The sequence below is a fragment of the Lysobacter cavernae genome, from assembly GCF_042648505.1.
Classification (GTDB): Bacteria; Pseudomonadota; Gammaproteobacteria; order Xanthomonadales; family Xanthomonadaceae; genus Lysobacter_L; species Lysobacter_L cavernae.
This window is the reverse complement of sequence record NZ_JBHRXK010000010.1, coordinates 1-49,288: the sequence shown is the minus strand read 5'-3', so window position 1 is coordinate 49,288 and position 49,288 is coordinate 1. Positions and strand designations below refer to the sequence as shown.

The 49,288-nt window shown below is 68.5% G+C and carries 37 protein-coding genes; 10 read left to right on the top strand and 27 right to left on the bottom strand.

The features are described 5' to 3' along the window. Window positions 1-242: 242 nt before the first annotated feature. From ACFOLC_RS15340 to ACFOLC_RS15325, 4 genes are all read right to left on the bottom strand, one after another. Entirely contained in the window at window positions 243-935 is a 693-nt protein-coding gene (locus ACFOLC_RS15340) for an ABC transporter ATP-binding protein (protein WP_386760136.1), read from the bottom strand. Continuing rightward, the gene (locus ACFOLC_RS15335; RefSeq protein ID WP_386760135.1) at window positions 932-2,470 is read right to left on the bottom strand and encodes an efflux RND transporter periplasmic adaptor subunit; all 1,539 of its coding nucleotides are present in this window, start codon (window positions 2,468-2,470) and stop codon (window positions 932-934) included. Before ACFOLC_RS15335 ends, ACFOLC_RS15340 begins: the two co-directional genes overlap by 4 nt. Before the next feature lie 120 nt (window positions 2,471-2,590). Continuing rightward, on the bottom strand, window positions 2,591-3,865 hold the full coding sequence (locus ACFOLC_RS15330; RefSeq protein WP_386760134.1) for a sensor histidine kinase: 1,275 nt from the start codon (window positions 3,863-3,865) through the stop codon (window positions 2,591-2,593). Window positions 3,866-3,879: 14 nt separating this feature from the next. Next, window positions 3,880-4,590, bottom strand: a complete 711-nt coding sequence (locus tag ACFOLC_RS15325; RefSeq protein WP_386760133.1) for a response regulator transcription factor — start codon at window positions 4,588-4,590, stop codon at window positions 3,880-3,882. 105 nt (window positions 4,591-4,695) lie between these two features. On the opposite strand from ACFOLC_RS15325, the gene ACFOLC_RS15320 reads away from it, so the two are divergent. Next, window positions 4,696-5,037, top strand: a complete 342-nt coding sequence (locus ACFOLC_RS15320) for a DMT family protein (protein WP_386760132.1) — start codon at window positions 4,696-4,698, stop codon at window positions 5,035-5,037. A 48-nt stretch (window positions 5,038-5,085) separates the two neighbouring features. On the opposite strand, the gene ACFOLC_RS15315 is transcribed toward ACFOLC_RS15320, so the two are convergent. From ACFOLC_RS15315 to nudE, 4 genes are all read right to left on the bottom strand, one after another. Next, complete coding sequence (locus ACFOLC_RS15315) at window positions 5,086-5,388, bottom strand: Mpo1-like protein (protein ID WP_386760131.1); 303 nt, start codon at window positions 5,386-5,388, stop codon at window positions 5,086-5,088. Between the two features lie 22 nt (window positions 5,389-5,410). Further along, complete coding sequence (mazG, locus tag ACFOLC_RS15310; RefSeq protein WP_386760130.1) at window positions 5,411-6,256, bottom strand: nucleoside triphosphate pyrophosphohydrolase; 846 nt, start codon at window positions 6,254-6,256, stop codon at window positions 5,411-5,413. A 138-nt stretch (window positions 6,257-6,394) separates the two neighbouring features. Further along, entirely contained in the window at window positions 6,395-7,192 is a 798-nt protein-coding gene (gene cysQ, locus ACFOLC_RS15305) for a 3'(2'),5'-bisphosphate nucleotidase CysQ (RefSeq protein WP_386760129.1), read from the bottom strand. After that, entirely contained in the window at window positions 7,189-7,740 is a 552-nt protein-coding gene (gene nudE, locus ACFOLC_RS15300; RefSeq protein ID WP_386760128.1) for an ADP compounds hydrolase NudE, read from the bottom strand. Before nudE ends, cysQ begins: the two co-directional genes overlap by 4 nt. Before the next feature lie 71 nt (window positions 7,741-7,811). Between nudE and bioA the strand changes: the two genes are divergently transcribed. After that, entirely contained in the window at window positions 7,812-9,236 is a 1,425-nt protein-coding gene (gene bioA / locus ACFOLC_RS15295) for an adenosylmethionine--8-amino-7-oxononanoate transaminase (protein WP_386760127.1), read from the top strand. Next, complete coding sequence (locus tag ACFOLC_RS15290; protein WP_386760126.1) at window positions 9,227-9,964, top strand: 16S rRNA (uracil(1498)-N(3))-methyltransferase; 738 nt, start codon at window positions 9,227-9,229, stop codon at window positions 9,962-9,964. Before bioA ends, ACFOLC_RS15290 begins: the two co-directional genes overlap by 10 nt. 57 nt (window positions 9,965-10,021) lie before the next feature. Here ACFOLC_RS15290 and ACFOLC_RS15285 read toward each other — a convergent pair whose 3' ends face one another. From ACFOLC_RS15285 to pilG, 9 genes are all read right to left on the bottom strand, one after another. After that, window positions 10,022-10,591, bottom strand: coding sequence for a hypothetical protein (locus ACFOLC_RS15285; RefSeq protein WP_386760125.1), 570 nt, complete (start codon window positions 10,589-10,591; stop codon window positions 10,022-10,024). Window positions 10,592-10,788: 197 nt separating this feature from the next. Continuing rightward, window positions 10,789-11,865 carry an acyltransferase family protein gene (locus ACFOLC_RS15280; protein WP_386760124.1) on the bottom strand — a complete coding sequence of 359 codons (1,077 nt, stop codon included), beginning with the start codon at window positions 11,863-11,865 and terminating at the stop codon, window positions 10,789-10,791. After that, window positions 11,862-12,374, bottom strand: coding sequence for a chemotaxis protein CheW (locus ACFOLC_RS15275; protein WP_386760123.1), 513 nt, complete (start codon window positions 12,372-12,374; stop codon window positions 11,862-11,864). The genes ACFOLC_RS15280 and ACFOLC_RS15275 overlap by 4 nt, the downstream gene beginning before the upstream one ends. 24 nt (window positions 12,375-12,398) lie before the next feature. Further along, a complete protein-coding gene (locus tag ACFOLC_RS15270; RefSeq protein ID WP_386760122.1) occupies window positions 12,399-13,817 on the bottom strand; it encodes a chemotaxis protein CheB in 1,419 nt (472 codons plus the stop codon). Then, complete coding sequence (locus ACFOLC_RS15265) at window positions 13,810-19,947, bottom strand: Hpt domain-containing protein (RefSeq protein WP_386760121.1); 6,138 nt, start codon at window positions 19,945-19,947, stop codon at window positions 13,810-13,812. The genes ACFOLC_RS15270 and ACFOLC_RS15265 overlap by 8 nt, the downstream gene beginning before the upstream one ends. Before the next feature lie 100 nt (window positions 19,948-20,047). Continuing rightward, window positions 20,048-22,069 carry a methyl-accepting chemotaxis protein gene (locus tag ACFOLC_RS15260; protein WP_386760120.1) on the bottom strand — a complete coding sequence of 674 codons (2,022 nt, stop codon included), beginning with the start codon at window positions 22,067-22,069 and terminating at the stop codon, window positions 20,048-20,050. Beyond that, on the bottom strand, window positions 22,066-22,665 hold the full coding sequence (locus tag ACFOLC_RS15255; RefSeq protein ID WP_386760119.1) for a chemotaxis protein CheW: 600 nt from the start codon (window positions 22,663-22,665) through the stop codon (window positions 22,066-22,068). Before ACFOLC_RS15255 ends, ACFOLC_RS15260 begins: the two co-directional genes overlap by 4 nt. 4 nt (window positions 22,666-22,669) lie before the next feature. After that, a complete protein-coding gene (locus ACFOLC_RS15250) occupies window positions 22,670-23,035 on the bottom strand; it encodes a response regulator transcription factor (protein WP_386760118.1) in 366 nt (121 codons plus the stop codon). A 19-nt stretch (window positions 23,036-23,054) separates the two neighbouring features. Continuing rightward, window positions 23,055-23,453, bottom strand: coding sequence for a twitching motility response regulator PilG (gene pilG, locus ACFOLC_RS15245; RefSeq protein ID WP_115843698.1), 399 nt, complete (start codon window positions 23,451-23,453; stop codon window positions 23,055-23,057). Between the two features lie 350 nt (window positions 23,454-23,803). Between pilG and gshB the strand changes: the two genes are divergently transcribed. Both gshB and ACFOLC_RS15235 read left to right on the top strand, forming a co-directional pair. Continuing rightward, complete coding sequence (gshB, locus tag ACFOLC_RS15240; protein ID WP_386760117.1) at window positions 23,804-24,766, top strand: glutathione synthase; 963 nt, start codon at window positions 23,804-23,806, stop codon at window positions 24,764-24,766. 17 nt (window positions 24,767-24,783) lie between these two features. Beyond that, entirely contained in the window at window positions 24,784-25,671 is an 888-nt protein-coding gene (locus ACFOLC_RS15235; RefSeq protein WP_386760138.1) for a TonB family protein, read from the top strand. A 20-nt stretch (window positions 25,672-25,691) separates the two neighbouring features. Here the strand turns inward: ACFOLC_RS15235 and tsaB are convergent, their stop codons facing one another. The 4 genes from tsaB to mrcB form a co-directional block, all read right to left on the bottom strand. Further along, window positions 25,692-26,396, bottom strand: a complete 705-nt coding sequence (tsaB, locus tag ACFOLC_RS15230) for a tRNA (adenosine(37)-N6)-threonylcarbamoyltransferase complex dimerization subunit type 1 TsaB (RefSeq protein WP_386760116.1) — start codon at window positions 26,394-26,396, stop codon at window positions 25,692-25,694. A 21-nt stretch (window positions 26,397-26,417) separates the two neighbouring features. Next, window positions 26,418-28,574 carry an ATP-dependent DNA helicase gene (locus ACFOLC_RS15225; protein WP_386760115.1) on the bottom strand — a complete coding sequence of 719 codons (2,157 nt, stop codon included), beginning with the start codon at window positions 28,572-28,574 and terminating at the stop codon, window positions 26,418-26,420. A gap of 154 nt (window positions 28,575-28,728) precedes the next feature. Beyond that, a complete protein-coding gene (locus ACFOLC_RS15220; protein WP_386760114.1) occupies window positions 28,729-29,274 on the bottom strand; it encodes a tetratricopeptide repeat protein in 546 nt (181 codons plus the stop codon). Next, window positions 29,271-31,676 (bottom strand): penicillin-binding protein 1B, encoded by a 2,406-nt coding sequence (mrcB, locus tag ACFOLC_RS15215; RefSeq protein ID WP_386760113.1) that lies wholly within the window; start codon window positions 31,674-31,676, stop codon window positions 29,271-29,273. Before mrcB ends, ACFOLC_RS15220 begins: the two co-directional genes overlap by 4 nt. A 127-nt stretch (window positions 31,677-31,803) precedes the next feature. Here mrcB and ACFOLC_RS15210 point away from each other — a divergent pair, with 127 nt between their 5' ends. Continuing rightward, entirely contained in the window at window positions 31,804-33,906 is a 2,103-nt protein-coding gene (locus tag ACFOLC_RS15210; protein WP_386760112.1) for a glycosyltransferase, read from the top strand. Window positions 33,907-33,909: 3 nt separating this feature from the next. Here ACFOLC_RS15210 and ACFOLC_RS15205 read toward each other — a convergent pair whose 3' ends face one another. Continuing rightward, window positions 33,910-35,343 carry a hypothetical protein gene (locus tag ACFOLC_RS15205; RefSeq protein WP_449284301.1) on the bottom strand — a complete coding sequence of 478 codons (1,434 nt, stop codon included), beginning with the start codon at window positions 35,341-35,343 and terminating at the stop codon, window positions 33,910-33,912. Window positions 35,344-35,606: 263 nt separating this feature from the next. Next, window positions 35,607-37,772: a RelA/SpoT family protein gene (locus ACFOLC_RS15200; RefSeq protein ID WP_386760110.1), complete on the bottom strand. Its 2,166-nt coding sequence runs from the start codon at window positions 37,770-37,772 to the stop codon at window positions 35,607-35,609. A gap of 71 nt (window positions 37,773-37,843) precedes the next feature. On the opposite strand from ACFOLC_RS15200, the gene ACFOLC_RS15195 reads away from it, so the two are divergent. From ACFOLC_RS15195 to ACFOLC_RS15185, 3 genes are all read left to right on the top strand, one after another. After that, the gene (locus ACFOLC_RS15195) at window positions 37,844-38,335 is read left to right on the top strand and encodes a hypothetical protein (protein WP_386760109.1); all 492 of its coding nucleotides are present in this window, start codon (window positions 37,844-37,846) and stop codon (window positions 38,333-38,335) included. Between the two features lie 61 nt (window positions 38,336-38,396). Continuing rightward, the gene (locus ACFOLC_RS15190; RefSeq protein WP_386760108.1) at window positions 38,397-38,885 is read left to right on the top strand and encodes a hypothetical protein; all 489 of its coding nucleotides are present in this window, start codon (window positions 38,397-38,399) and stop codon (window positions 38,883-38,885) included. A 238-nt stretch (window positions 38,886-39,123) separates the two neighbouring features. Beyond that, a complete protein-coding gene (locus ACFOLC_RS15185; protein ID WP_386760107.1) occupies window positions 39,124-39,363 on the top strand; it encodes a hypothetical protein in 240 nt (79 codons plus the stop codon). 161 nt (window positions 39,364-39,524) lie between these two features. Here ACFOLC_RS15185 and ACFOLC_RS15180 read toward each other — a convergent pair whose 3' ends face one another. The 4 genes from ACFOLC_RS15180 to ACFOLC_RS15165 all read right to left on the bottom strand — a co-directional run bounded on the left by ACFOLC_RS15180 (window position 39,525) and on the right by ACFOLC_RS15165 (window position 46,885). After that, window positions 39,525-42,476 carry a TonB-dependent receptor plug domain-containing protein gene (locus ACFOLC_RS15180; RefSeq protein WP_386760137.1) on the bottom strand — a complete coding sequence of 984 codons (2,952 nt, stop codon included), beginning with the start codon at window positions 42,474-42,476 and terminating at the stop codon, window positions 39,525-39,527. Between the two features lie 76 nt (window positions 42,477-42,552). Then, window positions 42,553-43,464 (bottom strand): helix-turn-helix domain-containing protein, encoded by a 912-nt coding sequence (locus tag ACFOLC_RS15175; protein WP_386760106.1) that lies wholly within the window; start codon window positions 43,462-43,464, stop codon window positions 42,553-42,555. A 143-nt stretch (window positions 43,465-43,607) separates the two neighbouring features. Then, window positions 43,608-45,944, bottom strand: a complete 2,337-nt coding sequence (locus ACFOLC_RS15170; protein ID WP_386760105.1) for a winged helix-turn-helix domain-containing protein — start codon at window positions 45,942-45,944, stop codon at window positions 43,608-43,610. A gap of 254 nt (window positions 45,945-46,198) precedes the next feature. Beyond that, window positions 46,199-46,885 carry an ion channel gene (locus ACFOLC_RS15165; RefSeq protein ID WP_386760104.1) on the bottom strand — a complete coding sequence of 229 codons (687 nt, stop codon included), beginning with the start codon at window positions 46,883-46,885 and terminating at the stop codon, window positions 46,199-46,201. A gap of 289 nt (window positions 46,886-47,174) precedes the next feature. On the opposite strand from ACFOLC_RS15165, the gene ACFOLC_RS15160 reads away from it, so the two are divergent. Beyond that, on the top strand, window positions 47,175-49,288 hold a 2,114-nt coding region (locus tag ACFOLC_RS15160; protein WP_386760103.1), incomplete at its 3' end, for an autotransporter outer membrane beta-barrel domain-containing protein.

Genomic DNA, 49,288 nt, shown 5'->3' with positions numbered 1-49,288 from the left:
ATTCGTGATTCGTGATTCGTGATTCGTGATTCGTGATTCGTGATTCGTGATTCGTGATTCGTGATTCGTGATTCGTGATTCGTGATTCGTGATTCGTCGGGAGCGTAACGGCCGTCATCCCGAGCGCAAGCGAGGGATCTGCTTGTATGTTCCTGATAGATAGAAAAAACCAACAGGTCCTCGCTGTCGCTCGGGATGACACAGGCCTTTACGAATCACCAATCACGAATCACAAATCCCGGCTACTCATGCAGCTCGCCGTCGCGCATCACGTAGATGCGATCGGCATGGGCGGCCACTTCGGCGTCGTGGGTGATCAGCACCACGGTGTGCTGGTCGTCGCGCAGGCGCTTGAACAGCGCCAGGATTTCCTCGCCGGTCTTGCTGTCGAGCGCGCCGGTGGGTTCGTCGGCCAGCAGGATCGGCGGCTGGTTGATCAGCGCGCGGGCGATCGCCACGCGTTGCTGCTGGCCACCGGACAGTTCGCTGGGGCGATGGCTGACGCGCTCGCCCAGGCCGACCGCAACCAGTGCCTGGCGCGCGCGCTCCAGGCGCTCGTGCGGCGGCACGCGCGCGTAGCCCAGCGGCATGGCGACGTTTTCCAAAGCACTCATCCGCGGCAGCAGGTTGAAACCCTGGAAGACGAAGCCGATCTTGTCACGGCGCAGCACCGCCAGCTCCTCGGCATCGAGCGTGGACACGTCAACCCCGTCGCACTCGTAGATGCCGGACGTGGGTGTGTCGAGGCAGCCGATCAGGTTCATCAGCGTGGACTTGCCGGAGCCGGACGGCCCCATGATCGCGACAAACTCGCCGCGACCGATGCGCAGGTCGACGCCGCGCAAGGCCTGCACCTCCGCCTCGGTGCTGGCGGCGTAGGTCTTGCTCAAAGCCTGCGTGCGGATGACCGGCACATTGTCGGCAGCAGCGCTCATTCCTTGGCGCGCTCGCCGGTGACGATCACGTCGCCTTCCTTGAGGCCGCCGCCGGAGACTTCCGTGCTGCTGCCGTCGCTGGCACCGATGCGCGCCATCACCATCTGCGGCTTGCCATCGACCAGGCGATAGAGCGCGGCGCGCTTGGCATTGAGCAGCGCCGACAGCGCGGCGTCCCACTGCGCTTGCTGCGCGGTGTCGAGACTGGCCCGGAACAGCGCGAAATCCTCCTTGAAACGCTCGGCCATGCGCTGGCGCATCTGCGCCTGCAGGTCGGCCGAACCCGCGCCCATCACGACCATGCCCGGCGGACCGCCACGCCCGCCGCCAAACAACCCGCTGCCGCCGCCCTGCTGTGGCGACTGCGCCTGGCGGGCCGCCTGCCGCTCGCGCACCGCGGCCACCGCCGTGTCGAAGGCCGCTTGTTGCTCCGTGTTGAGCTTGAGCGCGGCCGCGGTGCGGTTGAGGTCGTCGATGACACCACTGCCGCCGCCGCGCACCACCCCACCCGCAGGCGCCTGCGCCGCGCCGTTGTCGGCCGGCTTGTAGCGCAGTGCGGCGTTGGCGACCTTGAGCACGCCGTCGCGGCGGCTGACCTCGATCTCGGCGTTGACGGTCAGGCCCGGCAGCAGGGTGCCGTCGGAGTTGTCCACCGTCACCACCACCGGGTAGGTCACCACGTTGCTGGTGGTGGTGGCGGAGAGCCGCACCTGCTCGACGGTGCCGCGGAACTGGCGGTCGGGGAAAGCATCGACGGTGAAGGAGACCTTCTGCCCGGCCTTGACCTGGCCGATGTCGGCCTCGTCCACGGCCAGCTCGATCTTCATCTTGCCCAGGTCTTCGGCGATGGTGAACAACTCCGGTGCCTGCAGGCTGGCGGCGACGGTCTGGCCGGGCTCGATGCTGCGCGTCAGCACCACGCCGTCCACCGGCGAGCGGATCACGGTGCGCTCCAAGTTGACCCGAGTGGTCTCGGTCGACGCGGTCTGCTGGCGGATCTGGGCCTGGGCGGCATTGACCTGGGCGCGGGCCTGGTCGAGTGCGGCGCGGGCCAGGTCGACGTCGCTGCGTGCGACCAGTTGCTGCTTGAGCAGATCGGCCTTGCGCTGGTGGTCGAGTTCGGCGTTCTTGAGCGTCGCCTGCGCCTGCGCCAGCGCCGCCTGGGCGTTGGCGATCTGGGCGTTGCCCTGGGCGATCTGCGCCTCGTAGGTCTTGGGGTCGATGCGGGCGATGACCTGGTCTTTCTTGACCTCGTCGTTGTAATCGGCCAGCACGTCGGTGACCTGGCCGGAAATCTGGCTGCCGACGGTGACGGTGGAGATCGCGCTGAGCGTACCGGTGGAGGAGATGGCGACGCGGATGTCACCGCGCTCGACATTGACCGTGCGGTAGCCGGTATTGGCCGCGGCGGCGCCGCGCTGCCGGTAGAAATGGACGCCGGCGGCCACCACGGCGAGCACGACGACGGCGATGACGGTGCGGCGGACCCAGGCAGACTTGCGGGCGACGGACAGGGACTTGCGGGCTGCGCTCATGGGGCTCGCTTCGAGGGTTATGCCGGCACCAACGCGCACGGCGACATCCGGTTGACAGCGACCGTACGCAATCGTTCAGCCGGTGGTGCATCACAGCACATCCGGCCGCCGCCGCGCGACTCAGGGAGTGAAGTGGATCACCGCCGTGGTGCCCTGCCCGGGCGCGCTGCTCAGGCTCACCGGCCAACCGAAGCGCTCGCCGAGCCGACGCACGATCGACAGCCCCATGCCCTTGCCATCGCCATTGGCGAAATCGGCGCGGAAGAACGGATCGAAGGCCTTGGCCAGAATGTCCGGAGCCATGCCGATGCCGCTGTCGCGGATGACGATGCGGTCGCGGGTCAGGCGCACCTCGATCTGCCCCTCGTGGGTGAAGCGCACCGCATTGCCGAGCAGGTTGCCGACCATCACCCGCAGTACGTGCGGCGGCGCGACCAGCAGCGGCGCGCCTTCGTCGTGCAGGCTCAGCTCGATCGGCCGGCCGGCCAGCAGCGGCCGCACCCGCTCGACCTCGCCGGCGACGATGTCGCGCACCTCGAATTCCTCGCTCTGCGGCGCCACCTCGGCCTCGCGCGCGAGGATCAGGAACGCGTCGATCACCGCCTCCATGTCGCGACCGGCGCGCTGCACGCGCGCCAGCGAACGCTGCGCGCGCGGCGTGGTGTCCGGATCGGCCAGCATCAGGTCGGTGGCAACACGGATCACGGTCAGCGGCGTGCGCAACTCGTGACTGGCATCGCGGGTGAAATCGCGCTCGCGCTGGACGAAATCGCCTACGCGCCCGGCCAGCCCGCTCAAGGCCCGCGACAGCTTGCGCACCTCGTCGCCGGCATCCGTCGGCAGGTTGACCTGCGCGATCGCGCTGGCATCGGGGTCGCGCGGGTCCCATTGCGCGACCTCGTTCGCCAGCCAGCTCACCGGCGTCACCAGCCGCTTGGAGGTGCGATAGGTCAGCCAGATCAGCACGCCGCTGGTGAGCAGTGACAGCAGCAGCGAGACCAGGCCGGTGAACAGGATCGACTGGTCGGCGAGCGACGCTGAGAACACCAGATACAGCCGGCTCTGCGCGTGCTGGTCGACGTAGACCATGCGCCCCTTGCCGGGCAGCGAATGCAGGCCGGGGTCGAGTTCGGCCAGCTCAGCCGGCAAAGGCGCGTCGTGCGCCCCGGGCCGGATGAGGTAGGCCGTCATCGTCGACGACTTCGGCAGCGGGACAGTCGGGTCGGCCTGGTAGGTCTGCCAGAAGGATTCCGCTTCGCTCTCGATGCGCTGCTCGACCACTGTCTGGCGCACGACCACGCCCGCGAGCAGGATGCCCAAGGTGATCACGATGCTGCCGATCAGAGCTTGCGAGACGAAGGCAAGCTTGATCTTGCGCGGAAGACCATGCGACATGAGACGTTAGCGGCCTATTCCGGCGGCTGCGAGATGTCCGCGACGCGGTAGCCGGCGCTCTGCACGGTGTGCAGCAGCTGCTTGCCGAACGGCTTGTCGATGGTCTTGCGCAGGTTGTACAGGTGGCTGCGCAAGGTGTCGGAATCGGGCAGGCCATTGCCCCAGATCTCGCGTTCGATCTCCTGGCGGCTGACCACGCGTGGCGATTCGCGCATCAGGATGGTGAGCAGGCGCAGGCCGATCGGCGACAGCTGCAGCTCGCTGCCGCCGCGGGTGACGCGCAGGCTGGCCGGGTCGAGCACCAGGTCGGCGACCTTGAGCACCTCGCCACCGACCTGACGGCGCTCACGGCGGATCAGCGCGCGCAGGCGCGCTTCCAGTTCCTGGATCGCGAACGGCTTGGTCAGGTAGTCATCGGCACCGGCGCCCAAGCCGGTGAGTTTCTCGTCGAGCGTGTCGCGCGCGGTCAGCATCAGCACCGGCGTCGACTTGCGTGCCTCCTCGCGCAGTTTCTTGCAGACCTCGACGCCGTCCATGCGCGGCAGCATCAGGTCCAGTACCACGACGTCGTAATTGTTCTCGGTCGCCAGTCGGTAACCGTCGAGACCGTCGCTGGCGTAATCGACCTCAAAGCCGCGGCCTTCCAGGTACTCGCCGACCATTTCCGAGATATTGCGGTTGTCCTCCACGATCAGGACCAGGCCCCCGTCTCTCGTCACATGCATGCAACGTCTCCAGCCCTTCAGTTTTGTGAAGACTGCCCTCTACAGGGTAGAGGTTTCGTGAAGAGAGCGCATTAAGCTGAACACGACCACCCACGAACAACGCCCATGTTGACCGAACGCCTCGCCCCGATCCTGCTGCTGCTCGGCTCCAACGTGTTCATGACCTTCGCTTGGTACGGGCACCTGAAGTACAAGTCGACCCCGCTACTGACGGTCATCCTGGCCAGCTGGGGCATCGCCCTGTTCGAATACTGCCTGATGGTGCCGGCCAACCGCTTCGGCAGCGCGGTCTATTCGGCGCCGCAGCTCAAGGGCATGCAGGAGGTGATCACCCTGCTGGTGTTCGCCGGATTCTCGGCCTGGTACCTGGAGCAGCCGCTGAAGTGGAACCACTGGGCGGGGTTTGCGCTGATCGCTGTGGCGGCGTGGTTGATCTTTCTGGAGTAAGGGCACCACCGTCGCCCTGCGGCGACGATGAAGTGCCTGGCAGCAAGCTCAGAACCGGATCTTGCCGCTGAGGATGTCCTTGAACATCACCCAGTCGCCAGCGAAGGAATACAACGGGTGCTTGAACGTCGCTGGCCGGTTGTGCTCGAAGAAGAAGTGGCCGACCCAGGCGAAGCCGTAACCGCACAACAACGCCGCCAGCAGCCACCAGGCGTTGCCGGTCACGATCGCCAGTAGCAGCAGCACCAAAACGCCGCAACTGCCGATGAAATGCAGCCGCCGGCAGGTCCGGTTGGCGTGCTCGTCCAGGTAGAACGGATAGAACTCGCGAAAGTTGGCGAAGCGCTGCATGGCGTGCTCTTGCTCCGGGCGATCACTCCGGCGCGTCAAGGCTTTCGGCCGCCTTGGCCCGGTCCCAGTAACGATCCTGCGCCTCGAGCGGCAAGCCAGCAAGCGCATTGCCGTCGGCCTCGGCGAACGCCTCCATCGTGCGGAAGCGGCGCTCGAACTTGAGGTTCGCCCGCCGCAGCGCGGCGCCGACATCGACCTGCGCGTGGCGCGCGAGGTTGGCGCAGACGAACAGCACGTCACCGATCTCGTCCTCGAGCCGGTCGCGTGTGGCGGCATCGCCGGGGTTGGCGTCGAGCGCGGCGAATTCGGCGCGGACTTCGTCGATCTCTTCGTGCAGCTTGGCAAACACCGGGGTCACGTCGGGCCAGTCGAAACCGACGCGGGCGGCGCGCTTCTGCAGCTTCACCGCGCGTTGCCACTCGGGCAGGCCACGGGCGATGCCGGCCAGCGCGGAGCGGTCGGCGTGGCCGTTGTCTTCGCGCTCGCGGCGTTTGTGCTCTTCCCAGGCCACCGTCTGCGCCTGCGCATCCTCCACCGCTTCGTCACCGAACACGTGCGGGTGTCGCCGCACCATCTTGTCGCTGATCGCTGCGACGACATCGGCGAAGGCGAATGCCCCCTGCTCCTGCGCCATGCGCGCGTGGAACACGACCTGCAGCAGCAGATCGCCGAGTTCGTCCTTCAATTCACCCAGGGCATTGCGACCGATCGCATCGACGACTTCGTAGGCCTCCTCGATCGTGTACGGCGCGATCGTGGCGAAGGTCTGCTCGATATCCCACGGACAGCCGCGCTGCGGATCACGCAGGCGCGCCATGATCGCCATCAGGGTGTCGATGTCGCGCGGGTCGCCAAGACTATCGCTCATGCTTCGCTCTTGTTCGTCATTCCCGCGAAGGCGGGAATCCATGGACTTTGAAGATTTTCGAACTCAGATCTAGCCTGAAAATCCAAGCAACAACAACGCCCTTGGATTCCCGCCTGCGCGGGAATGACGGCCAAACCCTCACCCAGCCAGCCATTGCCTCCACGGCAGCGCGGTATCCCCCAGCGCAATGAAGTCGCCGTTGAGGATGCGCTCGCGCTGGTTGTAGCGGAATGGCCAGCCCTGTGGGTCGAGCACCGCACCGCCGGCGCCTTCGAGCACGCATTGGCCAGCCGCCGTATCCCACTCGCTGGTCGGGCCAAAACGCGGGTACACGTCCAGCGTGCCTTCGGCCAGGCGGGAGAACTTCAGCGACGAGCCCAAGCCGACCGGCTCAACGTCGCCCATCCGTGCAATGAACTCCTGCGTGCGGGCATCGCGGTGCGAGCGGCTGGCAGCCACGCGCAACGGCGCGGTAGCCGGCACGCGAGCATGCACCGCAGTGTCATGCTCGCCGTCACGGCGGAACGCACCGAGCTCGGCGCCGCCGTGCCACAGGGCGCCGGTGACCGGTGCCTGGACAATGCCGAACACCGCCACGCCGTCCTCGATCAGGGCGATGTTGACCGAGAACTCGCCGTTGCGCTTGACGAACTCGCGCGTGCCGTCGAGCGGGTCGACCAGCCACAGGCGTGACCATTGCCGGCGCAACGAGGTGGGCACCTCGTGCGCGGACTCTTCCGACAACACCGGAATGTCCGGGGTCAGCCGCGTCAGGCCGTCGACGATGCAACGGTGCGCGGCCAGATCAGCGGCGGTCAGCGGCGAGTCATCGTCCTTGTGCTGCACGGCGAAGTCGCTGTCGTAGATGCCGAGGATCGCTGCGGCGGCGTCGCGCGTCAGCGCGATCACACCCTCGCGCAACTCGTGGGGAATCATGTCGGTTGCGTCCTCAGCCACTCACGGGCGATGAACAGGGCAGCGATGCTGCGGCCTTCGGAAAAATCCTCACGCAAGATCAGCTCGTGCAGGTCGTCGAGCTTCCACGGCACCACCTCCAACTCCTCCGGCTCGTCGCCGGGCAGACGCTCGGGGTAGAGATCGCGGGCCAGCACCAGGTGGGCCTGGTGGCTCATGTAGGTCGGCGCCAAGGTCAGTGTGCGCAGCACGGTCAGTGAGCGCGCGCCGTAGCCGGCCTCTTCCTTGAGTTCGCGATCGGCCGCCTGCAGCGGCGTCTCGCCGGCGTCGATGCGGCCCTTGACCAGGCCCAGTTCGTAACGGTGCACGCCGGCGGCGTACTCGCGCACCAGCAGCACGGTGTCGGCATCGAGCATCGGCACCACCACCACCGCACCATGACCGCGGCCGTGCAGGCGCTCGTAGTGGCGGCGCTCGCCGTTGGCGAACTCCAGGTCGAGGCGCTCGAGCCGGTACGGGCCGGCGTCGTGCTCGGTGATGCGGTGGATGATCGGCAGGCGCCGGCTCATGGCGTGGCCCCGCGACAGCGCGTGCCAGCCGCCACGCTGCGCGACGCGCGCATAGACGGGATAATGGCGGGATGCAGAAGAAGACTCACGATGCCGCGATGCTAGCAGAGGCGGCGACCGCCGAAGCTGATCGTTGGCGCTCGCGCGACCTTGCCGTGCTCTGGCACCCGTGCACGCAGATGCGCGAGCACCCCCACACGCTGCCGCTGCTGCCGATCGAACGCGGCGAAGGCCCGTGGTTGATCGGCCGCGACGGCCGCCGCTACCTCGACGCGATCAGCAGCTGGTGGACCAACCTGTTCGGTCACGCCGAACCGCGCATCGCCGCCGCGATTGCGCGGCAGGCGACCACGCTTGAGCACGTGATCCTGGCCGGCTGCTCGCACGCGCCGGCGGTGGAGCTGGCCGAGCGCCTGCTCGCGATCGCCCCGCGCGAGGTCGATCGCGAGCCGCTGGCCAAGGTGTTCTATGCCGACAACGGCTCGGCCGGGGTCGAGGTCGCGCTCAAGATGGCGTTCCACTGGTTCCGCAACCGCGGCGTCGAGGGACGCACCAAATTCATCGCCCTGGAGGGTGGCTATCACGGCGAAACGTTGGGTGCGCTCGCGGTCGGCGACATCCCGCTGTACCGCCGCGTCTATGCGCCGCTGCTGGCGGAAGCGCTGTTCGCGCCCTCGCCCGATGCTTACCTGTGCGAGCCCGGCGAAACCCCGGCACAGCGCGCACAGCGCGCCGCCGATGCCTTGCGCGACCTGCTCGAACGCCATGCTGACGAGGTCTGCGCGCTGATCCTGGAGCCGCGCGTGCAGTGCGCCGGCGGTATGCGCATGCACGACCCGCTGTACCTGAAGCTGGTGCGCCAGCTGTGCGACGCGCACGGCGTGTTCCTGATCTGCGACGAGATCGCGGTCGGCTTTGGTCGCACCGGCACGCTGTTCGCCTCAGAACAATCGGGCGTGCAGCCCGACCTGCTGTGCCTGTCCAAGGGCCTGACCGGCGGTGCCCTGCCATTGGCGGCAGTGCTGGCCACGCAGTCGATCTACGACGGCTTCCTCGACGACTCGCGTGAAAAGGCGTTCCTGCACTCGCACAGCTACACCGGCAACCCGCTTGCCTGCGCCGCGGCTCTGGCCACGCTGGGCATCTTCGCCAGCGACGACGTGATCGCGCGCAACCGCACCACCGCCGCGCGCATGGCCGGGCTCGCGGCCGCGTTCGCCGATCATCCGCAGGTTGCCGACGTGCGCCAGGCCGGCATGATCGTCGCGTTCGAACTCACGCGCGGCGGCGACAAGCGCACGCCGTTCAATCCGGACGCCCGCATCGGCCTGCGTGCCTATCGCGCTGCCCTGGAGCGCGGCGTGCTGCTGCGCCCGCTCGGCGACGTGCTGTACTGGATGCCGCCGTACTGCGTCGACGATGACGCGCTGCAGTTGCTCGCGTCCACCACGCATGCGGCAATCGACCATGCCATCAAGGAGGCCGCATGCGCCTGACCCGGGTCCACATCGACCAGCCACTGCGCAGCGGCGAGGAGATCGCGCTGCCGGAAGGCCCGGCCACGCACCTGGCGCGCGTGCTGCGCCTGGGCGTCGGCGACGCCTGCGTGCTGTTCAACGGCGACGGCCACGATTACGCCGCGCAGATCATCGCCCAGGGCAAGCGCGAACTGCGCGTGCGCATCGGCGAAGCGACCCCGGTAATGCGCGAATCGCCGCTGCGGATCGTGCTGCTGCAGGGCGTGGCCCGCGGCGAGAAGATGGACCTGATCCTGCAGAAGGCGACCGAACTGGGCGCTGCCGAGTTCCGCCCGCTGTGGTCGCAACGCAGCGAAGTGAAGCTGGACGAGGCGCGCGCGGAAAAACGCCTGACCCACTGGCGCAGTGTCGCCGTCGCGGCCTGCGAGCAGAGCGGCCGCGCGCATGTGCCTCACGTGACCGCACCGGCCTCGCTGGCGGCCGTGCTCGACGCATTGCCGGCCGGCGGCCTGCGGATGATCCTCGACCCGGAAGGCGAGCTCGCCTTCTCCACCCTGCAGGTCGATACGGCCGCACCGGCCTATCTCGCCATCGGCCCCGAAGGCGGCTGGTCGGCCGGCGACCGCGAGCAGCTGCGTGCGGCAGGCTTCACCGGCCTGCGCCTGGGTCCGCGCATCCTGCGCACCGAGACCGCCGGCCTGGCGGCGATCACGGCGCTGCAGGCACGGTTCGGCGATTTGGCCTGAGTTGGCGGCCTTCAACACTTCACGTTGCGCATAGCAGAGCAGGCGAACCGCGACCGACTACCTGCTGCCGTGCCCGGGACGTGGAAGCTCCGGGAAGTAGACTTCGGGCAGGACCATATCTCCGATGATCGACTCGTGTGTCCGGAAGTACACCACCGAGCCGCTGCCGAGCACGAAACCATACCGCCTATGCAAACAGAGGTTCACTGGGATTTTTCTGGGTGTTTCGATCATGGCGCCGATGCGAACGCATCGTGAGCCACGACGGGAAGAACGCCCATTCGAATCCCATCGATGCACGATTGCCATGCGCTGGTGCGGTTTCCCGAGCACAAGGGTCAGCGTACTGCCGAGGAACCAGTTCGCGAACATGTAAGGCCCGAAGAACATCAGTACGCCGAGAACGATGGGGAATCGATTGCTGTGGCGCTTGGGCCGTTGCGATGCAACCCGGGATTGCTCGGCAGCCACCGTTGCCAAGTACCACGCAGCCAACACGGCCGGAATGATCGAGAACAGGGTCCAACCGTACGACGGTCTGTACACGCCCGCCGTCATTGCCGAGAACCCCAGAAGGTGGACGGCCAACACCGCAAGATATGCGAGCCATTTCTTCAAGTTCTGCATTCCATTGCCTCATGTGCATTTGAGCAGCGCCGAGAATCGATGCCAAAGCGCCGTAGCTCCACGGAATCGTTTAATCATGTCCCGGATGCGGCTTCTGATCAGAGGGTGGAATAGCAGGTAACGAGAGGGGTGCAAATGTGCAATGCAATCGTCACGTATCCGATGAGCGTCACCCATATAGGGTCAAAAACAACCCTTCAAATCTTGAAGTAAACCCGCTTCACGTCCAGCACGCGCACCACGACCCACCACACGGCGACGAACGCGAGCGCATATGCCAGCGACGGTACGTACGGACCGAAGCGCGGCGTCATCCAGTCGGCGAAGGCATGGCGGTACAGCGGCTCCAGCCATCCGGCCGCGACCAGGCCGTACAGCATGAAGGCGGAGCCGGCGTAGGCGGCGATGGCATTGACGCCGAAGGCGCGGCCGAACGGCGGCCAGCCGCGGTGGTCGACAAGCACATTGAACAGCGCCAGCACCCAGCAGGCGGTGCCACCGGTCCACAGCACGTAGGACGGCGTCCACAGGTTCTTGTTGAGCGGCTGCCACTGCGACCAGGCCAGGCCCAGCACCATCGCGACGGCTCCGGCGATCCAGAGTGCGCGTCGATCGCCGCGGCGCAACCAGTCGCCGACGCGCAGGCCAATGAGCGTGGTGGCGAGTGCACCCAGCGTGCTGAGCAGTCCTTCCGGATCATGGCCGCGGCCAGTCGCCGGATCGAGCTGGTAGACAAGCGCGCCGAGCATGGCGTGATCGAAACGGCTGGCGACGTTCGCGAACGGCTCGTAGCTGCCGCCACCGGCGAGCAGCAGGCCATAGCCGACCAGCAGCACGGCCAACATCGCCCATTGCGTACGCGGCCGCGCATGCAGGGCCAGCGCCCCGGCGGCCGCGAAGCACAACCCGATCCGCTGCAGCACTCCCATCACCCGGTAATGCGGCAGGTCGAACGCCCACCACGCGCACAGGTGCAGCAGCAGGCCAAGGCCGACGATACGCGCGGCACGCACCAGCACCGTCCTGGCCAGCCGCTGCGGCGGATCGCCACGCTCGACGCGCGGCCGCAAGGCCAGCGCGATCGACACGCCGACGATGAACAGGAACATCGGGAAGATCAGATCGGCCGGCGTGCAACCGTTCCACTGCGCGTGCAGCAACGGCGCGTAGACGTGGCCCCAGTCGCCGGGATTGTTGACCAGCAGCATCGCCGCGACGGTGAGGCCGCGCAGGGCATCGACCGAGGCGAACCGTGCCGGCTGCGGCAGACTCAAGCCGCCTGCGCCAGCGCGCCGCCGATCAGAGCCTCGACCGCTTCGAGGTCGGGCAGGAACGCGGCGTCCTCGTTGAGCAGCACGCGTGCCTGCACGCCTGGCGGTAGCACGCTGTGGTCATCGACCACCATCAGCGTCTCGCGCGACACCGTGACCAGGCGCGGGAAGCCCTGCGTCAGCAGCGCGAAGTACGGCGCCCTGGGATTGCCACCCAGTGCACGCAGCACCACCACCTTGCTGCCGAGGCCGCCCTTCTCGCCGGCCAGACCGGCCAAACGCGCGAACGCGACCAGCGGCAACTGCCAGCCACGCCAGCGGATGCGGCCGAGCAGCCAGTCCGGCGCCTCGGCGACCGGCTCGGGTTCGGCGTAGGACAGCACTTCGGCGATGGTCGCGTTGGGCAGCAGCAGGCGGCCGCCCGCGATCTGGATCAACACACCGCGAACGTCGGCCTCGACCGTGCCCCCGGTCATGGGGTTGGTCTGCGCCGGATTAATTTGATTCGCCATCTATCGACCCTTCGTGCGGACGGTTCATGCCCAGCGTGCGGACAGGCGTGCGGCCAGTTCGGCCGGCTGCCCCGATTCGCCGCCGCGCGCGATCAGCGCCATTGCCGCGACCGCATCGTAGCAACCGTCCGGCGCCTGGCCGGCGACCAGGGCGCCAGCCCAAGCGTGGTTCATCGCCGCGTCGACCCGTCCCGGATCGCTGCCGCTGAGCAACAATACTGCCGAGTCGGCCGCAGGCAGCGCGGCCAGCACGTCAGCGCCGGCATCATCGAAGCGGATGCCGGCCTCGTCGACCGCGATGCCGACACCCGCCGGCAGGATGTAGATCACCCCGCCGATCGCGGGCACGCCCGGTTCGGCCAGTTTGACCAGCAGCGGCGTGGCGCGCTGCATCTGCGCGACCAGCTTGTCGTAACGGCCGCCATCAAGACGCTGCTGCACCAGCACCGGCCACGCGAATGTTTCCGGCAAGGCACCGAGCAACTGGCGTACGGCATCGGGACCGCCGATACCGGCGAGCACCAGCACGGCGCCGTTGACGTGTGTGGCCGGCCGGTCATCGACCAGCTCCAGCGAGGAGATGCGGCGTTCGATCTCGTCGAGGTCGTGGCGCAGCCGGCCATCGGCCACACCATCGCTGCCGCCCTCGCGGTCGAGCAGGCCTTGCAGGGCCGGGGCTTCGTCGGCGAAGGACCAGTCCGGCGCGGCCGGCGCCACGACTTCGGTGGGCGCTGCGGCCACTGGCGGCACGGCCGACAGGCTGGCCTCGAACACCAGCACCGGCGCCGGTTTCAGCACGGCCGGCGCCGGCGTCGCGGCGACCGGTGCATCGTCGTAATCAAAACTGGATTCAAACGGTGCGATGGTGATCTCGTCGGTCGCCATCGCATCGGTTGGCACGAATGCGAAATCGGCCACGGGTTCGACGATCGTGGGCGGCGGCGCGTCCGACAGCTCCGCCATGACCGGGTCGAACGCGTGGCTGCTGACGGGTGCGGCTACGGGTGCGGCTACGGGTGCGATCGGCACCGGCTCGACGACGCGGTCCGGCGTGGCAGCGGCGTGCGTGTCATCGACATCTTCCGGCTCGTGCCCCGGCGGCAGCACGTCGCCATGACGGTGCAGTTTGGCGGCCAGGTGACGCACCCAGCGCGCCGCATCCCAGCCCTCGCGGGCGGCGGCCAGTTCGGCTTCCTCGAAGATCACCTCGATTCTGGGATCGACCAGCACCGGCTCGAAACGGTCCAGCGCGTCCTCGGTCACCGGGTCCAGCGCCACCACCACCACTTCTGGTGCGGCCGCGCTCAGCGCGGACGGCTCCAGTGTGGTCGGGTCGGCTTCGAGCACGAGCTGCACGCCGGCATCGCCGAGCGCGGAACGCAGGCGCTCGCAGGCCACGCCCGGGCGCGCCAGCAATACGACGCGACGCGTGGACTCACTCATGATGGCGCGCCACCCCGAGCAGTTCGTAGACGTTGCGGATCAGCTCGGGCTCCTGGTACGGCTTGCCGAGGTAACGCTCGACGCCGATCTCGAACGCGCGCTGGCGATGCTTGTCGCCGGTGCGCGAGGTGATCATCACGATCGGCACCTCGCGCAGACGCGCGTCGGCCTTCATCTGGGTGGCCAGCTCGTAGCCGTCCATGCGCGGCATCTCGATATCGAGCAGCATCAGGTCGGGCACGACCTCGGCCATGCGCTCGAGCGCGTCGATGCCGTCCTTCGCGGTCAACACCTCGAAGTTGTGGCGTTCGAGCACGCGACCGGTGACCTTGCGCATCGTCACCGAATCGTCGACCACCATCACCAGCGGCACGCGGCGGTGCTCGACAGGCGCAACCGGCACGGCCACATGGTCGCGCGGCAGCAGGGTCTGGCGGCGCACCAGCGGGGCCACGTCGAGGATCACCACGACGCGACCGTCGCCCATGATCGTCGCGCCGAAGATGCCCGGCACCGAGGCGACCTGCGGGCCGACGGGCTTGACCACGATTTCGCGGTTGCCGACCACCTGGTCGACGCAGACCGCGGCGCGCAGGTCGCCCGAGCGGATCAGCAGCAACGGCATCTGCAGCTGGCCTTCGGCCTTGGCCGGCGCGTGGCCGACCAGGGTGCCCAGGTCATGCACGGCGTAGTCCTCGCCACCGTAGCGGTAGCTGGCCTCGGCCATGTCCAGCTGGTCGCGGGCGATGCGACCGACGCCGCGCACCGAGGCAATCGGCACCGCGAACGTGGTCTCGCCGATGCGCACGAACACGGCCTGGGTGACCGCCAGCGTCTGCGGCAGGCGCAGGGTGAAGGTGACGCCCCGGCCCGGGTTGGAGTGGATGTCGAGCGTGCCGCCGAGCTGGCGCACTTCGGAGGCGACCACGTCCATGCCGACGCCGCGTCCGGCCAGGCGGCTGACTCCGTCGGCGGTGGAGAAGCCCGATTCGAGGATCAGCGCATCGAGATCGGCATCGGCCAGCACCGCATCGCTGCGGACCAGGCCGCGCTCTTCGCCGCGGCGGCGGATCGCGGCACGGTCGAGGCCGCGGCCGTCGTCACCGACCACCAGCACCACTTCCGAGCCCTCGCGGCGCACCGCGATGCGGATCGAGCCCTCTTCCGGCTTGCCGGCGGCCTTGCGTTGCTGCGGCGTTTCCAGGCCGTGCGCGACGGCGTTGCGCAGCATGTGCTCCAACGGCGCGGTCATGCGCTCGAGCACGTTGCGGTCGAGCTCGCCCTGGGTACCGTCGAGCTTGAGCTGGACCTGCTTGCCGAGTTCGCCCGAGGCCTGGCGCACGACGCGGCGCAGGCGCGGCAACAGGCCGTCGAACGGCACCATGCGCGTGCGCATGAGGCCTTCCTGCAGATCCGAGCTGACGCGCGACTGCTGCAGCAGCAACGTCTCGTACTGGCGGGTCAGGTCGTCGAGCGTGACCTGCAGGCTGCCCTGGTCGGCCGCCGATTCCGACAGTGCACGCGAGAGCTGCTGCAGGGTCGAGAAGCGGTCGAGCTCGAGCGGATCGAACGCCTGCTCGCCGGCATCGCCCTCGCGCTGGTAGCGCGCGACGATCTGCGCCTCGGTCTCGATCTCGAGACGACGCAACTGGTCGCGCATACGGGTGTTGGTCGCGGCCATTTCCGCAATCGCGCCACGGAATGCTCCGAGCTGCTGCTCGAGGCGGGCGCGGTAGATGGCGACTTCGCCGGCGTAGTTGACCAGCCGGTCGAGCAGGTCGGCGCGGATGCGCACCTGCTCCTGCGGCGCGCGCACGCCGATGTCGTCGTCGTCGGCCAGCGGGGCATCGCTGATCGGTTCCGACAGCGGCTTGAGCTCGACCTGCGGCTCGTCCATGGACACCGCGCGGTCGAGGTCGACCTGCGCAACGGTCGCCACGGGCAGCGGTGCGGCGTAGCTTTCGCCCCTCGCACGGGCATCGAATTTGGCGATCAGCGCCTCCGGCATCGCGATCGCGCGCCGCTCGCCGACGCGGGTCACCATCGCGTGCAGGCGGTCGAAACCGCGCTCGAGCAACGGGATGCCGTCGCGGCCGAGTTCGCAACGCTGGTCGACCACGGCCTCCAGCAGCGACTCCATTGCGTGGCCGAGCTCGCCCACGGCCATGATGCCGGCCATGCGCGCACCGCCCTTGATGGTGTGCAGATCGCGCTGCAGGCCCACCAGCGGTTCGCGCTCGCCCGGCGCCTGGCGCAACTGCGCGAGCAGGCTGTCGGAGTGGTCGAGCAGGTCGCTGGCCTCCTCGACGAAGATGTCGATCAGCTCCGGGTCGAGTTCGCTCAGATCCAGCGCTTCGTCCGGATCTTCGTTCGCGGCCAGGGCGTGGGCGATCAACGCCGCGACGGCTGGCTCCTGCGCTTGCGACAGGTCATCGACCGCGTCGTTGGCCGCATCGGCCTGCGCTTCGACCCGCTCCTCGACAACGACTTCGGTCGATGCTGTCTCGGCCGCAGCCTGCTGCTCGCGCAGCGCGCGCTCGGCGTCGGCGTACTCGGCTTCGAGACGCAGGTACTCGCGCTCCTCTTCGGCTGCACGCTCGGCTTCAAGGCGCCCGGCTTCGATGCGCTCGGCTTCAAGGCGTTGGACTTGCAGTCGCCCGGCTTCAAGCTGCTCGGCCTCGACGCGCTCAGCTTCAAGGCGTTCGGCTTCGGCACGCTCGGCTGCGCGTCGCTCGGTCTCAAGACGCGCCGCTTCAAGGCGCTCAACTTCGCGGCGTTCGGCTTCGAGGTGTTCGGCTTCAGCACGCTGAGCTTCGAGTCGCTCGGCCTCGAGACGTGCTGCTTCGAGACGCTCCGCTTCGAAGCGTTCGGCTTGCTCGCGCTGGGCCGTCGCCAGACGCTCGGCCTCACTGTGCTCCACGTCAAAGCGCTCGGCCTCGATGCGCTCAATGTCGATGCGCTCGGCGTTGGCGCGCTCGATCGCCTGACGTTCGGTCTCGATGCGGCGTGCTTCGGCCAGTTCGGTCTCGATGCGTTCGACGTGCCCCGGATCGGCCAGGTAGGCCGGACCGGCCTCTTCGACCAGGTCGGTGAACTCGCTGAGGTCGAGTGCAGCCAACGCCGGCGGCGTGTCGCCGGCCAGCGTCAGGCCGTCATCGGCCACGTCGATGTCGACCGGCAACGGCAACCGCGCGTCCGGCAGGCTGTCGCGCAGCATGCGCATGCGTTCGGCCAGGCCCTCGAATAGCGGCACCCGCGGGGCCGGCGACTGCAACGCCGCCAACGTGCGGCGGATCGCGTCGGCCACGGCCGCCATCGCCGCCACCCCCTCGGCATTCGCCGGCGCAGCGGCGGCGAGCAGGCGCTTGACGTAGGCTTCCGTCGGACCGGTGATTTCGGTGATCACCGGCACCTCGGTCATCGCGAACGCGCCGTTGAGCGTGTGGATCGCGCGTTGCAGGCCGTCGTCGGCCACGCTCGGCTGCAGCTGCGAGGCGGCGAGCCAATGCTCGATCGTCGCCAGATGACCACTGACCTCGGCGTCGAGGATCTCGAGCAGGACCGGGTCGACCGAGGCCGGCAAGCTGGCTTCGACGGCTTCCACGGCCGACGTGTCGATGGGATCGAACGCAACCGGTTCGGCCACCAGCTCGACCGAGACATCCGCCAAGTCGCTGTCGTCGATGCTGAAATCATCGACGGCGAAATCCAGGCTCACCGCCTCCAGCTCGATCGCTTCGGGCAGTGCTTCAGGCAGTGCCTCGACCGTGGACTGGACAACCGCGGCCACCGCGACGACGGCAGGCGGCGAGTACGCGGTTTCATCGCCCTCGACCAGGCGGTCGGCATGGGCTTCGATGCCGGCCAGGTCGGCGCTGATCGCGCCTTCGTTGCGCAGCGCCACGTGCAGCTGCGGCAGCGCGGCGTAGGCGTGCTCGACCAGGCCGATCACCGCCGGGCTGGCCGGGCGGGTGCCGTCGAGCACGCGGTTGAGCAGGTTCTCGATCTTCCAGCTGAATTCGCCCAGGGTCTTGGCGCCGACCAGGCGGCCGCTGCCCTTGAGGGTATGGAACACGCGCCGGATTGGACGCAGGCGTTCGCCGTCTTCGGGCGCATCGCGCCAGACCGGCAGCAGATCGCCAAGGTGGCGGATCTCTTCGTCAAGCTCCTCGAGGAACACCTCGCGGATCTCGTCGTCGATGTCGTCGCTGTGTTCGAAGCCGCCGGCGGCGATCGCCTGCGGCGTGGTGGCCACCGGTGCCGGTGCATGCGCGGACTCGGCAACGACCGGCGTGACAACCGCAGCCGGCGTGGCCGGTGCATGCGTCGCGGCGGCCATGACGACACCGCCGAGGGTGACGCTGTCGGCGAGGTCGAAATCCGGCACGTTGGCCAGTTCTTCACGGCTGATCGGCGAGGTCGCCGCCATGGTCGCGGCGATGTCGAACTCGGGCAGCGGCCAGTAGCGCAGCGTTTCCAGGCTCTGGCGGGTGATGTCGAGGATGTTGTTGCGGTTCGGGCGCTGCTCGCGCAGCGCCTCGAGGTAGTACTCGAGGCTGGCCAGTGCGTCGGCCAGGGTGTCTAGCTGCTGGCCGTTGGGCACGCGCTTGCGCCCGATCAGCTCGACCTCGGTGTAGCGCTTGACGCCGGTCAGGTAATCGGCCGGCAGGTGCAGCTCGAGCATGCGCAGGGCGCCGGCGACCTCGTCGAGCACGCGCGGCACTTCCACCAGTTCGGCGTGATCCCAGTTGGTCTCGACGAAAGCGACGAAGGCCTGGCGGGCATCGCCGAAATTGGCGATCGCTTCGCGCACGACGATTTCGAGCACCTTGCGCGCTTCACCGGCAAGCAGGCTCTCGTCGACACGGTCATCGGGCAGGCCCAGGCGCGAGACCTGGTCGTCGAGCGAGGCGTCGACGTAGAGCAAGGCGCCGGCCACGTCGAGCAACGCGCCTTCGTCGGCGGGACGGCGGCCGGAGGCGATGTCGGCCATCGCATCGCGCTGCTGCAGCACGACGGTGCGGGCGACGCCCAGGCCCATCATGCCGAGCGTATCGCTGACCCGTCCCAGGGCCTCGATCTGCGGGTGCAGCTGGCCGGCATCGGTCTGGCCGGTGCGCAGGTGCAGGTCGAGCGCGTCCTTGACGCGCAGCAGGTCTTCCTTGATGGCCGCCGACACCGTGTCGAGCAGGGCGCGGTTGCGGCCGCTGAGGCTGCCGCGGGCGTGTTCGAGTTCCGACTCGCTGGGCAGGTGCGCGGCAAGTTCGAAGGTGTGGCGCAGGTCGTCCAGTGCCGGATGGCGGCCGTCGCTGTGGGCGACGTGATAAAGCAGCTGGCGGGTCGGCTCCGCCGCCGGTTCGGCGCGCGGCGCGGCGAAACCGTCGTCGGCCAGCATCTGCCGGGCTTCGCGCTCGACGCCGCCGAAGGCCTGGCGCAATGCGCGGGTCGGCGGCAGGGCGCCGTCGCGCAACGCGCCGGCGACCGACGAGGCCACCCACAGCATGCGCCGCACCGGCTCCAGCACGACCTCGGCGAGCAGGCCATCGATCGCGGCGGCGAGCTTGCCGGCCTGGGCCGGCGCGCCTTCTTCCGGCCATGCGGACAGCGCATCGCGCAGCGCCGCCAGGTGCGCCGACGAGGTGCCGCGCACGGCCGGCGACGACGCCGGCAGGTGCGACGGCAACGGCCGGTCGAGGTCGGGGGCGAACAGCACGCTCTCGTTGAGGCCGGCCTCGCCGCGCGTGGCGCGCAGTTCGTTGAGCAACGGCAGCAACACGATGGGAATGTCGCGGTGGCCGCCCTGCAGGCGCTCCAGGTAATCGGGCAACAGCACCACGCCGCGCATCAGCGCCGCGCAGGCCTCGTCGCGGTCGCTGACCTGGCCTTGTTGCAATGCCAGTGCGAGCCGCTCCATTTCCTCGGCGACCATCGCCGGCGCGTACAGCTCGACCATGCGCAAGGTGCCGTGCACCTGGTGCAGGTGGCTGGCGCAGAAGCGCATGCGGCTGGCGTCAACCGGGTTCTCGGCGAACGCCTCGATCTCCTGCTGCGCCTGGCGCAGGGTCTCGTCCAGCTCCGGTTTGATCCAGCCGAGCGTGGTCGTGTCGATCGCCTCGCGCATCACGGTCATCGCTCACCTCGCATGAGGGCGAGGCGGCGCCTGCCGTTATCGGGCACGCCGCGGCGGCCGAAGTGGTCCATGTTCATCCTCGATCCAACCTCGTCCCTGATCAGGCCGGCAACTTGAAGTCGGCGACCGAGCGGCGCAGGTCGGCGGCGAGCTGCGCCAGGTTTCCAATCGACGCGGCGGTCTGGTTGGCGCCCTGCGAGGTCTGCGCGGTGATGGACTGGATCGTGTTCATCGTCTGGGTGATGTTCGAGGCCGCGCTGGACTGCTGCTGCGCCGCGGTCGAGATGCCCTGAATGAGGTTGGACAGGTCCGACGACACCTTTTCGATCTCGCCCAGCGCGGTACCCGCGTCCTCGGCCAGTCGTGCACCGGCGACCACTTCCGAGGTCGTCTGCTCCATCGAGGACACCGCTTCGTTGGTGTCGGACTGAATCGTCTGCACCAGCGTTTCGATGCGCTTGGTCGCATTCGACGCGCGTTCTGCCAGTCGCTGCACTTCGTCGGCCACGACCGCGAAGCCGCGGCCGGCTTCACCCGCCGAGGCGGCTTGGATGGCCGCGTTCAGTGCCAGGATGTTGGTCTGCTCGGAGATGTCGTTGATCAGTTCCACGATCGAGCCGATTTCCTGCGAGCTTTCACCCAGGCGCTTGATGCGCTTCGAGGTTTCCTGGATCTGGTCACGGATCGAGTCCATGCCGGCGATCGTCTGCCGCACCACGCCCGCACCCTTGGTCGCGATCTGCACCGAGCGCTGCGCCACGTCGGCCGATTCGGCCGAGTTGCGCGACACCTGGTTGATCGAGGCCGCGATTTCGCTGATGCGGCTGGAAGCGGAGTTGATTTCCTGCGCCTGGTGCTCGGCGGCCTCGGCCAGGTGCATGGCGGTGGCCTGCGTTTCCTGCGCGCTCGATGCCACCTGCACCGAGGTATCGGTGATCGTCTGCACCAGGCTGCGCAGCTGCTCGACGGCGAAGTTGATCGAGTCGGCGATGGCGCCGGTCATGTCCTCGGTGACGGTGGCCTTCACCGTGAGGTCGCCTTCTGCGAGCGAACCCATTTCGTCCAGCAGACGCATGATCGCCTCCTGGTTGCGGTCGTTGAGCTCCTTGGTGGTCAGGTAGCGCTTCTTCTGCTGGCTGTTCAGCGAGACCACCAGGAAGACGATGGCGAGCAACGCGGTCAGACCCGAAACGATACTGACCAGGATGTGGCCGACCGGATTGGTGCTGCGCACCGAGCCGAACGAGGTGAAGGCCTGGAACAGGCCCTGGCTGTCGGCCAGCAACTTGTTGGATCCGCCGGTGATGGCATCGGCTGCGGCCTGTGCACGGAACAGGTTCTGCGAGCTGGTGGTGATCGCGTCGAGGTCCTTCTTCATCTCCAGCCACAGCGTCTCGGCCTGGCCGAGCGCGGCCAGCGCGTTGGAGTTGCCGAGCGGGGTCACGCCGAACGCGGCGTCGCCCTTGCGCAGGCCGGTGAGGACATTGCCGAACACCGCGGCGTCGCGACCGAGGGCTTCACCGGCCAGCGCAGCGCCGCTGCCGCCGGCCTGGATCTCGGTGATGCGGCGCGCCATCGTTCCCGACAGCACGACCTGACGCAGCGCGATATAGACCTGCGACGACGGCGAACCCGATGCCGACATCGCGCGCACCAGCTCGTCCAGGCGCGCCTGCAGCTGCGGCACGCGGCCGGCAAAACTGCTGGCGTTGCCGGCCAGGGCCAGCACCGCTTTCTCGCTCTCGACGACCTGGTCGGCGCTCTTGCCCAGCGGCGCCCAGGTGTCGGTGACCGACTTGATCGGCCCGGACACACCGGCGGCGCTGCCGAAGTTGGTGTTGAGCTGCTGCACGTCGTCGACGATCTGCGCGCGCGTTTCCTTGAACGCGGTGAACGCCGCCGCGTCGCCGCCGACCGCCTCGCGGCCCTGCACCGCCAGCTTCTGCGAGTTCACCTGCAGGTCCGAGGCGGCCGAACTGGCGCCGCCGAGGCGTGCCGCCTTCCAGGTCGCGTAACCGGTGTTGAGGCCGAAGATCAGCACCGACACGCCCAGCACGATCAGCCAGGTGTTGACGCCAAGATTGCGGCCCTTGCCGGCAACGTTATCCATCACAGTGCTCATGGTTCGACCTCGAGTGTGGTGCTGATGCGGTGTTCGGACCGCGGCATGTCAGAAGCGGCTTGTCGGAATTCGGGCGTGCGGGCCAGCCGGTCCAGGCTGAAGATGCCCCACACGTGGTCGCCGAGCCGGTAGGCGCGGTCGATGAAATGGGCGTAGCGGCCGGCGGCCAGGTGTTCGCCGGCGATCTGCTCGGGCTCGAGCTGCTGCGGCTGCGTGAAGCTGCGCTGGCCGTACAGCTCGTCGATCAGCACCGCGACATCGCCGCCGGGCTGGCGCACCAGCAGGATGCGCTGGCTCTCGTGCAGCACGGTGCGCTCGCCCTCGAGGAACTGCTTGAGGTCGACGATCGGCAGCAGGCTGCCGCGCACGTTGGCCAGGCCGAGCAGCCACGGCTGCGCGCCGGGCACCACGGTGGCCTGCGGCAGCGGCAGGATTTCCAGCACTTCGCCGAAGCCTGAGGCCAGACGGCGGTCGCCGATGCGGTAGCCGACGCCGCGCCACAGGCCCGGCGCGTCGAGCTGCTCGGGCAGGCCGACCACGTGCGCCAGGCTGCGGCGCTCGTAATCGACCAGCACATCGAACGGCGACAAGGGCATCGTCTCAGCCACCCAACAAGGCGTTGATGCGGGCGATCAGCTCGTCCTCGCGCGGCGGCTTGACGATGTAGTCCTTGGCGCCTTGACGCATGCCCCAGGCCTTGTCGGTGTCCATGCCCTTGGTGCTGACGATCAACACCGGGATGGCGCTGGTGTCGGCATCGCGCGACAACGCGCGGGTCGCCTGGAAGCCGTTCATGCCCGGCAGCACGACGTCCATCATCACCAGGTCGGGCTTCTCGCGCTTGCAGGCGACGATGCCGTCCTCGGCGCTGCCCGAGGCCAGCACCTGGTGGCCGTTGCGTTCAAGCAGTTGGGTCAGGACCGCCGTATCGGTCGGCGAGTCCTCGATCAGAAGAATACGTGCCATTGCGTGCCTTACCCCCCGGTCAGGCGTTGACGTGCGTGCGGATCGCGTCGAGCAGTTCTTCGCGGGTAAATGGTTTGGTGAGGTACTGCTCGGAGCCGACGATGCGCCCGCGCGCCTTGTCGAACAGGCCGTCCTTGGACGACAACATGATGACCGGCGTGCCCTTGAACAGGTGGTTGTTCTTGATCAGCGCGCAGGTCTGATAGCCATCAAGCCGCGGCATCATGATATCCACGAAGATGATTTGCGGCTGCTGATCGGCGATTTTCGCCAGCGCCTCGAAGCCGTCGGTGGCGGTCACCACCTCGCAGCCCTCGCGCTTCAGCAACGTCTCGGCGGTTCGGCGGATGGTCTTGGAGTCATCGATCACCATGACCTTCAAACCGCCGAGGCTGCCGTTGCGGACCTCGTCAAGCATTCTGAATTTCCCCCATGCGAACGCCGCGCTATTCCCGGCGCGTCGCTAAGTCGTCTTTATTCCAAGCCGCGCTCAAGCTGTCAAGCACGCAATGTCGGCCGGCAAGCTGAATGCGCCGCGGAACGCCCACCGCCGCGCCCCTCCTTCGTCCGGAAACGGCCCCGTCGCGCGACCGCCATCGGCACCCCGTGCATATACCGCAATCCAGCCGACTTGGCCCGCCTGGCATGCCCGAGCCGCGACGCCGGTAGCAGTTATCACCCGGCTGGCCCACACCGTTGTCGCCCAGGCTCGCCGGGCCGCGTGACCGGCCTGTTACCATCGCGGCCATTACCGCCCACATTGCCGCCATGCCGCTCGACATCGTCGTCGTGATGGACCCGATCGGGTCGATCAAGATCGCCAAGGACTCGACTTTCGCCATGCTGCTGGAAGCGCAGCGCCGCGGCCATCGCCTGCAGTACGTGCAACCCGGCGGTCTGGCCGTGCGCGACGGCGTGGCGCTGGCGCGGGTCGCGCCGCTGCGCGTGCGCGACGACCAGGCCGGGTGGTTCGAACTCGGCGAATGGTCGCAGCTGCGCTTCGGCCCGGGCCAGGTCGTGCTGATGCGCAAGGACCCGCCGGTCGACAACGAGTACATCCACGACACCCAGATCCTGAGCCTGGCCCAACAGGCCGGCGCGTTGATCGTCAACGACCCGCAGGGCCTGCGCGACTACAACGAGAAGCTGGCGGCGCTGCTGTTCCCGCAGTGCTGCCCGCCGACCCTGGTCTCGCGTGACAACGCCGCGCTCAAGGCCTTCGTCGCCGAACACGGCGAGGCGGTGCTCAAGCCGCTCGACGGCATGGGCGGGCGTTCGATCTTCCGCGCCCGCGCTGGCGAGCCCAACCTCAACGTGATCCTCGAAACCCTGACCCAGGGCCACCACAGCCTGGCGATGGCGCAGCGCTACCTGCCGGAGATCGTCGACGGCGACAAGCGCATCCTGCTGGTCGACGGAGAGCCGGTCGACTACTGCCTGGCGCGGATCCCGCAGGGCGACGAGTTCCGCGGCAACCTCGCCGCCGGCGGCCGCGGCGAAGGTCGCCCGCTGAGCGAACGCGACCGCTGGATCGCCGCCCAGGTCGGCCCGGAAATGAAACGCCGCGGCATGCTGTTCGTCGGCCTCGACGTGATCGGCGACTACCTCACCGAGGTCAACGTCACCAGCCCGACCTGCATCCGCGAGCTCGATGCGCAGTTCGGCCTCAACATCGCCGGCACGTTGTTCGACGCGATCGAAGCCAAGGTCCAGATGACGCACGCCGCATGAGTGCGGTCGCGGCACCCATGGCCGACTCCAGCGGGTACGGTCCCGGCGAGGAATATGTCACTGGCGGCGACGGCCGCATCAGCGCCACGCTGGTGTTGTCGCTGCTGGTGCACGGCGTGTTCCTGCTCGGCGTCGGCTGGACGCTCGAGAAGGCAGCGCCGGTGATGCCGACGCTGGACGTGATCCTCACCCAGACCGCCTCCGCGCTGACGCCCAAGCAGGCCGACTTCCTCGCCCAGGCCAGCAACCAGGGCGGCGGCGAGCACGACAAGAGCACGCGCCCGCGCGAGGCCCAGTCCGGACCGTTGCCGCAAGCCACGTCCGGGGTCGCGCCGCGCCCGCTGCAGGCACAGTCGCCGGCGCCGCAACCGGCACCGCAGACGCGCGTGGTCAGCAGCACCCGCGGCGCGACCACGACTGCCGCCGCGCGCGCCACACCGACGCCGAGCGAACGGCCGCTGCCGCGTGGCCAGGAGAAGATCGAGCACGACGTGGCGATGGCGCGACTGGCCGCCGAGATCCACATGCGCTCGGAGCGCTACGCCAAGCGACCGATGCGCAAGTTCGTTTCGGCCAGCACCCAGGAATACGCCTGGGCCGGCTACCTGCGCAGTTGGGTCGACCGGGTCGAGCGCGTCGGCAACCTCAACTACCCCGACGAGGCGCGGCGACGCCGGCTTGCCGGCCAGGTGGTGATCAGCGTGGCGATCCGCCGCAACGGCACGGTCGAGCGCGCCGACATCGTCAAGACCAGCGGCATCCCGCTGCTCGATGCCTCGGCGCTGCGCATCGCCAAACTGGCCGAGCCCTACCCGCCGCTGCCGAAGACCGACGAGAACCCGGACCTGCTGCACGTCACCCGCACCTGGAGCTTCCTGCCGGGCGGGCAGCTGGTTGACGAGTGACGGGCGAGCTACGAGGCGGTCTACCGCGCCTTGAGGGCGCGCTGCTGCTCGAGGGTCAACGCGACGTTGTTGCGCAGGTAGGCCGGCTCGACCTGTTCCGGCGCCATCGCCTCGCCGCGCGCGAACATCAGAGCGGCCAGGCGCACGACATCGCCCGCGTGCGGTAGTTGCGTTGCATCGATCGCGGTGAACCGCGCGCCCAGGCGCTGTTGCAGCGCACCCTCGACAGCGGCGAAGCCGGTGCCCACCCCTATCCAGCCGGAGACGGTATCGGGCAGCACGATGGCATCCGGTGCAGCGACGACTTCGTCATTCAGGGCGTGGAGTTCGCCGCTCCTCAGCGTGTAGCCAGCGGCATAGACCTCGCCCATGCGCGCGTCGATGGCAGCTAACACGCGCGCACCGTCGCTCAACGGTGTCGCGCGCATCGCCAGCGCCGCCAGCGTCGACACCGGCACCACCGGCCGGTCGAGCGCGAGCGCGACGCCCTGCGCGAGCGCGATCCCGAGGCGCACGCCGGTGAAAGCACCGGGGCCGCGACTGACTGCGATCGCATCGAGCTGTGCACGGGCGACCCCGGCCTGCGCCAGCAGTTGTTCGGCCCACGGCAACGCCAGTTCAGCGTGGCGGCGCGGGGCGAGCTCGAAACGCTCGCACACCTCGCCGTCGATCGACACGGCGACCGACAGCGCTTCGGTGGTGGTTTCAAACGCGAGCAGTTTCATGGGATCACGGCAGTCCGGAGGTCAATCGTCGGCAACTGGCAGCGTTGCTGCCATTGCGGAAGCCGATTCTAGCGGGAGGTCTTCCGCAACCGGCGCAAAGAACGCCTCCACATCCTCGATGCGTCGCGTCTTCGGCAATGGCGGCAGCGAATTGAGGAAGACGCTGCCGTAGGTCTTGCTGAGCAGGCGCGGGTCGCACAGCACCAGCACGCCGCGGTCGCTCTCGTTGCGGATCAGGCGGCCGGCGCCCTGCTTGAGCGCGATCACCGCCTGCGGCAATTGCTCGTCGCGGAACGGGTTGCCGCCGTTGCGGCGGATCGCGTCCAGCCGCGCCTCGAACACCGGGTCGTCGGGCGCGGCGAACGGCAGCTTGTCGATCACCACCACGCTCAGCGCGTCGCCGGCAACGTCGACGCCTTCGCGGAAGCTGGCGGCACCGAGCAACACGCCGTTGCCGGAGGCGCGGAAACGCTCCAGCAGCACCGATCGCGGCGCCTCGCCCTGCACGAACAGCGGCCATGGCCCGCCCTTGAGCAGTTCGGCGGCTTCGCGCAACGCGCGGTGCGAGGCGAACAGCACGAACGCGCGGCCGCCGGAGGCCCCCAGCACCGGTCGCAGCTTCTCGACCATGCTCTCGTTGTAGTGGCGCACCACCGGGTCGGGCAGGCCGCGCGGCAGGTAGCACAGCGCCTGTGTTTCCCAATCGAACGGGCTGGGCACCAGCAGGGTCCGCGGCGCGTCGTCGCCTTTGAGATAGAGCCCGAGCTTGATCGCGTAGTGCTCGAAACGGCCGCCCACGGCCAGCGTGGCCGAGGTGAACACCCACGCCGCCTGCGAACGCGCGCGGTGCTGGGCGAGCGGTCCGGCGACGTCGAGCGGGGTGCGGCTGAGGCGGAAACCACGCGCGGTCAGCTCGTACCAGAGCACGCTGTCGTCGTCGCGTTTTTTCTTTTTGGCTTCGTCCACGTCATCGACGCCGTCTGCGGCCGCGCTTTCGGCATCGAGCTGGGCGAAGTCGTCGGCGAACTCATCGTCCTGCGTGGCCGCCGGTTCGGTCGCATCATCGCGCCAGCGCCGCAGCCGGCCCTCGAACTCGACCGCACGCGCGGCGCAGGCGTCGAAGCCAGGCGAGGCCGCGGCCAGCGGCTGCAAAACCGCGTGCAGCTGCTGCAGTGTGAGCGCGAGCGCATCGAATGCTTCCTCGACCGCTGACACCTCCGCCGCGCGGCGACGCGTGCCGCGCACCGGCAACTCGTCCATCGCCGCGCGCAGCGCACGCACGGCCTGTTCCAGCGCACGCGCCGGCTCCTGCACGGCGGCCAACGCCGACGGCACCTGCCGGCATTCGGTCAGGGCATCGCGTGCCAGCTCGACCAGCGGCCGCGCGCTCAGCGCCTCGCCGAAGAACTGCGCGGCCAGATCCGGCAACTGGTGCGCCTCGTCGACCACGAACGCCTGCGCGCCGGGCAGGATCTCGCCGAAGCCTTCCTGCTTGAGCGCGAGGTCGGCCAGCAACAGGTGGTGGTTGACCACCACCAGGTCCGCCGCCTGTGCACGCTGGCGCGCCTGCACGACAAAGCAGTCGGCGAAGAACGGGCACTCACTGCCGAGGCAGTTCTCGGTGGTGCTGGTGACCATCGGCAGCAGCGGCGAATCGTCCGGCAGGGCGTCGAGTTCGGCCAGATCGCCCATGCGCGTGCGCCCGGACCAGGTGACGATGCGCTGGAACTGCGCGGCCAGCTCGCGGCTGCCGAACTTCGGCTCACCTTGCGCCTGGCGCATGCGGTAGTGGCACAGGTAGTTGGCGCGTCCCTTGAGCAGCGCGCTCTTGAGGCCGATACCAAGCGCGTCGCGCACGCGCGGCAGGTCGCGGTGGTAGAGCTGGTCCTGCAGCGCGCGCGTGCCGGTGGAGACAATCGTCTTCTTGCCCGACAGCAGCGCCGGCACCAGGTAGGCGAAGGTCTTGCCGGTGCCGGTGCCGGCCTCGGCCAGCAGCGTGCCGCGGCTGTCGAAGGCATCGGCGATCGCGCCGGCCAGTTCCTGCTGGGCCGGCCGCACCGTGAACGCCGGCAGGTTGCGCGCGAGCTCGCCGCCGTCGGCCAGGGCCGCACGGCTGGCCAGGCTGAGGCGGCTGCCGCTCGGGGTCGGATCGGTTGGCACAGGCGCCGCAGCTTGCATGGGGTCTCGATTCGGGTCAGGGAGCGCATGCGGCATCGGCCGCGGCCGGACAGTCCACCTCGCTCACGACCAGGCGCCGATCACGGGAACCACTGCAGTTTGCGCCGTTGCCGCGACCGCCGTTGCGACCGGCCGCGCCACTGCGCCGCCTATTCTAGTAGCGCGGCGGTGCCGCCACCGTGCAGGCGTCGCGCTCGCGGCGCGCATCGGCCACGCTGCCACCGGGCGTGTCGGCCGACGCCGGACGGGTCAGGCGCACCTGGGCGATGGTCTCCCAGTGTCGCCGGCACAGCGGTCCGACCTTGGAGCCCTGCTCCAGCCCCTGACGCGCGAAGCGCTCGGCGTCGTCCAGCCGTTGCTGCAGCAACGCCGCTTCGGCGCGGTCCTGCAGCAGTGCCGGATCGCTGGGATTGAGCTGCAGGGCCTGGTCGAGCGCCGCGGCGGCCTCGGGGTATTTGCGCTCGCGCTCCAGCCGCTCGGCGTCCTCGCGCAGGTCTTCGACCTGTGGATCACGCAGCGGTTGCACGTCGAGCTCACTGGCATTGGCGCCGCCGGCGGCGCGGATCTCGGCGACCGCGGCGGCGGCATCGAAACCGGGCAGGCCGATGTCCGGCGCGGTGGCGCAGCCGGCCAGCAGGATGGCGAGGGCGACACCCGCGGCCACTCCGCTCCAGCGCGGGGTGGTGAACCAACGGATCACGGCGTGTCCTCCTGCTGCGGTTGTGGCGCGGGTTGCGGCGCAGGCTCCTGCGCCGGGGCTTCGTCCTTGCGACCGAAGCCGAACCACTCGCGCCAACCGCCGCCCTGCTCGTCCTCGGCCACCGGCTGCGGCGCCGGGCATGGCGTGTAGGCCGGCGCGAACCCGGCCACGAACGGCAGGCGGCGCGCACCGGCACAGGCGGCGTCGGTGGTGTTGGCGCCGACCACCCACTGCCAGTCGATGCCCTTGTCGCCGACCTTGAGCGGCGCGGTCGGCAGCCGCGAGAAGATCGCCGACCACACCCGCATCGCACCGGTACCGCCGTACAGACCGGTGGCCTGGTTCTGGTCATTGCCGACCCAGATCACGGCCAGATGATCGCCGGTCCAGCCGGCAAACCAGCTGTCGCGACCGTCGTTGCTGGTGCCGGTCTTGCCGGCCGGCGACAGGCGGCCAAGGCCGTCGTTGATGAGCTGGCGACCGGTGCCGTTGGACACCGCCTGCTGCAGCGCGATGGTGATCAGGCGCGCGGCGATCGCGTCGCCTTCCTGCGCTGGCGCCGGCTCCTTGTCGTAGCGGTTGACCGCCTTGCCGTTGGCGTCGAGCACCCCGCGCACCGCGTGCAGCGGCTGGATTTCGCCGCCCGATGCGAGGAACTGGTACAGCTGCGCCATCGCGTACGGGCTCTGGTCGACCGCGCCGAGGATCAACGCCGGATTCGGTTCGGCCTCGATGCCGGCGAGCGTGCGGATCAGGTCGGCGATGCGCTCGGGCGCGACCTGCATGCCGACACGCACGGTGGCCTGGTTGTAGGACATCGCCAGCGCATCGATCAGACGCACGGTGCCGTGGCTGCGGCCGTCGGAGTTGCCGGGGTTCCAGTTCTTTTTCTTTCCCAGCGCGACGGTGACCGGCGAGTCGTCGACGTAGCTCGCCAGCGAGTACTTGCCCGGCTGCGCCAGCGCCAACAGGTACACGAACGGCTTGAGCAGCGAACCGACCGGGCGCTGCGCCTCGACCGCGCGGTTGAAGCCGTGTTCGGCGAAGCTGCGGCTGCCGACCACGGCCACCACCTCGCCGCTGTGCACGTCGGTGACGACCAGGCCGGCCTGCAGCGGCGGCCGCCGCTTGCTGTCGAGGCTCTTGAGGGTGCGCGTGACTGCGCCTTCGGCCTGCGCCTGCGCCGACGGCGCCATGCCGCTCATCACGCTGAGGCCGGCGCCGGACAGGGCATCGGCCGGGTAGTCGCGGGCGAGCTGGCGGCGCACCAGGTCGACATAGGCCGGAAAGCGATTGGCGGCGACGCTGCCTGGCGCGGTGGTGATGCCGAGCGGCGCCTTGAGCGCGCGCTGGTATTCGGCGTCGTCGATCAGGCCGGTCTCGTGAAACTCGCCGAGGGCGAAGTTGCGCCGTTCCAGCGCGCGCTCGGGATGGCGGCGCGGGTCGTAAAAAGACGGACCGCGCACGATGCCGACCAGCAGCGCGATCTGCTCGGTCGACAGGTCGCGCAGGTCGCGGCCGAACCAGAACTCGGCGCCGGCGGCGACGCCGTGGATCGCCTGGGCGCCACGCTGGCCGAGGTAGACCTGGTTGAGGTAGGCCTCGAGGATCGTGCCCTTGTCGTAGCGCGCCTCGATCAGCAGCGCGTAGAGGATTTCCTTGCCCTTGCGGGTCAGGGTCTGCTCGCGGCCGATGCCGAGCAGGCCACTGCGTGCAAGCTGCTGGGTCAGGGTGCTGGCGCCCTGCCGGCTGCCGGTGGCGGTCTTGAACGCCGCGCGCACCATGCCGCTCAGGTCGATGCCGTGGTGGCTGCTGAAGTCGCGGTCCTCGACCGCCTGCAGGCCGGTGACCAGCAGTTCCGGCACCTCCTTGATGCGCACCAGCCGGCGCTCTTCCTGCTTCTGGCCGTACAGCGTGGCGATGCGCGCCGGATCGAGCCGCGCCGACTTCAGTGCGCGCTTTTTCCCGGCGTCGCGCACCGACGCCACGCGACCACCCGACAGCACCACTTCGAGCTGTCGCTCTGGCACCGCGCCATCGACGTCGTTGAAGCCGCGGCTGGCGATCAGCCAGCGACCGCCGTTGCGCGCGTAGGTGCCGGGCCGACGACCGTCGCCGTCACGGTAGGCCGCCGCATCAAGCTCGGTCTTCAGCGTGGTCACGTCGAGGGCCAGGCCCGGCGCCAACTCCAGCGGCCGCGCATAGACCCGGGTCGGGATCTGCCAGCGCAACTGGCCAAAGCGCTCACCGACCTCGTGGTTCAGGTACAGCGTGTACGGGATGAGGAAACCCAGGCCCAGGCCGATCGCGGCCAGCACCCAGGTGACCAGGCGCCGACGCCACTGCGGGGAATCATCGCGATTGTCGCTGGTTTCGTCTTCGTCGTAATCGATTCGGGCCACGGCATGGGACAATGACAGGGCTGCGCCCTCGTGAAACCGAGTCTAGCGCAGCCCGCCGGCCCCTCCGTGCGCCGGCAGCAGCAGTGGCGTTTGCAATAGGGAGTTCCTTCAGCATGGCGGTGATTCGATGGCGATGAGCTGGGCCGATCTTCGGTTCCTGTACGACCGGGGGACGGGGTTGTTCCGGCGCGGCCTGACCAGTCTGCACACACGTGGCCTGCGCGCCTCCTGGCAACGCGTGCTGAAGCAGTTCCACCGGGTTCCCGCCGCGCAGCGCCTGGCGTTGTATCTGCCCGAGCCGGCACCCTTCGCTCCGTTCTCAGTGCCGTACAACGACGCACCGGTCGCCAGCATCGTCATCCCGGTCTACAACCAGTTCGCGCACACCCTGACCTGCCTGCGCGCGCTAGCGGCGCATCCGCCGCAGGCGACCATCGAGATCATCGTGGTCGACGACGGCTCCTCGGACGAAACCGAGGCTGCGCTGCGCCAGATCGACGGCCTGCACTACCACCGCCGAGCCCAAAACGGCGGCTTCATCGCCGCCTGCAACGACGGCGCGGCGCTGGCCCGTGGCGGGTACGTGGTGTTCCTCAACAACGACACGGTGCCGCAGCCGGGCTGGCTGGATGCGCTGCTGGCCACCTTCGATGAGCATCCGAATACCGGCTTGGTGGGGGCGCAGCTGATTTACCCGGATGGTCGGTTGCAGGAAGCTGGCGGGCTGGTCTGGCAGGATGGTTCGGCGGACAAGATAGGCCGACTGCGCTCAACCACCGAGCCGGAGTTCGACTATGTTCGCCGCGTCCACTATTGCTCCGGCGCGGCCATCACGATTCCGCGTCACCTGTTCGAATCGATCGGCGGTTTTGACACCCGCTACGCCCCCGCCTTCTACGAGGACACCGAACTGGGCATGCGCGTGCGTGCGGCTGGATTGCATGCGCTCTGCCAGCCGCTTGCGAAAGTCGTACATGTCGAGGGCGTTACCACTGGCACTGACACACGGCGTGGCATCAAGGCTTACCAGGTCCGCAACCAGCAGACGTTCCGCGAACGCTGGGCAACGACCCTCGCGGCACATCCTGGACATGGTTCGCCAAGCCACGGCCTGACCGATCACCTGCACGGGCATACGGTACTGATCATTGATGCACTCACCCCGCAACCGGATCGGGACTCCGGGTCACTGCGTCTGATCAACCTGATGCGCCTGCTGCGTGAGGAAAACGCACACGTGGTGTTCCTGCCGACCGATCGCGCCCACAGCGGCACCTATACCCGGGCTCTGCAGCAAATCGGTGTGGAGGCCTGGTCTGCACCGGGCGCGAACAGTCCACCGGCCTGGCTGCGTGACCATGGTGCACGTTTCGACACCATTGTCGTATGCCGCCACTACGTCATGCGCGAATGGCTGCCACTGCTGCGCAAATACGCACCGCAGGCCAAGGTGGTGTTCGACACGGTCGACCTGCACTACCTGCGCGAGCGCCGCGGCGCCGAGCTGGCGCGGGACCCGGCGCTGGCGCGGGCCGCCGAGCGCACCCGCGCGCTGGAGCTGGAGATCATCGCCAAGGCCGACGCCACGCTGGTGGTCAGTGAGGTCGAGCGAACGCTGCTGGCGCAGGACGCGCCGCAGGCGCAGGTCGACATCCTCTCCAATCTGCACCGCATCCAGGGCCATGGTCTGCCGTTCGAGCGACGCCGCGACCTGGTCTTCGTCGGCGGTTTCCGCCACCCGCCCAATGTCGATGCGGTGCGCTGGTTCGTGGGCGAGGCTTTCCCGCTGATCCGGGCGCAGCTGCCGGACGTGCGTTTCCATTGCATCGGCAGCGACACCCCGGCCGAGATCGCGGCGCTGGCCGCGCAGCCCGGCGTCGAGATCCACGGCCATGTGCCCGACCTGGCGCCGTACATGGACGGCGCGCGCATCGCGTTGGCGCCGCTGCGCTACGGCGCCGGGGTCAAGGGCAAGATCAACCTGAGCATGGCGCACGGGCAGCCGGTGGTCGCCACCTCCTGCGCGGTCGAGGGCATGCACCTGCGCGACGGCGAGGACGTGCTGGTCGCCGACGAGGCCGCCGGATTTGCCGAAGCGGTGGTGCGGCTGTACCGCGACCCGACGCTGTGGCAACGGCTGGCCGACAACGGCCTGCGCAATGTCGAGCGGCATTTTTCGCTCGATGCCGGCCGCGACGTGGTGCGACGCGTGCTGCTCGACCGGAACTGAGCCTCAGTTGGCGGCCGCGGCGGCGCGCAGCCGACCGGCGAATTCGTCGAGACCGCTGGCGTCGGGATCGAGCTCGCGTGCCGCCTGCAGCGCGGTCTGCGCCGCCTGCAATTCGCCGGCGCCCAGGCGCTCGTCGCCGACCCCGATCCAGCGTTGCGCGAGTCGCCGTCGGGCATCACGCAGCATGGCGCTGTCGCCTTCCAGCGCCGCACACACATCCAGGCATTCGCGCGCGCGCGCAAGCCGGTTGCCGCGCAATTCCTGCTCGAAGCAGCGCCTGGTCGCCGGCAACAGGCGCGCGCCGGCGGCCTTCACCTCCGCGTCCTGCGGCGCCAGCGCCTGTGCCGCGCGCAGCTTGTCGAATGCACTGTCGCCCGGGGGCGTGAGCAGGTCACCGCGCGCCTCCGCGGCCGCCGCTTCATCAAGCAGCAGACGCAGGCGGCGCTTGCGTTCCGCCGTCGGCACGGTACTGCCAAGACGCTGCTGGGCTTGCCGGGCCTGCAGCAGGCGTTGCTTGGCCTCGGCAATCCCCGCGGCGTCGGCGCTGGTCGCGCGCGCCTCGCGCAACGCGGCCTCGGCTTCGGCGAAGCGGAAATCGCCAGCGTATCGGCCGCTGCGCGCGGCATAGGCCTCGGCCACGCGGACCAGGCCGCGCTGCGCGGCCGTGTCGTCGGGGGTGGCCGCCATGACGGCGCGGTAGCCCTCGCGCGCCGCCGCCAACCGATTGCGGCGCAGGTCGGCATCGGCCTGGTTCCGGCGCTGCTCGGCCTGGCGCGCCAGCTCCGCCAGCGCTTCCGGCAGATCAACATGGCCGGGGTCGGCCGCCTGCACCCGCTGCATGCGGGTTGCCGCTTCGGCCAGATCGCCGCGCGCCAGCGAGCGGCGCGCCAATTGCAGCAGGTCGGCGAGGGTGTCCTCGCGGCCTTCCAGGGCCTCGGTCCGGTCCGGCTGCAAGGCCAGCACGCGCTGATACAGCGGCAACGCCGTGTTGTCTCCGCCGTCTAGCCGGCCCGCCGCACGCGCGGCGACGGCTTGGGCGAGCAGGCCATCGACCCCAGCCTCAGTCGCCTCGCGTTCGCGCAGACGGCGGTCGAGGGTCTCGACCTGGCTGCGCGGCACGGCCAGTTCGCGTGCCAGTGTCAGCAGGCGATGGGCCTCATCAAAGCGGCCTGCGGCAATCGCGCGATCGGCCTGGGTGACCGCCGCCTGACCGACGCGCGTCAGTCCGTCGCGCGCGTCACTGCGGTCCGGATCCAGCGCCAGCGCCGCCGCGTAGAGTTCACGCGCGCCACTGCCATCGACCGCACTGAGCCGCCCCTGTGCCAGCGCGCGCGCCGCATCGGCACGCAACTGCTGCGCACGCGTCTGCGGCCACAGCCAGTCCGACAGCGGCTGACGCAGCACCAGCAACAGCAGTGCCGCGATCGCGACGGCCAGCGCCCCGAGCCCCCAACCACGGCGACGCACGCGCCGTGCACCCTCGGCCGCACGCGACACTGGAGCGCGATCGTCCCCGCCGAAGCGCAGTTCACTCCATGACCCGAAGCGCGGCTCGATGCGCTTGCGTGATTCCGTCGGCTCCCTGTCGCCGCGCGGATGCGGCGTGGATCGATCCGGATTGGGCGGCCAAGGCGCAGTCACTGCGCAAGCATAGCGCCGTTGACGCGCGGCGATGTCGAGCGATCTTCATCGCCAGGCACTCAACAGCGCTGCGCGTGCTCCACCCCGGGCAGCGACGACAGTTTGCCCAACAGGGTCGACAGCTGGCCGTAGTCGGCCACGCGCAGGCGCAAGCGCAGGCGCACGCGCGCACCATTGCGCTCGACATCGCTGCGGATGCTGAGCACATGGGCATTGCCCTGCGCGATCACGTTGGTCACTTCCTTGAGCAGCCACTTGCGGTCGAGGGCGAGCACCTCGACGTCGACCTCGTAGCCGCTGCCCGCACGCCCCCATTCCACCGGCAGCACCCGCTGTGGCTGGGCCGTCGCCAGACGCTCGAACGACGCACAGCCGGGCCGGTGCACGCTGACGCCGCGGCCACGCGTGAGGTAACCGACAATCGGCTCGCCCGGCACCGGCTGGCAGCAACGCGCCAGCTGCACCAGCAGGTTGCCGACGCCTTCGACGGTGAAGTCGGTGGTCTTGCGCGGTTGGCGCCGCGGTGGCGGCACGGTCGTGACGGTCGTCGCCGACGGCGCCACCGGCGCGGCCGCGGCGCGTTCGTGCTCGAGCAGGGCACGACCGACCTGATGCGGGCCGATGTCACCCAGCGCCACCTGCACGTACAGGTCGGCGTCAACGGCGAGGTTGAACTTCTCGCGCGCCGGCGCGAGGTCGGCGCCGAGCAGGCCAAGCCGGCGCAGCTCCTTGTCGAGCAGGTCCTTGCCGGCGACCTCGTTGCGCGCCCGGTCGAGCTTGTGGAACCACGCCCGCACCTTGTCGCGCGAGCGGCTGCTGGCGAGGAAGCCGTTGGCCACCACCAGCCAGTCGCGGCGCGGCTCGCCGGTCTTGGCGGTGAGTATCTCGACGCGGTCGCCGCTGCGCAGCTTGTGGTCGAGCGGGACGATGCGGCCGTCAACCTTGGCACCGCGGCAGCGGTGCCCGACCTCGGTGTGCACGTGGTAGGCGAAATCCAGCGGCGTCGCCCCCGCCGGCAGATCGATCACCTCGCCCTTGGGGGTCAGCACGTAGATGCGGTCCTCGACCAGTTCGGTGTCGAATTCACCGGCCAGTGCGGCCTCGTCACGGGCACCGTCGGCCGAGGCCTCCAGCAGCTTGCGCATCCAGGCGATCTTGCGGTCGAACGCGGCGTCGGCGCTGTGGCTGCCGACCTCCTTGTACTTCCAGTGCGCGGCCACGCCGAGTTCGGCCTGGCGGTGCATGTCGTGGGTGCGGATCTGCACCTCCAGGGTCTTGCCCTCGGGGCCGACCACGGCGGTGTGCAGCGAGCGGTAATCGTTGCGCTTGGGCCGGGCGATGTAGTCGTCGAACTCGCTGGGGATCGGCGCCCAGGTCGCGTGCACCACGCCGAGCGCGGCGTAGCAGGCCCCCAGGTCGTCGACCAGCACCCGCACCGCGCGCAGGTCGTAGAGCTCGCCGATCGGCACGTCCTTGCGCTGCATCTTCTTCCAGATGCTGTAGATGTGCTTGGGTCGGCCGGCGATCTCGGCCTGCACGCCCTGCGCCGCCATCGCCTCGCGCAGCGTGTGCTTGACCTGCTCGATGTAACGCTCGCGGTCCACGCGCTTTTCGTCGAGCAGGCGCGCGATCTGCTTGTAGGTCGCCGGCTCCAGGTAGCGGAACGCCAGGTCCTCCAGCTCCCACTTCAGCTGCCAGATGCCCAGGCGGTTGGCCAACGGCGCGTGGATGTCGCGGGTCAGCGCCGCCAGTTCGCGGCGCTCGGCCTCGGGCAGGCGCTCGGCATGGCGCATGCGCGCCAGCTGGCGCGCCAGCAGGATCGGCACCACGCGCAGGTCGCGCACGATCGCCAGCAACAGGCGGCGCAGCCCCTCGCTGCCGGACTGGCCGTGGCGCTCGGCATGCAGCGCCCAGACCTGGGCCGCGGCGCGCTGGCCGTCGAGCAAGGCCGCGACCGCGGGAAAGTCGTGCTCGATGACCGGACCGAGGCCGGTCTGCCAAGCCGGATAGGCGTGCAGGGTCGCCGCGACCACGGTGTCGCCATCGGCGCCAAGCAGGGCCAACGCATCGAGCATGCTCGCCACGGTCGGCGCCGGATCGCGGGCATCGGCAGCGGCCTGCGGATTGTCCGCGGCCTGCTGCAACGCGCGTCGCAGCGGCGCCGCGATCGTCGCGGTCGCCGGATGCGCCAGCACGGCGCTCAGCTCGGAAGACGGTGTTGCCATGGCACGCGGGACGTTCGGATCGACACAGGGGAAGGTCTACACTAGCCGTCAACCGCCTGGAGGAACAGCGCATGCGTTCGATCTTGCCGAGTCTGCTCATCGCCGCCGCGTTGCTGTTCGCTTCCCCGCAATCGCTGGCGCAGCAGCAGGCGATCGAGCGGCAGATGACGCCGGAGCAGTTCCAGGCCGCCGGCCTGGACCGGCTCAGCCCGCAGCAGCTGGCCAACCTCAATGCCTGGCTCAACGGCAAGCTCGACGTCGAGACCACCAAGGCCGCGCAGGCCGCCAAGAAGAAGGTCGAGGAAGAGAACCGCGGCTTCGCCACCTTCGGTTCGGACGAACCGATCCAGGCGCGCATCGTCGGCGAGTTCCGCGGCTTCGGCGAAGGCCGCAGCTACACCCTCGACAACGGCCAGATCTGGCGACAGCGCGACCAGGCCAAGCTCCATGGCCCCCGCCTCACCGATCCGCAGGTCACGATCACCCCCAGCATCATCGGCAGCATCTGGTACATGAAGGTGCAGGGCTTCAACACGCGCACCGAAGTCACCCGGATCAAATGATCCGCACCGTCATCGGCCACCACACTGCATCGCCGTAACCCGTTTGCTCCTGGAGACTCCCATGCGTTTGCTTTCGACCCTCGCCCTGAGCAGCCTGCTCGCCCTCGCCCCGCTGGTCGCCGTTGCACAGCAGTCGTACGTCAACATCGAGCAGCGCCTGAGCGCCGAGCAGATGCAGGCGACCGGCCTGGACGCGCTCAGCAGTGCGCAGCTGGCCCTGCTCAACAAGTTGCTCAGCCAGGAGCAGGCGGTGGTCGCCCAGCAGGTGGAGCAGTCCGTGCGCGACGAGCAGAAGGGCAAGCCGCCCGAGCGTGCCAGCAAGGAGCCGATCAGCAGCACGCTGAAGGGTTCGTTCAGCGGCTGGTCGAACGGCACCGTGTTCGAGCTCGCGAACGGCCAGCGCTGGCGCGTCACCGAGGGTAGCCTCTCGCTCGGCAAGGGCAAGACGCAGCAGAACCCCAAGGTCACGATCGCGCCGGGGTTGTTCAGCGGCTGGTACCTGCAGGTCGAGGGGCAGAACTCGAGTGCCAAGGTGCAGCGGCTGGATTGAGGCCGGGAGCCATCGATCTTGTTTGTGAACACTTCGCCGTCACGTTTGCCTTGGGCTGCCATTCCCGCGAAGGCGGGCTCCGCTTTACCGCGGCGGTAGCCAGGCATCCGGGGACGTTGCCTTGATCGCTTGCTCTTGAAAGCCAAAGCTTTCCGTCCGCTGACGCGGCCGAGTCACTATCTCTTGCTGGCCCAAGATCAAGGGGCGTGCTGGACGACTTCCAGCAGGCATTCGCACCTTGCCCGACGCTGCACGCCAGACACTGACTACGTCAAGGCAAGGATGGTGCTGCATCGCACTGAGCAACTGCACCGGACTGACCATCTACTTCGCCGATCCGCACAGCCCCTGGCAGCGCGGTATCTGCGAGATCATCAATAGCCTGCTGCGCCAGTACTTCCTCAGGGGCACCGACCTGTCGGTGCACTTGCTGCGCGCCAATGACGTGGCCTGGGTGATGAACAACCGGCCACGCTAGACCCAGGTCCGGCAAGCCACCGGCCAAGTGTTCTTCGAGCACTATCTCAAAGATCCGGGGCGTGCCCAATCGCGGCGCACTTGGAACTTGATTCCGCCCGCCACAAAAAACTACGGCCCCTTGCGGGGCCGTAGTGGTGTTGCGTGTTGCCTTGCAGTCGATCAGAAGCGCTGCTGGTACTTCATGTACACGAAGCGGCCGATGTCGTAACCGCCGTAGTACGAGTAGCCCGAGTTCGGCTGGTCGTATTCCGGAGCGGCCTGGTGGTCGAACACGTTGTTCGCGCCGACCGACACGGTGGCATTCCACGGGGCATTCCAGCGGACCTGGAGGTCGTGGAAGGTGTTGGCGCCGATCTCGTTCATCGGCGTGATGTTGCCGCCGGTGTCCGGTGCCGAGTAGTTCGGCAGGGTGCAACGCACCCGGTCGGCGGCAATGTTGGCCGCAGTCGCGGTGAACGAGCAGTTCTCCTTCACGCCCGAGTAGTAGCGCATGCCCCACGACGCACCGAAGTCGCCCTTCTCCCAGCTCAGGTTCAGGTTCGAACGCAGGCGGAAGTAGCCGCCGAAGCCGTTCTGCTGCGACGGCGGGTTCTCGGCGAGGTTGTCGGTCTTGAGCTCGTTCTTGGTGACGTAGCTGTTCTGCCAGGCCGCGCCGAACTTGCCGTAGGCGGTATCCAGGCTGTAGCTGACGTCGAAGTCGTAGCCCTCGACCTCCTGGTAACCGGCATTGACGCCGGTACGGGTGGCTGCCGTGACCACACCGGTCACCGGGTCACGGGTGAAGCGGGTACCGACGGTTGCGTTGCAGCGCGACTCGATGCCACGCACATAGCAATCCGCCAGAGCCGTGCCCACCGTGTCATTGATGATGGTGTTCTCGATCTTGATGTTGTACCAGTCGAGCGACAGGTTCAGACCCTCGGCAAAACTCGGGCTCCAGACAAAACCCAGGGTCTTGGAGGTCGAGGTTTCCGGGGTCAGCTCCGGGTTGGAACCCGACATGAACGCGATGCTGGTCGCCTCATTCGGACCCGGGGCCGGTTCCGTGCCCGAAGCGTTCGGCTGACGGAAATCGACCGGGACGTCCTGCAGGCAGCGCGGGGTACCGGCGGCATTGCCGAACGAGGTATCGCACGGATCGGTGTACTCGTCGAACGTCTGCGACAGGCCACCGTACAGGTCCGACACGGTCGGGGCACGGAAGCCCTCGGCCCAGGTGCCGCGCACCAGCAACTGCTCGAACGGCTTCCACTTGAAGCCGAACTTGCTGTTGGTGGTGTCACCGAAGGTGTCGTAGTCGGAGTAGCGGCTCGCCAGGCTGACGCTCAGCTCCTTGGCGAAGGCCACGTCCGCAAGGATCGGCACCAGGAACTCGGCATAGACCTCGTCCAGGCTGTAGCCGCCCGCGGTCGGGCCGCCGGCCAGGTCGGTGGAGATACCGGTCTGGGCAAGCCCGTCCGGAGAGAACGAACCGCTTTCCTTGCGGTGCTCCACGCCCACGGCGACACCGAGGTCACCGGCAGGCAGAGTGGCGATGGTGCCCGACAGGTTGGCGAAGTAGTTGGTGGTCTCGGTTTCCGACAGAGCCTGGCCCGGCAGGTACAGGAACCCGGCAACGTTCGGATCAGAGGCCGTGTTCTGGCCGCCGTAGCCGGCCGGCACCAGCGGGTTCCACGGCGTGCACTGGCCACCGCCAACGCCCAGCTGGATCGGGTTGGCAGCCGTACCGCACTGCACGACGCCGTCAGCGTTGAGGAACGACGGGCCCACCGCCAGGCCGACGGCCTGGGTGTTGAGGTTACCCGTGCTGATCTGGACGCCCTTGTTCTGGTTGTACAGGTAGCCTGCGTCCCAGTCCCAGAACTTCTCGCCGATCTCGAACGCGCCGCTGAACGCACCGGTGAAGCGGAACGTGGTCAGGTTGTTCTGGACCTGGCGCGGCACTTCCCAGCCACGACGGACGAAGTCGATGTCCTGCGGGGCCACGCCGGCCGGCATGGTGCCGTTGGCGACGGCCTGGTTGCCGACCGGGTTGAAGTAGCTGTCCGCCGACATCGGGGTGCCGAAACGCGCCGACTGGTACGGGTAACCGGCGTTCTGCGCGAACGACTCACGGTCCGTGTACAGCACGTCGGTGTCAAAGCCGACCGAGTCGGTGATGTCGAAGTGACCGTTCAGGAACACCGACTTGCGCTCGATGCCCGTGTAGACCGTCGACTGCTCGGCCGGGTTGGAGGTGTCGCCGGCGGAGTTGCGGTAGTTGGCGAAGTCGCGCGGGTCGAGGCCGGCCACAGCGCGGTTCAGCGTGCGGTTGGCGAAGATCGGGTCGCCGTCGGCGTTAACATTGCCGGTGTCGTAGCTGAAACGACCGTACTGCGTGGTGCCCGAGAGGCCGCCCGGACGGGCCGGGGTCTTCTCGCCGGTCGGGTAACGGTCGATCGCGAACCAGCGATCACGCGCCCAAACCGGGTCTTCCTTGGTGTATTCGACGCCGGCCGTGAGCGAACCACGGTCACCGCTGAAGCCCAGCAGGAAGTCGTAGACCTGACGCGTGCCGTCGCCCTGGTCGTACTGACCGATGTAGGCGCTGGCTTCGGCACCTTCGAAGTTCTTGCGGGTGATGATGTTGACCACGCCGGCGATGGCGTCGGAACCGTAGGTGGTCGAGGCGCCGTCCTTCAGCACTTCGATGCGCTCGACCATCGCGGCCGGGATCGAAGCAACGTCCTGCATGCCGCCGTTGGTGATGCCCAGGCGCTTGCCGTTGACCAGGATCAGGGTGCGGTTGGCACCGAGATTGCGCAGGTCGATGTACTGGCCACCGACTTCTTCGCCCGAGGACAGCGGCGAGGTGCGGCTGATCGCCGGCGAGCCGGCGGCGGTGATGTTCTGCAGGATGTCGGCAACCGAGTTGAAGCCCTGGTTCTCGATGTCCTGGCGGCTGATCAGAAGCACCGGCGCGGCGGTTTCGACGTCAACCTGACGGATGCGCGAGCCGGTGACTTCGATGCGGTCGAGGGTGGTGGCGGCCTGGTCGCCACCTTCCTGCGCGCTGGCAAACGCCGGCGCCAAAGCGATCGCGATACCGGCCGGCAGCATGCCGACGCGCATCGCGGTGCGCAGATTGCGGTGATTCATCTATCTCTCTCCAGTAATCGTTATGGGCGTGTTAAACGCCTTGGAGAAGTTACGTCCCGGTGAACGCCGCCGCTTTGCGATTGCCCACCAGAGACTTTGCCGAATGTGTCCGCGAGGACACGGCCGCGCTGCGGTAGCGGGTCGCGGACTGGCCGAAACGGGCGCGGAAGGCGCGCGCGAAGCTGCAGCAGTTGTCGAAACCGCTGGCCGCGGCGACCTCGCCGATCATCATCGAGGTGCTGGTGAGCAGCTCCGCCGCGTGCTCCAGGCGCATGCGCGCCGACGCCGCCTGCGGGCTCTCTTCGTAGAGGCTGTGGAAGGTCTTGGAGAAGTACCAGCTGGAGAAGCTGGTCAACTCGGCCAACTCGCTGATGCGCACGACGCGGTCGCAGTTGCCTTCCAGGTATAGACGGGCGCGCTGCAGGCGCCCGAACACCTGGCGCTTGCGGCTGCGCGAGCGGCCCGGGCAACGCGGGATGCGCGCGGCCAGATCGCGCTGGACGCCGGCCAGGTGCAGCAGGATCGGCCGCAGTGCGGTGGTGTCGAAACTGGCGTCCTCGCCCAGGCGCGCCGCGGCCTCGCGCCACAGGCGCAGGCTGATGCGGGCATCGCGGCGCGACATGTGGCCGCGGCCGGCGTAGAGGCCGCGATCGGCGAAGCGCGTCATCTCGCGCAAGGCGTCGCTCGACAGCGTGAGACCGACGCAGACGCCGGTGCGGTCGGCCTGCACCACCGGCTTGGAGTCTTTCTCGAAGGCGATCCAGTCGCCGCCCTTGAGGCGGAACTTGCCCTCTTTGGCCTCGACCCACGAGCTGCCGTGCAGCTGGACCCAGATCGAGAACCCACCGGAGATCTGCGCGCTACCCAGCCGCGAAACGCCGATGCAGCCACCCTGAACCGCGCCGTCCGGCGTATCGAGCTGCAGCAGCTGCCCGCGGTCCGCCCATTGCACTTGCTCCATTGGTCCACCTCATGTGCCGAGAATGGCCAATGGATTTGCCTGAGACGGGCCGCCGGATCAGGAAACTTGCCGGAGACTTATGCGAATTCGCAACGAAACCCGAGCCGAAGGAGTTACGAAAGAATATTTCTTATTTTAATCAGTTACTTGAGCCATCCTGGCGCGAAGGCTTTCGGCTCCGGTGGCAGCTCCATGAAGCCGATGTCGGCGCCGTCCCACTCGGCCAGGGCCAGGTAAATGGTGTCACCGCGCGGGCTCAGGCTGAAGCCGTTGATCGCCGAGCGCCGGCCTTGGTCCAGGCAGCGCGGCGCGGCGGTGTCGGCCGGAACGATCCGGCGCAGGCTGGCAGCACAGTTGTGCCGTCGCTCGAGGTAGCGCACCTGCCCCGCCTCGTCGACGGCCCACAACCGGTAATGGTCGGCCACCGGCTCCTCGGCATCGATCCGCTGGATGCTCGGCGTGGACAGGCCCAGGTCGGCTTGCCACAGACCGCTCTGGGTCAGCCGGGTGAACAACACCCGGCCACCCCGGGCGTCGACCTGGACCTGCGACACGTCGTCGATGGCAGCCAGCGAGCGCCAGGGGCGCTGGGCCCGATCGAACAGGTGCAGGCGCAGACGGCCATCGTCGGTGCCGGTCAGCACCAGCAGCCGGTTCGGGTCGGGCAGGTACACGGCCTGCAGCGGCTCCGGCACCGGCGGGTCGAGCCGGGTCACGCGGCCATTGGCGGGCGTCACCTCGTGCGCCACGGCGCGGCCGTCCTGGCCCACCCCAGTGACCAGCAGGCGTCGGCTGTCGGCAGACCAGGCCAGCGCGTAGCGCGTCATCGGCCGCACCCCGCCCACCATCCGCAGCGTGTCGGGCTGTTCGAGGTCGGCCCACCACAATCCGTTGTCGCCGGAGCGGTCGGACACGAACGCCAACTGCCGCCCGTCGGGGGCTACCGCCGGCAGGATGTCGCGCGCCGACGAGGGGAACAACGGCTCGACCACATGCACCGCCCCAGGCCCACCGCTGCCCAGCGCCACCCGATAGAGTCCGAAAAAGGGTTTGCGCCGGACAAAGGCCGCCGCCGGCCGCGCCCGCGCGACCGACGGCGCCTGGGCATCGGCGATCGGGATGGCGCTGGCCACGCCGCTGGCCAGGTCCAGCCGGAACACGTGGCTGTCGCCGTCGATCATGCTGCCGAACAACAGCGCACGCCCGTCGGGCAACCAGTCCCAGCCGCGCACGTCGGTGCGCAGCCGACTGAGGCGCTCGGCGACGCCGCCCTCGGCCGGGATCCGCCAGAAATCACCGAGCGGCGCGTTGCGCACGAACACGATCCAGCGCCCGTCCGGCGAGTAGCGCGGCGCGCTGTCGACATCCTTGGCATTGGCCTGGTAGGGCACCGGGCGCCACTGGCCGCTGGCCAGGTCGAGCACACGCAGGCCATGGTGGCCGCGCTCGCTGGTCATGCTGCCGAAGATCAGGCCGCTGCCGTCCGGGGTCCAGTCGAACGAAGGCGGGCTGCGGTGGTCGCAGCCGCCGATTTCGTGTTCGCCGCGTGCGTTGGGGGCCACCATCCGGATCGTGCAACGGACCCCGGCTTGCAGACGGGCAAAGGCGATCCAGCGACCGTCCGGCGACCAGGCCGGCGCGCTGTCGTCGGCGCCGTCCGGCGGCCGGGTCAGTTGCCGCGGCTGGGTCGGCTCGGTGGTCTGCACCAGGATCGCTGTGCCCTTCTGGCCGTCGGGGATGGCCACGTAAGCCACCAGTGACGCGTCCGGGGAAAGCGTCGGCGCCAGCTCGAAACCCGGCATCGAGGTGATCAAGCGGTACGGCCGCTCAGCGCGCACCGTCTGCGTGCCTGCTGTCAGCGTGGCCTCGCTCGGCGAGCGCTCGCGCAGCCCCGCCCAGGCCAGCAGCAGCACGACCAATGCCGTCACCGTCACCGTGGCGCCGGCGAGCGAGCGCCAGGTGGCGCGCGTGCGCGCCGGCTCCGGCAGCGGCACCGGTGCCAGCGGCTCGGTCGGATCAAGACTGGCGATGGCCGGGTACTGCGCGGTGGTGCGGGTCGGATCGGACCAGCGCGCGTCGGCCGGATCACCCGCGGCGTCTTCGCCCGACGCGGCATCCGCCGCCAGCCATTCGACCGGCGCCAGCAGGCGGTAGCCGTTCTTGGCGATCGTTTCGATGTAGCGCGGGTTGCCGCGCTCGTCATCGAAGGCCTTGCGCAGTTGGGTGATGGCCTGGGTGATGACGTCGTTGGTTGGCAATGTGTCCGGCCACACCTCGGTCAGCAACGCATCGCGGCTGACCACACGCCCGGCCTGGTCGATCAGCGCCAGCAGCACGCCCATCGACTTCGGCGTGATCCGCAATGCACGGCGCTTGCCGGGTGCGCGGATCTCGCGCAGCGGTACGTCGATCAGGCACTCGCCCACGCGCAGCCGATCGGATGGCAGGGCGCGCGGGATTGGCTCGGAGGGTCTGGGCATGAATCCGGAATGGTGCGAGGCCAGCTGAACAGCCGTCATGTGACTTTCGGCCTGAATCGGCCAACCGACAGACTTGGCAAAACGCGCAGGCGCGATCGGGAAAGCGCAGCGCGGCCAGACATTCTAACGTCCTTTGGGCTAACCCCATTCATCCGGGGTGGCTTTCAGGCCCTCTCTCGCCGACGTCTTAACAGAACGTACAGTTCCGACATTCGCGCGATCCGCGCGTTTTTTTTTGCCCGTCTCACGGACTCTCAGCGGCGCTCATGACGCAACAGCGTCAGGCCGATCAGGCGCGACACCACCGCCGCGAGATACCCCACGCCGGCCAGTTGCTCCAGCATCACCAGCACGCGCGCGGTCGAACCCAGTGGGATCACATCGCCGAGACCGACGGCGGAAAGGTTGGTGAAGCTCAGGGACAGCAGCTCCAGCCAGCTGCGCGGTTGCCCCGGATTGAGTGCACCGGTGAAGCTGCCCGGGTACCAGGCCTGGCAGACCACAAACACGTAGGCGAAGCCCCAGGCCAGCAGCGTGAATGTGGCGCCTGCTGCGAACAGCTCGTCGGAGGTCACGCGGTGGTCGCTCATCATGTAGGCGATCAGGCTGCCGGCGGCGTAGAAGTACACCGCCGCCTCCAGCGCCGAGGAGAGCACCAGCAGGGACTCGCTGGCAAACAGCACCGACAGCAGTGAGAACCCGAACGCAGGCACCGCCAGCAACCACGCGATCCACTTGATCGCCGGGCTGCGGTTCACCACCCACACCGCCAGCGCCAGCGCCAGCACGCCGAACGCGCCGAACACCACGCGCCCGCCGCGCATCTCGTCGAACAGCGGGTACAGCACCAGGCTCAGCAACTGCACGGCCAGCAGGAACGCCGACGGGTGTCGGCGCACGGTCACGCGCCAGCGCAGGGAGGACAGGCGGGGTTCGCTCATGGCGGCCGAGTGTGCCGCAGATTGCAATGCCATACACCCGGGCCCGACCTCGTGCCAGGACGAGGCCCGGCCTGAATCGCCCGGAGTTCCGTGGACACTCAGCCCCCTCGTTGCGCGTAGCGCCGTTCAAACTCTACAGGGTGACGCGCCGCCATTTGTACCGGGCCATTGATGAGCTGCAGAGCGATCACCTGGAGCGCGTTCTCCGAGCCTGAGATCCATCCGCTGCTTCACCGCCCTGTCACATGGGGACCTATAAGAGCTCGACGGATAGCGCACGGAGGTGACCATGGAGTTGCGGAATGGACGGCCTGTCATCGGACGCGGTCGCGAGGAATACGCCTCACGCTTTTCCATATTGACCTCCATAGCACCAGGGGCCGCGACAGACTACGTACCAGGCAGCCGCCAAAGAGCTGAAAGCGGGCTGTTCCGCACTGACGACAGGCCCGACGTTTTTGTACGATCGAGCAGCTATCCAGGGATGCCACGGCGCCGGATCCTGGCGCTGGCTTGCATGATGGCCTGCGCCATGCCGCTGGGCAGTCATGCGCAGGAAGCCGAGCCAAGCGAGCCACTGGGAGCCGACCCCAATGCCGTCCTGGTGGGCACGGTCTACGGCACCGTGCCACCGCTGATGTTGAACACCGGCGATGTGGTCACCGCCAGCGGGATGTACGTCTCGGCCCTGGTTGCAGCGGGCGATGTCGGCGGCGTACCCAATGCCATCGGCATCGCGGGAGGCGGTGGCATCGGCGTGATCGCCACCAACTCGTCCGGGTACAGTGCCGTCATGGTCCAGTACGGCGGCGTCATCGACCTGGGCACGGGCACCACTATCAGCGTGGAGGGGCGCGGTTCGCCGACCCCGGAAATCGGCGCCACCGGTATCTACGCGGGTTTGCTCGGCACGGGCAACCTGGTGCCAACCGTGACCGCGCGGGACTTGTCGATCACCGCCAGTTCCAACAGGCCCTACGGCGTGTATGCGCGGTTCGACAGCCGCATTGCACTGACTGGCATGACGTCGATCACCACCGCCAGTGACGGTACCGAGGGTTGGGGACTGGTGTCGAACAATCTCGGCATACTTACCGCGGAGAACGTCGACATCACCATGTCCGGCATCGGTACGACGCTGGGTGATTATCACAATGCCATCAGCGCCTTCAACGGCGGGTCCACCGTCGTCACGGGGACCGCGCAGGTCGCCATGGAGGCGCTCACTGCACGCGCCGTGGTGGCCAGCGGTGCCGGCAGCCAGGCCAGCGTGAATGTGTTGAGCGGCACCGTCGATGCGACGCAGTGGGCGTACGGGCTTGCCGCCTACAAGGGGAGCTCCATCACCGTGGGCGGAAGTCCTGACCTGGCGGTGACCAGCCAGGCCGGCGCCATCGGCGTCTATAACGGAGCATCCACGGTTTCGCTGTCGGGCCCATCGCACATCAGCGTGTCCGGGGGTAACGCCTATGGCGTTTACCTGGCGACATCGGGTCAGACCACGATCGCCAACGCTGAATTCGACGTGGGGGACAACAGCTCGGCCGAAGCGATCAGGGCCTCGGCCTCCGATACGGGCGTGGTGACGCTGGATGCCACGGACTCGCGCTTTGCCTCCACCGGCGACGGCATCGTGGTGGGAGGCGGCGCGGCCGACATCCGCTTCACCCGCACACGCATGACCAACGACTCCGGCCTGGCCCTCGGCGTGGCCACCAACACTGCCAACCCGAGCCTGCTCAATTTCATCGGCGATGCAGCGACGCTAACCGGTTACGCGCTGACTCAAGCCGGCGGCACGTCGAACGTGACGCTGCAGGGCGGCTCGACCTGGAACCTCACCGGCGACTCGAACCTCAGCCGCCTGGTCAACGATGCCAGCTTCGTGCTGTTCAATGCACCCGACGGCGGCACTGCCTTCAAGACACTGACGGTGAACGACTACGTCGGCACCGGCGGCACGCTGGGGCTGCACACGCAATTGGCCGGCGATGACGCGCCGTCGGATCGCCTGGTGATCGACGGGGGCCAGGCCACGGGCACCTCATCGCTGCAGATCACCAACGCCGGTGGTGCCGGTGCGCTGACCACCGGCAACGGCATCGAACTCATCGCCGCGATCAACGGCGGCATGACTGTCGTGGATGCGTTCTCGTTGGCGGGTACGCCGGTGGTCGCCGGTCCGTACGAATACACGCTGTGGCGCGGCGGGCTGTCCGGCACCGATACGCAGAACTGGTTCCTGCGCTCGACCATCGACTGTTCTGCTCCCGGTGCACCGTCGCCGCCGTGCCCCTCTCCGCCTCCTCCGCCTCCTCCGCCTCCTCCGCCTCCTCCGCCTCCTCCGCCTCCTCCGCCTCCTCCGCCTCCTCCGCCTCCTCCGCCTCCTCCGCCTCCTCCGCC

What these genes read in the sequence shown, in the direction of transcription:
- ACFOLC_RS15340 (WP_386760136.1), bottom strand. Translation starts at nt 935, where the DNA reads ATGAGCGCTGCTGCCGACAATGTGCCGGTCATCCGCACGCAGGCTTTG.
- ACFOLC_RS15335 (WP_386760135.1), bottom strand. Translation starts at nt 2,470, where the DNA reads ATGAGCGCAGCCCGCAAGTCCCTGTCCGTCGCCCGCAAGTCTGCCTGG.
- ACFOLC_RS15330 (WP_386760134.1), bottom strand. Translation starts at nt 3,865, where the DNA reads ATGTCGCATGGTCTTCCGCGCAAGATCAAGCTTGCCTTCGTCTCGCAA.
- ACFOLC_RS15325 (WP_386760133.1), bottom strand. Translation starts at nt 4,590, where the DNA reads ATGCATGTGACGAGAGACGGGGGCCTGGTCCTGATCGTGGAGGACAAC.
- ACFOLC_RS15320 (WP_386760132.1), top strand. Translation starts at nt 4,696, where the DNA reads ATGTTGACCGAACGCCTCGCCCCGATCCTGCTGCTGCTCGGCTCCAAC.
- ACFOLC_RS15315 (WP_386760131.1), bottom strand. Translation starts at nt 5,388, where the DNA reads ATGCAGCGCTTCGCCAACTTTCGCGAGTTCTATCCGTTCTACCTGGAC.
- mazG (WP_386760130.1), bottom strand. Translation starts at nt 6,256, where the DNA reads ATGAGCGATAGTCTTGGCGACCCGCGCGACATCGACACCCTGATGGCG.
- cysQ (WP_386760129.1), bottom strand. Translation starts at nt 7,192, where the DNA reads ATGATTCCCCACGAGTTGCGCGAGGGTGTGATCGCGCTGACGCGCGAC.
- nudE (WP_386760128.1), bottom strand. Translation starts at nt 7,740, where the DNA reads ATGAGCCGGCGCCTGCCGATCATCCACCGCATCACCGAGCACGACGCC.
- bioA (WP_386760127.1), top strand. Translation starts at nt 7,812, where the DNA reads ATGCAGAAGAAGACTCACGATGCCGCGATGCTAGCAGAGGCGGCGACC.
- ACFOLC_RS15290 (WP_386760126.1), top strand. Translation starts at nt 9,227, where the DNA reads ATGCGCCTGACCCGGGTCCACATCGACCAGCCACTGCGCAGCGGCGAG.
- ACFOLC_RS15285 (WP_386760125.1), bottom strand. Translation starts at nt 10,591, where the DNA reads ATGCAGAACTTGAAGAAATGGCTCGCATATCTTGCGGTGTTGGCCGTC.
- ACFOLC_RS15275 (WP_386760123.1), bottom strand. Translation starts at nt 12,374, where the DNA reads ATGGCGAATCAAATTAATCCGGCGCAGACCAACCCCATGACCGGGGGC.
- ACFOLC_RS15270 (WP_386760122.1), bottom strand. Translation starts at nt 13,817, where the DNA reads ATGAGTGAGTCCACGCGTCGCGTCGTATTGCTGGCGCGCCCGGGCGTG.
- ACFOLC_RS15265 (WP_386760121.1), bottom strand. Translation starts at nt 19,947, where the DNA reads ATGACCGTGATGCGCGAGGCGATCGACACGACCACGCTCGGCTGGATC.
- ACFOLC_RS15260 (WP_386760120.1), bottom strand. Translation starts at nt 22,069, where the DNA reads ATGAGCACTGTGATGGATAACGTTGCCGGCAAGGGCCGCAATCTTGGC.
- ACFOLC_RS15255 (WP_386760119.1), bottom strand. Translation starts at nt 22,665, where the DNA reads ATGCCCTTGTCGCCGTTCGATGTGCTGGTCGATTACGAGCGCCGCAGC.
- ACFOLC_RS15250 (WP_386760118.1), bottom strand. Translation starts at nt 23,035, where the DNA reads ATGGCACGTATTCTTCTGATCGAGGACTCGCCGACCGATACGGCGGTC.
- pilG (WP_115843698.1), bottom strand. Translation starts at nt 23,453, where the DNA reads ATGCTTGACGAGGTCCGCAACGGCAGCCTCGGCGGTTTGAAGGTCATG.
- gshB (WP_386760117.1), top strand. Translation starts at nt 23,804, where the DNA reads ATGCCGCTCGACATCGTCGTCGTGATGGACCCGATCGGGTCGATCAAG.
- ACFOLC_RS15235 (WP_386760138.1), top strand. Translation starts at nt 24,784, where the DNA reads ATGGCCGACTCCAGCGGGTACGGTCCCGGCGAGGAATATGTCACTGGC.
- tsaB (WP_386760116.1), bottom strand. Translation starts at nt 26,396, where the DNA reads ATGAAACTGCTCGCGTTTGAAACCACCACCGAAGCGCTGTCGGTCGCC.
- ACFOLC_RS15225 (WP_386760115.1), bottom strand. Translation starts at nt 28,574, where the DNA reads ATGCAAGCTGCGGCGCCTGTGCCAACCGATCCGACCCCGAGCGGCAGC.
- ACFOLC_RS15210 (WP_386760112.1), top strand. Translation starts at nt 31,804, where the DNA reads ATGGCGATGAGCTGGGCCGATCTTCGGTTCCTGTACGACCGGGGGACG.
- ACFOLC_RS15200 (WP_386760110.1), bottom strand. Translation starts at nt 37,772, where the DNA reads ATGGCAACACCGTCTTCCGAGCTGAGCGCCGTGCTGGCGCATCCGGCG.
- ACFOLC_RS15195 (WP_386760109.1), top strand. Translation starts at nt 37,844, where the DNA reads ATGCGTTCGATCTTGCCGAGTCTGCTCATCGCCGCCGCGTTGCTGTTC.
- ACFOLC_RS15190 (WP_386760108.1), top strand. Translation starts at nt 38,397, where the DNA reads ATGCGTTTGCTTTCGACCCTCGCCCTGAGCAGCCTGCTCGCCCTCGCC.
- ACFOLC_RS15180 (WP_386760137.1), bottom strand. Translation starts at nt 42,476, where the DNA reads ATGCGCGTCGGCATGCTGCCGGCCGGTATCGCGATCGCTTTGGCGCCG.
- ACFOLC_RS15175 (WP_386760106.1), bottom strand. Translation starts at nt 43,464, where the DNA reads ATGGAGCAAGTGCAATGGGCGGACCGCGGGCAGCTGCTGCAGCTCGAT.
- ACFOLC_RS15170 (WP_386760105.1), bottom strand. Translation starts at nt 45,944, where the DNA reads ATGCCCAGACCCTCCGAGCCAATCCCGCGCGCCCTGCCATCCGATCGG.
- ACFOLC_RS15165 (WP_386760104.1), bottom strand. Translation starts at nt 46,885, where the DNA reads ATGAGCGAACCCCGCCTGTCCTCCCTGCGCTGGCGCGTGACCGTGCGC.